Genomic DNA, 56980 nt, shown 5'->3' with positions numbered 1-56980 from the left:
GCATCCCTGCATCGACTCTGCCTTCCTCTAACGCCCGTGCGTCGGACAAGGCGGCGCAGAAATCGACCGATCCAGCCAGCCCGAAGCCTGCTGCAACCGCGCCAGCGCTTCTTCTGGCTGATCTTTTAGCAAATAAACCAGGGCGATCGCCGCCTGTTCCAGTGCCCTGGCTTTGCGGTTTGCCTTGAGGCGATGCCAGTCATTGGGGGCGATCGCCAACCGTTGCAAAAGCGCCTGCGCCAGCTCCAGATCGCTGAACTGAGCCAGGTCACGGGTTGCAGGAGATCGCATCGGCTCATTGATTAGCGGCTCGCCTGGATGCGGCGGCTCTAGAGTTTTTTTTATAGCGGTCTCAGTCTTCCCAGAATCAGACATCGCAAGTTTCCTAAACGCTCTATCTTCAGCCTAACTGCTTTGCGGCCGCAAGACAGCGCAACTGGAACTGGCCAGCTTTGCCAAAACTCAGTTCACACTTCTGCACTAAGCGTCGCATCCAGGCGAAAGCGAGCGATTTTGAACACTTCCTGGAGGGCAGTTTGCCGTTCAGATTCGCGGGAGTTTTGCAGCCGTTCTTCAAACGCGGCGAGAATGCTGGCTTTGGTGTGCGATCGCACAGCAATGATAAACGGAAAGCCAAACCGCTCGGTATAGGCCTGATTGAGCTGGTGAAAGCGGCTATATTCCTCCGGCGAGAGGCGATCTAGCCCCGCGCTTGCCTGCTCCTGCACCGAGGCATCCGCCATCGCCGCACGACTGCCCAAATCGGGGTGCGCCCGCAGCAGCGCCAGTTGCGCGTCGTCGCTGTCTGCCTGTACCACTGCTACCATCGCCCGATGCAATGCCTCTACAGAGTCAAACGGGCGCTGATGCCACGCTTTGGCGGCGATCGCCGGAGTGTTTTCAAAAATTGCCCCCAGCGCGGCTACAAACGCCTCCTGGGACATTGCGTTTAGCTCAGATAAAGACAGCATTTGGAACGATAAAGTTCGGAGCAGTGTGATGGTAGCACTGTTTGGGAGCGGTGGAGGGAGGAAGAGGGAAGAACGAAGAACGAAGAACGAAGAACGAAGAACGAAAAGAGGTTCCGGTTTTCGTTCTTCGTTCTTCATTTTTCGTTTTTTCTTTCTCCGTTTCTCGCCTCCTCACTCCGTCACCCCATCACCTTTGCGTAGCTCAACCATGCAAACTGGGGCGCAAACCCGACTGAGTGGTATAGGTCGTAGGCCGCGTTGGGGTTTTGGGTGTCTACGCCCAGCAGTGCTGTGTCCATGCCTTCGGCTTTGAGCTGGTGCAGACCAGCAAGCAAGAGCGATCGCCCCAGCCCCATCCGCCGAAAGCCGCGACGAGTTCCCAGCGAGCTAATCCAGCCTTCGCGACGGCCAAAGTGGGCGTTGGTGGGGATGCTGATGTAGCACCTGCAAAAGCCAGCCAGCGTGCCATCGGGCGACACGGCGATCAGATCCAGATCGGGTCGATAGTCCGCCTCGCTCAGCCAATGTTCATGCTGCTCCACCGTCAGCGGGTGAAAGCCCCAGTGATCGATAAAGGTCTGATTGTACAGAGCCACCCAGTCTTGGGCAGGCACGCGGCGGGTATTGTCGATGATTTGAAACCCGGCGGGCAGTTGCGCGGGGGGAATGGGGTCGAGGAGCGATCGCGCTTCGGTGAGAAAGCGGCGCTCGTACCTAAACCCGTTGCGTTCAAACAGGGCGAGGCGATCGCCCTCCGTATCGCGGCGGTGGACATAGAGCTTGGTGGGCAGGTTACGGGCCTGGCCAATTTGCAGCAGGCGGCTTTCGCCCCAGCGCAGCATCTCGGGTTCCAGTCGGCCGCGCCAGTCGGGATGCACCCGCAGCGACAAATGCCGATCTAGAAAGCCGTCAATGGGTTCCTTCGCGCCCCAAAGCGAAGCCACACCCACCCACTGACCCGTTGCGTCTTCCCATAGGCGGCGATCGCCCACTGGGTCAAAGCTGGGATGGGTCGCATCGTGGGCCAGCTCCTCGGCAGTAAAGAAATACTCGCGATAGGTGGCGGCTTCGCAAAGATTGAGGAAATCCGCCAAGCGCTGATAGTCAGCCTTGCTGCTGACCGAGCGCTCTGTCAAAGTCATCATGTCAAAAACTCCGGGTGATGGTAAACAAAACGCCATCCATCCAGCAGGCTCTTTTCATAGGACTGACGCACTTGCGATCAGTTTTTGGGATTCTGGACGATTTCTCGCGGACTGCGCCCACAAGAAATCGTCCAACTGCGCCAGTTCTAGTTCAGCCAAAAGGTGGGCATCGGGGATGCCTGAGAGCCGAATCAACGCACGCATCTGGTACGTCGAGCATCATGCTAAAATGCAGGCTCTAGAACAATCTTCGCTGCTGATAGTGAATGGCTCTGGGCCGGTTAACCAGCTCTCTGGTTTGAATGTGTTGCTGATGCTCTAGCGAATCGGGTGCTGCGTCAGGTTGAGCAGGGGCAGTGGGCGATCGCCCTAGTAGAGCCTCGTCTGGAGACGGCGAAGCAACATCGGGCATCGCCGCCGAAATGGGTAACGGTTGAGAGTCAAGATACATCGGTTGCACCTCCGGTTTCTAGAAATTCTGTGGAAATGGTGTGAAGTCGTGAGAAAACCGCGCAGTGCAACTCAAGGGTTCACCGCGCTCTCTTAGCCTGTGGAATTCATGGGTGCTTCAATACTACTTAAACTACAATATGCTACAAGACTGGGCAGGCCTATCCCCCGATCGGGTAGTCTCGATTCTCGATTTTGGATTTGCGATTTTGGATTTGTGATTTTGGATTGCGAGTCAAGCGCCTAAAGGGCCCAGCAGTTTCATTCGTCGCGCTCCTGAGGAGAATTGACCAAGCGACACCCGACAAGCTGGCATCCCTACCCGCTGTAATTCAATCCATGCTCTTGCAGACCAAAATCGGGTTCCGAGAGCGTCGCATCTACGACCCAGCCCAGAACCCGATTGAGACGGTGTATTCAAGATGGTTGATTCGGACTTAGTTGATTCAGACTGATAGATTTTGGAAATCTATCGGTTTTGCTGACCCCAAAATTGGTTCCAACGGATGGCTCGACGAATCAAGCAGAACCCCGTCGCTTTAGGGAGGCAATCATTTGCTGTTTGACGGCACCCGCCCACTCGTCAAAGTTAAACTCTTCAGCCGGAGGGGTTGCAGGCACTTTAGGAGACAGCGGTTGCTTGGTGTCTTTGAGGTTTTGGCGGGCCATAAGGATCTCCAGCGATAGCGATGTTAAATGAAATTACCAAAGGGGAAAGTTCTATGCCTATATCCGCAGGATGATCTGTAGCTATAGATACAGAACTTTTCTTCGATCATAACCCTATGCTGCCCAGCGGGTCACTGCTTCTAGCTTCTCAAATCTTCAAATACCCCAAATTCCCCCGACCGGGTGACTCCACGCCCCGCAGTGGCTGAACGTTGGCTGAACTTTCTTCGGCAGCTTGGCGGAGGGCGATCGCCCTGATTCCACGCCAACCATCACAGCCGAGGCTCTAAAGCATCCATTCACCCACAGCCGTTCAGCTTTTTAGAACCAACCTAAAACCGATTGAAAAAATGCCGTAGCCGCACCTTGCTGGAAATGTAGGGCGGAAACTGGTAATGCTCTGCCAGCAGCCAGGCGACCATCAACAGGTGGGCGGCAAACGTAATGCTGACCCAGACCACCGGAAACCAGGACCAAGGGCTACCGGGCAGCGGTGGAAAGGTGTAGGACGACAGCCAGACTATCCCCGTAGGCAGCGCCACTAGCACCACCGCCACCAGCCAAACAAAGGTAGTGAGGTTGGGGTCCGTTTGATAAGCAGATTGCCAGCTCCAGCCCGTCCAGCGCCAAGTCATAGGCTGTACGCTGTCTGCCACCTGCACCGACTGATCTGCCAGATTTGCTGTAAAAATATGCCGACAAAAGTTGCAGGCGAAGGCATCCATCAGCACTAGCCCAGTGATTTCGCCATGCCGACAGACGGGACAGGTAAAGCGATCGCCAAAATCGAGCGGTCGAGTTCGGGGGCCGGTCTTTTGGGGATTGAGGGGCGATCGCTTGGAGTGCCCGCTATCCGGCGGGTTTAGACCTGGCATCATGGGCGATCCTCCTGGCGGCAGGCGCGGGGTTGCAGGTTTGAGGGTCAGCGCTTGAATCGCTGAATGCTTTAACGATAGCTCAGCAGCGTCGTGCGATCGCCCACCGTGCGGACAATCTCTTGTCCATTGTGTTCCAAAATCACGCGGGGTTCCTGCCCATTCATTTCTACCCGCTTAATTAGCACTGTGCCACCCGCGAGGCGATCGCCCACCGACGCATAGCGGCTCCCTTCTCCCGGCACCTCGACAATGATGCTGTAGCGACCGCCCATTTCCATCGCGCCGCTGATCTGGATGCTCTGGGGAATGCTGACGGGGGGCGCAGCAGGCACAGGCAGAACGGCAGGTGGGACAGCGGCAACGGCGATCGCAGGCGGTACGGCGGGCACAGGCACCAGCGCAGGCAGTTCAGGGAGAACCTGGGGCTGGGGTAGCTCCGCCGCAATCGGGCGATCCTCCGGCGGCACAGGCGGAATGGCGGGCTGCCGAATCACCACGGGTGTTTCGCCCAGCGACGCAAACGGGTCGCTGCGGCCGGCGCTGACCTGGGGCAGGCGACTAGGCACAGTGGTCGAGGAAATCAGCCCGGTGGCCAGTTGTCCCGGCGGTAGGGGCTTGGTGGCGGTGGCACTGGGGGCAACGGGCACAGTCGGCGAGGCAAACATTTCATCAGATGAGGTTGCCGTGGGTGTTGTGTCTGCGGAACCTTCGGCGATGGGCGATTCGGCAACGAGGTCTGTTGCGGGGTCTGGGTTGGCTGCCTCAGGCGCAGGGCCTCTGCCGCAGCTTGCCATCAGCAGTCCTACACAGCCTGCGATCGCCCAGGCAACGCGCCCTGGTCGAAATCCATATTGAACTGTGCCTTGAACTGTGCCTCGAACCGTGCCGTGCAGAGAACCTCTGTCTGAAGAAACTTTGCTCACCGAATTGCTCATTGCCGAATCACTCCTCACCATTGCCCTGCCTGCTTGCCAATTCACAACTCCAAAGCATAGCGCCGATTTCTCTGGGGCGATCGCCCAAATTATAAAGAATTCCAGCGCTGAAGAATTCCAGAAAACCCTTTTGCTGCAAGCGTGCCGTTGCACCGACCTTGTCTTTTCGGAATGCGGCGCAAGTCGGAATGCGGCGCAAGATTGCTGCGAACTCGCGCCATCCCCGCTTGTGTGGTATTAAATCGCTGTGGACAAGTTTTGTGAGGCAGGGATGGCAGGTCAAATTCCAACCGATCGAAATCCAGGACATCCCGCAGACGAGGGAGCGCTGGAGGCCTGGGTGAGCTATGAACCCGTCGAGGCGGCCTACTTTCAGAAGCGACAGCTCCGCCGCAGCGTGGGCTGGGGGCTGCTGTGGTCGCTAGGCGTGGGCGCAGTGATTTCGGGCAATTTTTCGGGATGGAATTTTGGGCTGGCGGCTGGCGGCTTCGGCGGTATGGCGATCGCCACTCTGCTCATGGCAGTTCTCTACATTTGCCTGGTCTACACGATTGCGGAACTGTCTGCGGCATTGCCCCACGCGGGCGGCTTCTACTCCTTTGTGCGCCATGCCTTTGGGCCGCTGGGCGGCTTTTTGTCGGGCATCACCGATTTGATCGAGTACCTGATTACGCCAGCGCTGATTGCGTTTTTCATCGGCGCGTATTTGAACAGCCTGTTTCCCGCCGTGCCGCCGCCCATCTGGTGGCTGCTGTTCTATGCCATCTTTGTCGGCATCAATATTCTGGGCGTTGAACCCAGCCTGAAGGTGGGGCTGGTGTTCACGGTGATTGCCCTGGCCGTGCTGGTGGATTTCTACCTCGGGGCCGTGCTGAGCGGCAAGTTCCAGCCGGGGCTGCTGCTGAATATTGCTCCTACTGAGGGAAATCCCGCCTGGTTGCCCAACGGAGTCGGCGGCATTTTTGGTGCAATTCCCTACGCAATTTGGTTCTTTTTGGCGATCGAGCAGTTGCCCCTGTCGGCGGAGGAAGCGACCGACTCTCGCCGGGACATTCCTCGCGCTCTGCTGTGGGGTATTGCAACACTGCTGGGCGTTTCGCTGCTGACGCTGGTGCTAAATTCCGGCGTGCCCGCAACCCTCGTTACGGCAGATACCAACGAAACCTTTGTCGGCGCAGCGGCGATCGCCCGCACCACTGCCCCCCTGGCCGACGGACTGCGGGCCGTGTTTGGCGAAGGCACAGTGGCCACGCGCACGCTCACATTTCTAGCGCTGGCGGGGCTAATCGCCAGTTTCCACGCCGTCATCTACGCCTACAGCCGCTCTCTGTTTGCCCTGTCGCGGGCGGGCTATCTGCCGCGCTGGATTTCCGTCACCAGCCAATATCGAACCCCGGCAATCGCCCTGCTGGTGGGGGCGGCGGTGGGGCTACTCTGCATCGGGCTGATTGAACTGGCGGGTCAGGCCATCGGCCCGGCGCTGCTGAATATGGTCGTCTTTGGCGCGGTGCTGTCTTACATTCTGGTCTTTGCCAGCTACCTCAAGCTCAAGCGCGATCGCCCCGAACTCTATCGCCCCTACCTCAGCCCGCTGGGGTCGGCCGGTGCGTGGGTGGGGCTGATTCTCTCCATTGTGGCGCTGATGGCCAGCCTGGCCGATCCAAGCTATCGCCCCGGCATTCGGGGGGTGCTAGTAGTAATCGCCATCCTGCTGGCTTATTTTTTCCTCTATTCGCGCCGCAGGCTGGTGTCTCGTGCCCCAGAGGAGGAAACGGCGCTGCTGCTGCGGGTGCTGCATGAATTGCGATGAGAGCGGTTTTGGATTTTGGATTTTGGATTTCTGAAATCACCAATCTAAAATCCAAAATCGATGTTAATCGGCGCGGCGCAGGAGCAGGTAGGTTTTCATTTGCCCTTTGCCCTTCACGTAAATCGTGCCGCGCTCTTTGAATTCGTAGCGATCGCACAGCCGGACATACACCGCCTCCGTCACCTGGATCATGCCCGGAAGCCCCTGCGACTCCATGCGACTGGCAGTGTTCACCGTGTCACCCCAGAGGTCGTAGATAAATTTTTTCACGCCAATTACGCCCGCCACAACGGGACCGGTGTTAATGCCAATCCGCATGTTAAACGGCGTGTTGTTTGGCGTTTTGAACTGGGCGATCGCCCGCTGCATGTCCAGCGCCATATTGGCGATCGCCTCCAGATGGTCGGCCCGCTCTATGGGCAGCCCGCCAACCACCATATAAGAATCGCCAATGGTTTTGATTTTCTCCAGCCCGTGCTGCTCTGCCAGCAGGTCAAATTTGGAAAACACCTGATTCAGCAGCCGCACCATCTCCTCTGGCGGCACGCCCGCCGACAGTTCCGTAAACCCGACAATATCGGCAAATAGCACCGTTACTTCGGGAAAATGCTCGGCGATTGTGCGCTGGTCTTGTTTCAACTGCTGGGCGACCGACTCCGGCAAAATGTTCAGCAGCAGCCGCTCCGATTTTTCCTGCTCTGCCTCCAGCGCCCGCCGCGCCCGAAACTCCGCCCGCTGCAACTGCTCATAGAGAAACACTGACAGGTTACAAATCCCGCAAAACCAGAGCAAATAGAGCCACAGCGTCGCGTCCCACCTCGACCCCGCAGCCTCATTCAGCCCCAGCAGTGAGTTCACAATCAGGTAATAGCCCAGCAAGCCGACCTGAGCCACCAAATGTAGGGGCCAGCGCACGGGCAACAGCGTCGCCTGCACCAAAAACACCAGCGTCCAGGCAAATACGCCGGGAAACGCCACGCCTCGCAGCGTTGCCCAAATCTGCTCGATCAGCGTGATCGACCAAGAGCAACCCAAAAAAATCAGCGCTGGATAGCGCCGCCCGATCTTACCCCGATGGAGAATCAGGCATAGCACCAGCCCTAGTAAGGATGCACCCGCCATTGCAAACCAGCTTGGCGGAACCGTGCTGCGATTGACCAAAACCAAAAGCACCCGCAGCAGAATAAACGTGAGATAAGCCAGAATCCCAATTCGCAGCGACAAACTCAGCCGTCGCCGCATAAAGCCCTGCTGCCACTCCAGATAGGCGGGATCTTCATTGCCAAGGTCTGAGGGAAAGAGGGCTTCCCGAAATACGCTGGGCAGTTGGTGGAGGCGTTGAGTCAGCGACGAAAGGTTCACAGAACGCGGCTGGGGGAGAGGAGGTTCGGGGGGACGGAGACTCAACAAAAACTTAATGAGTATTAGCAGATGAGTATTGGCAGTAGGTGGGCAGCCAAATCACAGACGCTTAAATACAGACGCTTAAATCGCAGATGCTTAACTGTAAAGGCTGATCCCAATTCCGTTTGGATGAGTGATTCGCTTGAGTTATTCGTTCAGTGGCATCAGCCGCAGGGCTTGCTGAAATTCAGCCAGTTCGTCACGATGCCCAGTCACCACCAGCAGCGTCCCACGAATTTCAAGAGCGGCATCAGGGGTCAGATCGGCAATTTTTAGCGACACCTGCTCGGGTCGGGTAGATCGTTTCCAGTAGAATACCCCCGCCAGCGGAGCCAACAGCACCAATCCTAAAAATAGGTTGCCAACCGTGGGAAACAAAAACGAGAAGACAAGGGACAGGCACAGTAGCCCTACCGCCGCAAGCGCCGAGAGGAAAATGGCGAGAAACGTGCTGGCGCGAACCAGTCCTTCATAGGTCACTTGGTTTTGAGCGGCATCCACAGCGGCGATGCGATAGGCCCGCTGGGTGAAGTATTGCTGGATGGCTTCGAGTAGGTCTTCCTCTGGGCGATCGCCCACCAGCCTCGCCACCTCAATCCGATCTTTGGTCGAAGCCCGAATAAAGAAAAACAAACCTATTGCGAGTAATACGGTCAGCAGTGCAGTAGACGACAAGACCGGAAGTTCCATACACCTTAGCCAGGATCTCTCTTTAAGGACATTGCTGTGGGCGTTAGATCCACCCCTTTTAATGTACGAAAGATTGTGCCCTGATGGGTGATTTGGCCGCAGTTCGCAGTCGGGGTCGAGTGGCCAAGAGTCAAAACAAATGCAAAAGCAGAGTAGCTGTCTGTGCAGCCACTCTGCAATCATTCTCGCAACCAGGCGGAATGCATAGGAAATCTCAGGTAAAAATCGTAGGGGTAATGATGATTGCTTAGTTAAGACATAGGCTGAACGAGATCAATCAATTCACTATCAATCAATTCATCGTCAATCAACCTATCAGCCCCTACACAGCGATGGGATGCTCTGCTGAATTAGTCGGATGAATTAGTCGGATACGCCCACAGGAACGGTGGCATTGTTCTGGGTGTAGCTTTCCCACAGGCGGGACAGTTCCTCAGCGCGATCGCGCCATTCTGGGGTAATTTGATACATCCGACGAGGACGACCGCGGCCTTCCACCTTCTTCCAATAGCCGATCACAGCAGCTCCATCTTCCAGAAACTTGAGGGCGCTATAGAGTACCGTATCCGACAGCCGATAGGCAGGATATTCCGTCTCTAGCAGACTAATCAGCTCCGTGCCGTAGGAGTCCTGCTTGAGCAGCACAGACAGCACGTAGCACACCGCCAATTCCTTGTTCAGGTAGAACGGTGGCGGATTCTTGAAAAACTTGTAGATTTCGTCGAGTGTGGTTGTCATAAGGCTCAGCCCAATCACGCAAAACTAAAGGTTGTAGACAACTCTCCTGAGAGAGCCTAGAAGATATGTCGGAAGAGTGAAGTCTCAACAAGAGAGACACAGTTGGAAGTACGCTTGCCTTTGCCAATGCGCTCCAGGAACTCAAAGCACGTCGCCTGCCAAAATTACAGGCACAGACAAAGACCACAGAAGGGAAGACGGATGAGGGCGATCGCAGTTTGCCCATTGTTGTAGCCAACATTTAAGTAGACAACGTTTAATCCTCAGACAGTTCCAAAAAACCTGCTTTAGTGTCACAAGTTTATCGGCAATATCCGCAGGGCGGCTGTACTCAAAGCGACTCAGTACAATCTCATCTGCGACCCCAATCATCGACTGGAACAAAAACACAGTCCTCGCTGATAAAGCATGAAGCCATTTTGTGTAGGCAGATTGCGAGGTCTGCATACCGATGATTCTAGCCAGCCAGACAAAAATTGGCCCTCATTCTCTGGAGGTATTTGCTCTCAAGAGCAAGTATCTAAGCATCAGATTTTAATATCATAAGACGACATCCTACAATCGGGTGATTTCAGAAATCTTAAGTATCAAATTTGCTACACTAGACCAGCCCTAAGAGCCACGACCGCGGCCTGCACGCGATCATCTACCGCAAGCTTGTTCATAATGCCGCGTACATGGGTTTTCACCGTGTTAGGGCTGAGGTAGAGCGCGGTGGCGATTTCAGGATTGCTCCGCCCTTCGACCATCAGCTTTAGCACCTCTAGCTCTCGCTGAGAAAGCTGGCCGATGGCGATCGCATCTGCGGCACTGGTGGGCGATTTGAGGTGATCCATCACCAGTCGGGCCACCTGGGGGTCGAGATAGCTGGCTCCTTCCCGTGCCGCCTCAATGGCTGCTAGCAGGCGCTCAACGGTCGTTCCTTTGACGCAGTAGGCATCGGCCCCGGCTGACAGGGCCGCGATCACCTCATTTTCAGTGGTGTGGGATGTGAGCATGACAACTCGCACCTCAGGCAGGGACTCTTTAATCTTTTGCGTTGCGGCAATGCCGTCCATGCGGGGCAGCCCGATGTCCATCACCACAATGTCGGGCTTGAGCTTTAGGGTTTCTTCTACTGCGAAATAGCCGTCATCGGCCCGACCCACGACTTGGATGCCCGGTTGGTTACTCAAAGACTGCTCCAATCCAAGCTGCATCATAGGGTCGTCTTCCACGATTAAAATCCGCACCAGTGTTTGATTTGATGCTTGACTTGAGGCTTCACTCACGCCGACTTCCTCCCCCAATCGCCAGATTTCTATGCCAGATTCCCAGACTAAGGCTATGACAGGCGGATATCCCTGTATCAGTAGTCTAGCGGCCTTAGAGCGAATTAAGGAACTTTAATAGGGCAGCGCGATCGCCCTCTGGCATAGTTCTAAATGCCTCGCGAGCGGATGCTGCCTCGCCCCCATGCCATAGGATAGCTTCTGCTAGCGTGCGGGCACGACCATCGTGCAAATAGCCAGAATAGGGCAAAACGGTTTGCACCAGCCCAATGCCCCACAGCGGCGGCGTGCGCCACTCCTGCCCCGTTGCCCGAAAATCGGGACGATGGTCGGCCAGCCCTTCGCCCAGATCGTGCAGCAGCAAATCGGTGTAGGGATGGATGGTCTGGTTTGCCAGCGCCGGAATTTCGTGCGGCCCGGTGTGCAGCGTTGGCACATGGCAGCCCGCACAATTCGCCGCATTAAATAGGCGCTCTCCTTTCAGCACCTGGGGATCTTGGCGTTGCGTGGGTGCAGGCACCGCCAGCGTTTGCACGTAAACCGTATTGGCCTTCAGCGTATCGGCATCAACCTCGTAGGAGCCATCGGGTTCCGGAAACAGGGGATTGGTCACGCCCATATCGTTGATATAGGCAGAGGCCCCTTGCTGAAGCAGCGTGGGATTGTTGGCTTTCCAGCCAAAGCGTCCCAGCACCTCAGCGTGCTGTTCCACATCCCAAACAGCATTCGGGCGACCCGAAATGCCGTCCCCGTCCCCGTCGTTGGGATCGGCCAGCGCCAGAATTTCCGCTTCGGGAACAGCTTCCAGCAAACCTGTGCCAAATACGGGCGACGGGATGCGGGGCGACACGAGGATGTGCGACGGCAGGGGATCGCCGCTGGGCAGCGTGATCTCAAACTGGGGCGATCGCAACGAGTAGGGCGTTCCATCCGCGTAGGTTCCGGGTTGCTCCTGCCAGCGCAGCTTGACCCGCGCTTCGGGCAAATAGCCATACACTGCCTGATCCTGAATCTGCGTGCCAATGCCCGGAACAGGCGGCGCGTTGCCCAGGCTGACGGAAGCCTCCAGATGGGCGTTGGCTTGCAGCACGGATGCAGCCTCAGTCGGAGTGGACAGTACAGCTTCCGGCGAATCGGGCAAGCCCTGACGAGGCAGGCTGACCCGCAGCAAAAGCTGTCCAGGAACAGGCATTCCCCGCCCATCTCGAATGTGACATCCAGCGCAGGACGTGTTGTTAAACAACGGCCCCAGTCCACCGTTGACTGGGGCGGGCGGCGTGACAAAGGCGGCCTCAAAATGGCGATCGCCCACTTGATGCAGCGCCAACCATTCGCGGCTGAGGTTGGGCGCAGGTTGGGAATAGCCCTGAGAGGTGCGGTTTTGAACTGTAGCATCTCCCCCCGACAGCAGCAGCGGCGACTGGGCCCAGCCCGCACCATGCAGCAGCAGCGAGGCCAGCACGCCTGCAATGGCAGAAAGGAGGGCGATCGCCCCAAATCGCCCCTTGGCGCGACGCAACCCAGCAATACGAGCCATTACTCCAATCACTCCTGCACCAGTGGTATAATCCACTGCTCAAACACGCCCCGCAGCGTCAGCAGCGAATCCCGTGCCGCCGCAATTCGGGGCTTTGCAGCCGGGTCACAGAGAGTCGTTTCGATGGGGCCCGGAATGGCCTTGACCGCGGATTCCGCCGCCTGTAAATACTGCCGCACCTGAGCATCCAGGGCTGGATCAATGCTGGCGACATAGCGGCTGAGGCTGTGGCGACCGGGGCGGCTGGCGCTGCCTGCAAAATAGGTCAACTCCACGCTGCGGAGGTTTTGGTAAAAATCCTGAAGCGAACTGTGGCTAAAGCGGCTTTCCAGCAAGAAGGGATTCTGAGCATCCAGGGCCTCGCCAATTTTGACTGCACCCAACTCATCCAAAATATCGATGATGCCCTGCACCAGTTCGGTCGCCGCCGCCTGGGGCGTGGGATACGCAGTGCTGCGATCGCCCGCCTCCACAAACTCTTTGCGATAGGCCGGATAGCCCTCTACGCCCTCGTCCCAACTTGCCAGCAGGTTCTCGGCTGTGGCTGCAAAATCCGCCCCAATCAACTGCAAATATTCCAACTCGCGGGGCGTGAAATCTGCCAGTCGCTTGTCGTTATTCCGCCCAAACAGCAAAAACTCAATGGTATGAAAGCCTTTTTGAGACGTTTGCAGTGTTTCCAAATAGTCAGGCGTAAGGGCATCCTGACTTTGCAAAACAGCAACCACGTCTACCTCATTCACAGGCCAGTCATCCAGTCCAGCGTCGTAACCCAGCGATGCCGCCGGGCCAAAGGCAAACGCTTCGCTGCTTTCCCAGGGCAGACGAGCCGCCAGCCAAGCTTGTCGGGCGGTCTGCAAGTTTGCCTGGGTGGGGCGGGCGGCAAACTGGGCGATCGCCCGATTCAGCCGTTGGGCAGCGCTGGTCAACTCGCCATAGGTGGGCAGCAGCACAGCATCCACGAAACTGGCAAGTACCTGACGATCGCCAAAGGTCGAGCCTGGAACGGCTGCTGCGCCATACACCCGCACCGGGCTGCCAACAGGCTGCACCGCTCCCGATTCGCCGCCTTCACCGCCCCCCTCCACAGCAATTGCAGCGCAAAAGCCGACCGACTGGGGTGAAGCTCCCTCACCGCCTTCGCCCCCTTCACCGCCTTCGCCCCCTTCACCACCCGCCTGAGCCACACTCAAGGGAGCCGGGGCAACAGGATGGGGCTGCGTAGCGATCGGGCGATCGCCCGTGCTAGCTGACTCTGGGGTGGGGCCGGCGATCGCCTGGGTGCTAGCCTGTGTGATGACAAATGCACCAACGCCGACCCAAAGCTTCATCCGTCCGTTCATATCTCGATTCGTAAGGGCTTTCAACGGAGTAACTCCTATGTCATCTTCAAAAAAGGAGCAAAGATATCCTGAAATCGTTCTTTTGGGTTTATGCTCCAATGCTCAAACTGCAATCGCGCTCGCTTACCCAACCTTGACCCCACCTTGACCTGTCTGCTGCACTGCCATGATCCTTTGCCTTGATGCTGTATTGACCGCTGAAGAGCTAGAAACCATCTCTACTGCATTGCAGTCAGCTTCTTTTGCAGATGGGAAAACGACTGCTGGCTGGTATGCCAAACAGGTCAAGCACAATACTCAACTCGAAGCTGGAGAAATCGCAGAAACCGTGCGATCGCTCATTTTGGCAGCATTACGGCGCAACGCCCTGTTTCAAATGGCCGCCTATCCGAAAGTCATTCGTCCGCCGCTAATCAGCCGCTACGAGGTCGGCATGGGCTACGGCACACACGTAGACAATGCCCTGATGGGTGGGAGCGCCCTTTTATCCGGTGATTCTCAACAAACAGACCTGATGCGAACGGATCTGTCGCTCACGCTATTTCTCAATTCGCCAGACGATTATGACGGTGGAGAACTGGTCATCGAAGATACGCTGGGGCATCACCCGTTTAAGCTGGCAGCGGGAGCAATGGTGCTATATCCCGCTACCACGCTGCATCGGGTAGAACCCGTGACGCGGGGGACGCGGTTGGTTGCTGTGACCTGGGTGCAAAGCCTGGTCAGAAATGCGGGCGATCGCGAGCTGCTGTTTGAGCTAGATACCGCCCGCCAATCCCTGTTTCGGCAGCACGGCAAAACGCCAGAATTTGACCAGATTACGAAATGCCACGCCAATCTGCTGCGCCGCTGGGTTGAGCTATAGCAAGCCGCACAAAGCCAACCCGCTGCTCAACCCATCCAGTGCCAAATCTACGTCCAGCCGCCGCGATCCATAATCCGCAGTGCCTCGGCGTTGTTGCGTCCAAAGATGGCAGCGTTTAGCTCGTCTTCCTTGAACGTGCCAAAGCCAGCAACCACCGAATCTAGCGCCACGCCAGACAGCACAGGATATTCGTTATTGCCCTTGGCGAAGATCTCTTGAGCCTGACGACTGACCATGTGTTCAATAAACCGAATCGCGCCCTCGCGATTCTTAGCAGTCTTTAGAACGCCTGCACCACTGATATTGATATGGGTGCCGCGATCGCGCTGATTGGGGAAGAAAATGCCTACCTTGTTCACCACGTCCTGATCGGCGGGGTCAGTGGACTTCACCAGACGGGCAAAGTAGTAGGTATTGGCGATCGCAATGTCGCCCAGCCCCGCTGCAACTGCTTTAATCTGAGCCGTATCATTGCCTTCTGGCGGACGGGCAAAGTTTGCCACTAGCCCCCGCACCCAGGCCTCAGTTTCCTGCGGCCCGTGGACATGCAGAATTGATCCCGTAAGCGACTGGCTGTAGACATTGGTCGAAGATCGCGTCAACACCTTGCCGCGCCACTTAGAGTTGGTCAGGTCTTCGTAAGTGGAAAGATCAGCCGGATTCACACGCTCCTTGCTGTAATACAAAACCCGTGCCCGCTTGCTCAGCCCAAACCAATGGCCATCCGGCTCTCGCAGATAGCTGGGAATTGCCGCTTCCAGCGTCCTCGATCGGATGGGTTGCAAAATACCTTCCTGCTGCGCTCGCCAGAGTCGTCCTGCGTCTACAGTAATCAGCACATCCGCCGGACTATTTGCGCCTTCGCTCTTGATGCGCTCGATCAGTTGGTCGGCCTCGGCTTCTACTAGGTTGACCCGAAAGCCTGTCGCTTCGGCAAAGCTCTGGTAGAGGCTGTCATCAGTGTCATAGTGGCGAGATGAGTAAAGATTTACAACACCTCGGCTTTGTTGGGCTGTCGCACGGCGACCGAATTGCCCAACTGTGGCGGCGGCCAGGGCGCTACCCGTGGCGATAAAAACTCGCCGAGTCATTTTTCCCATAGGGACTTTCACTCCTGAAATTGAACTTAATGAACTTCGATGAGGGCCATATCGTCAAGCTGTGGACATTCTGCGATTTGAAATCAGACAGCCCAACAAGCGATTTTCATGCTTGGTCTCTTACTTAGCCTCTTAACTGACCTGTAATTGACCCGCTCTCAAAGGTCGCGTCTTAGACGATGTACCCGCTCGATCACGCTAGGCATCACCAAAGACAGAGTGTATTGTACATTTAATGAAAGCAATTCTCAATTGATCTGTAAAAATAACCAAAGTAGATGCATATAATTCCAGAGCAGGTTCCTTGGTTGAGTTGCAGAGAGAGTGCTAGAATGGCTTTTCTGTCAAGATTCAGGGCTATGCACATTCAGGAAAACTTCTAAGATTTAGCGATTAGAAGTGACAATAAGCCATAAAGATTATCATTTGCCGGCATAGACTATTTGTACGTTGGTTTGCAAGTTTTACCCGCTCTTGCAGCTCAGCTTGCGAGCGTCTTTAACGGATTTGTCGTATCTACCTGCTGTCTGTGTCTATCACTCTTCCCATGCCTAAAGCCCGCACCCAGCGCGATATGCCAGCACTGATGCAGGTTCTGTTTCGCCCGTGGCTGCTGATGTCGCTAGTGCTGCACGCGGGGCTGCTGGTGCTGCCGCTGCTGCCGGGAGACTCCGGAGCCGAGCCATCTCAGTCTCTAGAATCAGACAACTCAGCGCCTGACCCGCCAGAGCTTTCGGTTACCCTGTCGCCTACGCCAGCGATGGCTCCAGCGGCTACTCTGCCGGTGACTCCACCATCCCCCTCGCCTATCGCAACGCCTACTCCCTTGCCCAGACCCGAACGGGTTGTCGTGCCCCGCCCGACGACCGTGCCGCGACCGCCTGCCCCGGTGAGATTGCCCGCCCCAGCGCCAACCCAACCCCCCACGCCGTCGCCCCAGCCAACCCCAACCCCGGTCGCCAGCCCTGCGCCGCCAGCCGCTTCGCCAGCACCTACCGCCACACCGACCCCGACCCCCAGCCCGACTCTGGTGCCCATGCCCAGCCCCGCAACAGCTTTGCCAGAGGTTCAGGAGTCGCCCAGCCCGATTCCCTACGCAACCTTTCCCCATCCGGACGGGGCAAGGAATGACTGCGGCGGGTTTCTGAACTGCTGGCGGCTCTCGGATACAGACGGGCGACCGGTGCGGGCGATCGCCCGCGATCTGCAAGCCACACTCCAGACCCAGGGCTATCAAACCCAGCAGTTGGAACCCGCCGACGACACAGGTTCTAGCTTGTATCGAGTAACCCCGCCCGACGAGCCGCCCTACTATGTCAACGTCATTTCGACGTTTAACCAGGGCACGGTCTATCTGCTGACGGATGAACCCATGACCGCTGCTGAAATTGCCGACGTGCGAGAGGGTCGCGCCCCTGCCCCCGAATCGCCCGATGCGCCGCTGCCCTCATCCAACTGAAATCCTCCCTTCGGGTGATTCCACCCTTGTCGCGAGACAGGCAGTATAAGGACACCTTCCTCTCTTGCATGAGCCTTGCTACTCATGCTCCACATCCCCAGATACTTTTCAGTCCTTGCCTGAGGAGTGTCTGGGCTTTCCAATCTTTCCAAATCGCTTCAACCCAACCCTGCATCTATGTACCCTGCATCTATGCACATCGATCCTGAGCAGGTTCCTGCAAAAACCGGAACCGTCTATCCAGAACCGTTTAAGGCGCGGTTGGCAGGTCGCAGCAAACGACGCTTGGGAGATGCAGCAGGGCTAAAAAACTTTGGGGTGAACTGGGTAGCACTGGAGCCAGGGGCAATGTCGGCATTGCGCCACTGGCATCAGCGCCAGGATGAGTTTATCTACGTGCTGACGGGCGAAGTGGTGCTGATTACCAATGCAGGCGAACAAGTGCTGAAAGCGGGAATGGCGGCGGGTTTTCCCGCAGGTGAGGCAAACGGACATCATCTGGTGAACCGCTCGGCGGCCCTGGCAACGTATCTCGAAGTGGGCGATCGCACGCTGGATGACCAGGTTACCTATCCCGACGATGATTTGGTCGCCGCTGCGGGGGAGGCGGGCTGGATTTTTTTCCACAAGGATGGACGGCCTTACTCATCTCCTCTGTCGGGGGCTTGAGCTAGTCCGGAGGGGCGATCGCAGCCTCCGCTGGCAGGAACAGATTGAGGGACGGATTGAGGAACATCTTAAGAAACAAAGAAAAGATTCAAGAGGCTCACTGGATTCGTTCAACCTTTTTAGGTACGTAGCAAAAAAAATCTTGCGTTTGGTTGCTCGGTATACATATTTGGCAATTTCTGGGGAACGCTAATAGTTACCATTCATTTCTCGGTCAGTTCCCTGTGAAAACTGATTTACCAGACGCTTTATTGCAGACGCTGCAAGATCCCGATACGCAGTGCAATCTTCTGCAATCGGTGGTGCTTCACGCCAACGACTCGATTGTGATTACCAACGCAGAACCGATAGATGCGCCCGGCCCGCAAATTGTGTTCGTCAATGAAGCCTTTTGCCGCATGACGGGCTATCGGCCTGATGAGGTAATTGGCAAAACACCGCGCATCTTGCAAGGGCCCAAGACCGATCGGGCCGCCCTTAACCGTTTAAAGGACTCGCTGCGACGGTGGCAGCCCGCGCTGGTGGAACTGCTAAACTATCGCAAAGACGGCAGCGAATTTTGGGTTGAAATCAGCTTGGTGCCTGTAGCCAATGCCGACGGCTGGTATACCCACTGGATTGCGATTCAGCGGGAGACGAGCGATCGCAAGCGGCTGGAAACCGAGTTGCTGAAGACGCTGCAAAAAGAGCGAGAACTCAGCGAACTGCGATCGCACTTTGTCACCATGACTTCCCACGAATTTCGCACGCCGCTGACGGCGATTCTGACGGCGGCAGAAATGCTGGAATACTACGGTCGCCACTGGACAGAGGACGATCGGCTAGAGCAACTGCGGCTAATCCAAGTGACGGTGCATCGGATGACGCAAATGCTAGACGACATCCTGCTGCTGGATCGGGCGGATGCCCGCGATCTGCAACCTGCACCCGTTTGGTTTGACCCAGAAGCCTTTTGCGAGGCGCTGGTGAGCGAATGTCAGACCACCAGCGGCCGTAGCCATCGATGGGAACTGATCAACCACCTGACCCAGCGCAAGGTTTACCTCGATCAGGCACTTTTGCGACAGGTATTGCTCAATGTGCTGTCAAACGCGGTCAAATATTCTCCCGCCCATAGCCAGATTACGCTAGAGATGCGCGATCGCCCTGGAGGGATACAGTTTTCCATCCGGGATGAGGGCATCGGGCTGAATCCGCAAGACCAGTCCCGGCTGTGTGACCTGTTTTATCGCGGCAGCAATGTGGGTGCAATTCCCGGCACTGGGCTGGGCCTGGCGATCGCCAAGCGATGTCTGGACTTGTGCGGCGGCGAAATTAGCTTTGAAAATTTGCCTGAGGGAGGACTTCAGGTGGCGATCGCGCTGCCCTTTCACAAAACACTGTAATCCAGCGGATAGAGCGTTAAAAAGCCTGGAGTTTGGGCATCCTGAGAGAGTCCGAGTCCACACTTGGCTGACACTTTTAACCTTTATTTAACCTTTGGTTTTCTACCGCTGAATACTTAAACCTTCACATGAATTGAAGTCTTAAAGGACGAACCTGAATCTGCCTGTAACCCATGCATCCGCTCCCAGCAGGGCTGAATCTCCAAACTGGGGCGATCGCCGATCGAGGTAAATCGGACAATGGCCAGAGTAATTACTGAGGCAATCACCGGGGCAATCATTCGGGGCAATCACTGGGGCAATCACTGGGGCAATCACCGGGCGATCGCTCTAGTTCGAGTTTGTTGGTCTGAACATTTGCTCTAAAACATTTGCTCTAAAACACTTGCGCGGTTCAAGCATTTTGCATGGGCCGAGGCTGTGACACCGCTTTCGGCACAGGCAGCAGCCGATTGGACACAAACCCATCCGGTGTGCATCTCCAGGAATCCATTCGCAGTCACCCATTCGCAGTCACCCATTCGCAGTCCCCACAACGTACCCCATCCACTCAGGCCCTTCGGTTCAGTTATGGCAAAGATATTGGTCATCGAGGATGACTTAACCATTCGCACTGCGCTCCTAAAGATGCTGAGCGCAGAAAATTACGAGGCGATCGCCGCTCCAGAAGGGCAAACCGGGCTAACTCTCGCCCAAGGACACCGGCCAGACCTGATCCTGTGCGACATCATGATGCCCGGCTGCGACGGCTATGAAGTGCTGACCCAGCTCCAGCAAAATCCAGCAACGGCGGGCATTCCGTTTATCTTTCTTACGGCCAAGGCAGACCGTCAGGATATCCGCCAGGGCATGGCGATGGGCGCAGACGACTATCTCACCAAGCCCTTTACCCGGCAAGAACTGATGGAGGCGATCGCCACTCGGCTGAGCAAACACGCCAGCATCACCCAGCCCTACATTCAGGAAATGAAGCAGGCTGTTGATCGGCTCAACCAGATCGCCTACCGCGACCCCACGACCCAACTGGCCAACCGTATCCTGTTTCATCGTTGCCTTCAGGAGCATCTGGAATCGGCAGATGGGCTGGTGGCGCTGCTGCTGCTCAAACTCAACGCCAGTATGCCCGACGGTACACCGCTGGACGGAGCGATGACAGAGGCCCTAGCCGCAGCGACGGCAGCCCGCCTGCGTGAGGCGATTTCCCCAGAAGAGGCGATCGCTCGACTCAACAGCAACACCTTTAGCGTGTTTCAGTCCGTCGCCCACCGCCGCGATGCTGCCACGCTAGCGCAAACCCTGCTCAGCAGCCTGAACGAACCCTGCCTGATCGACAACGATACCTTACAACCCCAGCTTTGCGCTGGCATCGCCCTCGCCCCCGACAACGGAGCCACCGCCAGCGAAGTGACGGAACATGCCCGCCAAGCCCTGCAAACCGCCCATCGGCAGCCCGGCCGCTATCAGTTCTACAGCCTGGAGGTAGATGCTTGGAACAGCCAGCGAATCTGGGTACTCCAGCATATTGAACGGGCGATCGAGCAGGACGAACTGCGCCTACTGTATCAGCCCCAGGTCAACCTGATCAGTGGCCGCATCATCGGAGCAGAGGCACTGATACGCTGGCAGCATCCCGACGTGGGCATGGTGCATCCTGCCCAATTTTTGGCGGTCGCAGAAGAAACAGACTGGATCGTGAAAATTGGCGAGTGGGTGCTGAAGACGGCCTGCGGGTGCGCTGTGTGGTGGAAAGAGGCCGGGCATCCCGGCATGAAGCTGTCGATCAACCTGTCGGCGCGTCAGTTTCGCAAGCTCGACCTGCCAAAGGCGATCGCCCAGGCGACGGCACAAACCGGGTTCGACCCGCATCTCTTGGTGCTGGACATCACCGAGGCAACGCTGCACGAAAATCGGGGCGTTGATGGAAAAACCATGCAGGAACTTCAGCAGTTGGGGGTGCAACTGGCCCTGGATGACTTTGGCACGGGTTATTCTTCGCTTTATCATCTGCGACAACTGCCCCTCGACTGTGTGAAAATCGACCGCACCTTTGTAGCCGATCTGGGAGAAGACGAGGATGCGCTGTCCATTGCAAAAGCGATCGTGGCGATCGCCCAGTCTCTCCAAACACGGGCGATCGCCGAAGGGGTAGAAACCGACGCTCAGCTCAGCCTGTTGCGACAAATCGGATGCTACGCGGCCCAGGGAAACCGCTTCAGACCACCGCTCTCCGCCAGCGATCTCCAGCAGTTGCTCCAAACCAACCCGCGCTTATAGACAAACGTGCAGGCAGTCTAGCGGAAATGGGTTAGCGCCAGGTAGCGCATCAAAACTCGACGGAGCAGTGCGTCACGGCTCTGCCTAACAGTTCACGGTAGTCCTAAAAACGTCCTAAAAACGTAAGGATGGGCGGCGAACCAAGCTACCCATCCCTATTCCCAAAATTATTATCCTTCGAGCATCGCCAGCTTTGCCAACATCTAACAAGCTAGCGGGGCGTTGTGACTAAGGGCGGACTTTCCGAAAGATCCTCCCCTTCACTTAGCCCCCGATCCTGAGCGGAGTCGGCTAAGATGACTCCTCCGCCTTCAGGAGCCTTGGGAGCTTCGCTAGGATGGGCGGCCCCATGATGAAAGCGAATGCCCAGAAACAGATCGTAGACAAAGTTTAGAAAATCCTTCACCTTGAGCAGCCCAAGGGACTGATGACAGCCCTTCGCATCCAGCAGCGGACGGGTCGCATAATACGCCGCCTGGTAGTTATACCAGGGGATCGACGGCCAGAGGTGATGAATCAGGTGATAGTTCTGGCCCATGATCAGCACATTCAGCAGCGCCCCAGGATAAACCCGCGCATTTTTCCAGCGGTTGCGCTCCTGGAAAGGACGGTGGGGCAGATAGTCAAAGAATAGCCCCAGAGCCAGCCCCACGACTAGCGCCGGAGAAAACCAGAAGTTCATCAAGTAGCTCAGAAACCCATACTGCACCGCGTAATAGATCAGCAGCGCAACGGTGAGGCGGGCCAGAAACCATTCCAGAAGCTCATACTTGCGCCAGAGTTTGCGCTTGAAGAAGAAAATCTCGTGATAGAAGAACCGCGCAGCAATCAGCCACAGCGGCCCGCCCGTAGACACGAAATGGTCGGGGTCATTCTCCGGATCGTTCACGTTTGCGTGGTGCTGCATGTGCACTCGCGTAAAAACCGGGAACGAAAACCCCAGCATGAGCGCACTGCCATGACCCAGCACCGCATTCATCACGCGATTTCGATGCGCGACGTTATGGGATGCATCGTGAATCACAGTTCCCACTAGGTGCAGCGCCACGACATTAAGCACAAAGCACACCCACCCCAACCAATGCCAGCGCCAGTACCCACAAACCGAAAGCGTTGCCAGAACCACTGCGAGCAAAAAGATGAGCAGGGTTGGGTTGAATTTGCCGGGTGGGCCGAGAAGCTCTCTCGGGACGGTCGCGATTGTCAGGGGCTTAACGGCCTCCGACATGATACGTTCACTCCTCGATAAGTATCCTTCGGTAGTATAAGCCACCTAGCCGCAAGAATGAAGTTTTGTGAAATTAGCTCATCTGATTCATAGGTTAACCGCCTATCGCACTCCTTAATACATAGACCCTGACATAGACCCTGCGAGTCAGTTCCTGCTAAGTCTCGCGTTTTCCAAGTAATCAGGAGGAAGAAGCCCAAATCGCCTGAAAGGGTCGCCCGAAAAAGTGCCTGAAAGGGCTGCCGCTGGCATGACAGCCGATGTGGGGGTTACGCTGGGTGTAGCTTGGCAGTTGCCTGAAGTTTGGAGGAAGTTTGGAGGAAGTTTGGAGGCGATCGCCCCCTGTTTCCCATCTGCCGTTCCCCTGTCTCCCGAACAGGCCGGTTCCTCCAGTTACAACGTGTAACAAGGCGTAATAGGCTGTTTACGGCTGCCTCAAAGCCTTACTCCATCAAGGCTGGAGTGAGTCGAGCAGTGAATGGGGGTGCAACTGCAACGCAGGGCTGGTGTGCTACCAAACTGGCAGAACTGACAGGGATAGCTATACTGCTCTATTACAAGCGGATTCTCCATCTGGGAAAGCATAGCCGATTAGCATTCGCCGATTAAAGGTTGGTTTACGCCCTTGGATGTTTCAAGAACAACGCGAGCAAATTTTGAACGGCAGATCCGTGGGCTACAGCGCGACGTACTTCGCATGGGCGCACTGGTAGAGCATTCCTGTCTGCTAGCCCGAAAGGCGATGTTTGAGCGCGATTTGGATGCCGCTCGGCAGATCGCTATTCAAGACAAGCAAATCGACCAGTTTTATCGACAGATCGAGCAGGATTGTGTCAAGCTGATGGCGCTCCAGTCGCCAGTTACCCAAGACCTGCGGCTGCTGAGTGCGCTGATGCAGTTGGTGCGAGATTTAGAGCGCATCGGCGACTATGCCAAAGATCTGGGTGAGGTGGCGGTCAAGCTATTTCCCTACCCGACCCATCCCTGCATGGGGCAAATCCAGATCATGTCCGATCGGGCGCGGGCGATGCTAGCGATGAGTTTGGCGGCGCTGTCGAACCTGGATGCTGAGTCTGGGCTGGATGTGAAACATCGGGATGACGCGGTGGATTCTGACTATGAAGAGGTCTATGACCTGCTGGCGCATCAAACCAATGTGCAGGGCGTGATTGAACCCTATGTGCTAATGGTGTTGGCAATCCGCTACCTAGAACGAATGGCAGATCATGCGACCAATATCGGTAAGCGGGTCGCCTACGTGGTGACGGGAAAACGCTGAACGCCCAAACCTCAGGATTGCTGGATCGAGCAGCGCCCAAAAGCAGCATCTAAAACTAGCACCCGAAACCAGTAGCCGAAATTTGTTTGACACATGCGACTGGATGGGAAAGTATAAATACAATAGGTGGAATGTGGAAAACAACGGAGTTTCCACGTTTGCATCTGTTCTCTGCCTGAGCGAGCGTGTGTTTGAAGCGCCGACGCTTTTCTTGCTCTGCGGTGGGTGATGTTGGCACTGAACATCTTTCGGGTAAATGCCTGAGAGGGTTCGGTTTGGGCTATTCTGGCGGCTATCGAGTGAACGTTTCAGACCAGGGGCGATCGCGCTCTTTGTCTAACTGCCCGTGTTGCACCCAGTCTGCAAGATGTCTCGAATCTCCGGAGCAGCGTGGGCAGCTTTAGTGGACTGGCAACCGGACTGGACTAGCAAGCCGTGGCACGGATTGCAGCCGCACTAGCAGCGATCGCCCGTCAGCAGTTGCGTATCCATCGTATGGGTCGAATCTAGAGTTGCTTCAGGGCTTGTATAGGCTGTAGCCCCTGCCAGCGCTCTACTGCGGATGCCGTCTTCAGGTTATGAGCGGGTTCCGAAACTGCAAGCCCGTTTCGCGATGCGGTTGATGCAAGACGAAGAACGAAATGACCGCTAATCAGGCTTGAGGACTATCATTAACAGCGTTCGGTCGTGTTTGCCGCCGCAGCCGAGCGTTTTGCTTGGAACATCGAAGCGGGCTTTGACCGGGCAATGTTGCCAACCTACCCCTCCCAGGACTAGACGCAAGGATTAAGACGCTACATGGACTTTTCGATCGCCTCACTACTTTCCAACTTCCCAGACGACAAGCTGGTCGCTCCCAAGGCTCTAGAAAAAAAGCTGAACTGTGAAGACGATGCCAGCCTCCGCCGTTTGCAAATTGCGCTGGATGCCCTGGAAAAAATCGGCATTTTGGTGAAGGAGCGGGGCAAATATCGCCGCGTCTTTGAGGAGGACGTGGTGGAAGGGAAGCTGCGCTGCTCTAGCAAGGGCTTTTGCTTTGCAATTCAGGATGTTGAAGGGTCGGAGGATATCTACATCCGCGAGAGCCAGTTGAATACTGCCTGGAATGGCGATCGCGTCTTGGTGCGCGTGACCAAAGAGGGCAGCCGCCGCCGCAGTCCAGAGGGCGAAGTCCGGCTGATTTTAGAACGCTCCAATTCCTCCGTGCTAGCGCGGGTGAAAAAAACCGAGGACGGGCAGTATCGTGCCCTGCCGCTGGACGATCGCCTCTTGTTTGAGCTAGAGCTAACGCCCGATGGCGAACCGCTAGAGGAATCCGTCGATCAACTGGTGCATGTAGAAATTGCCCGCTATCCCCTGGGTCAGCATCCGCCCATTGGTCGAGTGGCTCAGATTTTGGGCAGCGATGCCCAGGCGGCCTCAGACATCGACATTGTGTGCTGCAAGCATGACCTGCCGCGCGGATTTTCGGAAGCTGTGCTGGAGGCGGCCAAAGCGCTCCCGACCAAGCTCCGCAAGACGGATTTTAAGAAGCGGCTGGATTTGCGGGAACAGTTGACCGTCACAATCGACGGGCCCGATCATCCCCATAGCCCAGCCATCGACGATGCCCTGAGTGTGGAAAAAGTGGGCGACGATGAGTGGCGCTTGGGGATTCACATTGCCGACGTGTCGTACTATATCGCAGCGCGATCGCCCGTCGATCTGGAAGCCCAGAAGCGCGGCACTTCGGTCTTTTTGGGAGAACTCGTCGTGCCCATGCTGCCGGAACATCTGCACCGCTGCTGTTCGCTGCTGCCCGGTGAAGACCGTCTGGCGATTTCGGTGCTAGTGACCCTAAACGCCGCAGGCGAAGTGCAGGATTTCGAGATTCAGCCCAGCGTGGTGCGGGTGGATCAGCATCTGGACTATCAGCAGGCCCAGGCGGTGCTGCTGCGAGACGACCCAGAAGCCGCCGCCGAAGCCCGCTACCCGTTGCCCTCTGCCAAGGAGCTAAAACACCTGGAACCCGTGTTTGAACTGGTGGACAACCTGTTTGCCATCAGCCAGGCCGTGGCGGCGCAGCGGCTGGCGCGGGGCGCGTTTGACCTGAACCTGCCGGAGAGCATCTTCCCCGACGAACACAATCCCGAACTGGGCAAATTCCTCTCGACCAATTTCCAATACGACGACGAGGGCGAACTGGGCGCAATGGTGGTGTCGTCGCTGCTGCCCGCCCGCACGATCGTAACGGAACTGATGCTGCTGGCGAATCAACTGGTGGCGCTGCATTTGCAATGCCTCCAGGTGCCCGCCATCTACCGGGTTCACCGCACGCCTGACCCGTCGGACGTGCAGGAATTGGTAAAGCTGGTAAACAACATGGACATCGAATACCAGCTTGAAGACGAAGAGGTGGTGCATCCCCGCGACTATCAGCGGCTGACGCAGCAATTTGCGGAGTCTCACGCCGAGCGGGTGCTGACCTATCTGCTGCTGGAGACGCTGAAGCCTGCGGTCTATAGCACCACGCCGGGGACTCACTTTGGGCTGGCGCTGGATAACGGCTACACCCATTTCACCTCGCCGCTGCGCCGCTATCCTGACCTGCTGGTGCATCGGGTGCTGCACGCGGTGTTTGAGCATGGGCGCGATCGCAAATCTACCCGCTCCAAAGACAAGGTGAACCTGTTTAGCAGCGAATGCCACGGCGCAATCGACTGGAAGGTGCTGCCGCCGGAGGTTCACGACGAGCTAGAGGAATATTTCAACAGCATCGTCAACCACCTCACCGAGCGCGAAAAGCTGGCGCAGGAGGCAGAATCTGACCTAGAGGGACTGAAAAAAGCCGAGTATATGCAGGAGCGCACCGGCGAAACCTTCCACGGGCTGATTACGGGGGTGCAGTCCTACGGTTTCTTTGTGGAAATCGAGGAACTGCTGGTGGAAGGGCTGGTTCACGTCAGTTCCCTGAAAGACGACTGGTACGAATATCGCTCGCGTCAGCAAAAGCTGGTGGGCCGCAAGAATCGCAAGCAATATCGACTGGGCGATCGCGTCGAGGTGCAGGTCAAGAGCGTAGATTACTACCGTCAGCAAATTGACCTGGTGGCGGTGGGCGGCGGCAGCGAGGCCACCGATGACGACGAGGAGGACTTGCTAGAAACCGAAGCTGACCTGCTGGAGACCGAAGATCTATCCGAGGAAGAAGAGTAGGTCGATGCACCGCTTTCAGCGGATTGTGATTGTTGGCACGAGCGGCACCGGCAAAACCACGCTGGCGCAGCAAGTAGGACGACAACTCGGCATCGCCCATATCGAGCTAGATGCGCTGCACTGGGAGCCGAACTGGACCGCTGCACCGTCGGAGGTGTTTCGGGCGCGGGTCGCTGAAGCGCTGACGGGCGATCGCTGGGTGGTCGATGGCAACTACAGCAGCGTCCGCGATCTGGTTTGGGGGCGGGCCGATACTATCGTGTGGCTGGACTATCCGTTTGGGCTGGTGCTGTGGCGATCGCTCCGGCGGGCAATTTGGCGCAGCACTTCGGGCGTAGAACTCTGGAGCGGTAACCGCGAAACCTGGCGGCAAACCTTTTTCAGCCGCGACTCCATTTTGCTGTGGGTGCTACGAACCTATCATCGGCGGCGACGCGAGTATCCGCTGCTGTTTTCTCAGCCAGAATATGCCCACCTCAGGGTGGTGAGAGTGCGATCGCCCCAAGAGACCAGAAGTTGGTTAATCGGGTTAGCAGGTGACGGAGTGATCGGTGGCGGGTTGCAATGACTCCAGCATAACCACCTGACCACCCGCTCCCTATCGCTCCTCCAGCGCCAGCTTCACCAGCCGATCAACCAGTTCTGGGAAGGGCACCCCGCTGGCAGCCCACAGCATGGGATACATGCTGGTGGCGGTGAAACCGGGCATGGTGTTGATTTCATTGATGAAGACCTCGCCTGTAGACTCGCAATAGAAAAAGTCCACGCGGGCCAGACCGGCTGCGTCTACGGCTTCAAAGGCGCAAATCGACATATCCTGAATCTGGCGGGCGATCGCCGCTGGCAAGTTTGCCGGGATATGCAGGTCTGCCAGACCTTCGGTGTATTTCGTCTCGTAGTCGTAAAAGTCGCTGCTGTAGGTGATCTCGCCCACGACCGATGCCTGGGGATGGTCATTGCCCAGCACGGCGCACTCCAGTTCGCGGGGTGAGGGCGCGGCCGCTTCCACAATCAGGCGGCGATCGTAGCTGGCGGCGCTGTCCAGGGCGGCCTCAAGCTGGGCGCGGGTGCGGACTTTGGCAATGCCGACGGAGGACCCCAGGTTAGCAGGCTTGACAAAGCAGGGATAGCCCAGTTCGGCTTCGATTTCATCACATAGCTTGGGAAAAACGCAGGGGTTGGAATAGACCTGCGATCGCCGCACGACCTTATACTTCACCTGGGGCAGCCCCGACTGAGCAAACGCCATTTTCATGGCGATCTTGTCCATCCCCAGCGCCGACCCCAGCACCCCCGACCCCACAAACGGAGCCTGCATCAGCGTCAGCATTCCCTGCACCGTGCCGTCTTCGCCGTTGGGCCCGTGCAGCACGGGAAACCACACGTCCACGCCGCTGACCTGCGCGGTCGATTGCCAGCGTTCTACTGCCGCCACCGTTGGCACTTGCAGGGCGCTGGTTCCGCCCGACGGGTCTGCCGGAGCGTCCGAACTGCCCAATTCCAGCGGCACTCCCGCCGATAGAACGTGAATAGCAGACTCTCCCGCCAGCCAGCGGCCGTCTTTCTGGATATACACGGGCGCAAGCTCGTAGCGGTCTGCGTTGGCGGGGTCGCTTAGTCCACGGGCGATCGCCTGTGCCGAGCGAATCGACACTTCATGCTCACCCGAACACCCACCAAACAGCAGCCCCACCCGCAACTTCGCCATTGCCTCGCCCTCGTTTAAAACTTGCAGAATCCGTTAATCGGAGATAGCGTATCATCTTCGCGGCGGTTTTAGGGCGATGACGTGCTGGGAGGACGGGCAGATGGGTTACAGTGACTCCAGCACTGCATCCCCTCTAACCCTCCAGATATGACCCAAACGCCCCTCGCCAACCCCGACCCCACCCTTGCCGCGTTGCAGCGACTGATCAACGTGGTGGCAACGCTGCGATCGCCCGACGGCGGCTGTCCGTGGGATCTGGCCCAAACGCCGGAGACGCTGATTCCCTATGTGATTGAGGAAGCCTATGAAGTGGTGGACGCGATTCGCCAGGGAAAACCGGAGGCGATCGCCGATGAACTGGGTGATTTGCTGCTGCAAGTAGTGTTGCAAGCGCAGATTGCGTCGGAGGCGCAGCAGTTTTCGCTCAAGGAAATTGCCGAGGGCATTACCGAAAAGCTGATCCGCCGCCATCCCCATGTGTTTGGCGAGGTGACGGTGGCAGATGCGAGCGAGGTCGTGCAGAACTGGGAGCAAATCAAAGCCGAAGAAGAAAAGGCATCGGGGATTGAACGGCTGACCCCCCGGCTGGAACGCTACGGGCGATCGCTCCCGCCCCTCACCGCAGCCCTTAAGATTTCCCAAAAAGCGGCCAAAGCCGGCTTCGAGTGGGACAGCATCGACGGCGTATGGGACAAGTTTCACGAAGAGCTAGAAGAATTTCGGCAGGCGATCGCCCACGAACCCAAAGCCAACCAGCAAGCCGAACTGGGCGACCTGCTCTTTACGTTGGTGAACCTCGCCCGCTGGCACGACCTCGACCCCGCCGAAGCCCTCCACAGCACCAACCAGCGGTTTATCCAGCGCTTTGCCTTAGTAGAAGAGGCAATTTTGCAAGAGAGCGATCGCCCTTCAGGCGGTACGGAGTACCCTCGCCCTTTGGCCGACTATTCCCTAGAAGAACTCGAAGCCCTCTGGCAATCAGCCAAAGCTCGCCTGAAGCAGCGCGAGAAATAAGTTATGGACTCGATAATTTCAAAATTTGTCTCTAGAGCGTGCAAAATTTAGGGCAACTGATTAAACTCAACGTCAGAATAGAGCAAGAAACCTTCTACTTTCCCAATTCACCTAAAAAGCGAAATATCACTTAAATGGCTGCACTTTTATCTTAGCCGCCCTCAATCCAATCCATATATCTTGGTACAGAGGTGACAAGCTGTACGTAAATTACGCAAATTGCTGTCATCAGAGACAACTGCTTTAGACATTTGAAGAAAAACGACAATTAGGTGAATCGATACTCAAAAGAAATGGAAACGATTCGACAGGTTGTGACCATAACCAGCGATCGCAAGATCGAAGTGACGCTGCCAGAGTCCGTACAGCCAGGACGGGTAGAAATCGTCATTGTGCTACAGCCGATTGCGGATGAATCTGTCTCTGTCCAGCCACCCAATTTCAAAGAGCTACTTGGCTTTTTGCCCAAACGGGTCGATCCGCTAGAATTTGAACGACAAATTCGAAATGAGTGGAACCGCTAATTCCTATTTGCTAGACACGAATATTTTCATCTATTACTTCAACGGTGAAGCTTTGCTAGAACCCCTGTTTGAAGATATTTTTTCAGGCAGGGCGATCGCCGCTTATTCTCCAATAACTTGGGTTGAGTTGCTTTGCTATCCCGCACTGACGGAAGCCGAAGCAGATCAAATTCGGTCATCCTTAAAAAGCCTAAAGCGTGTAGACTTGACAGAATCAGTTCTGGATACCGCTGCCCAAATTCGTCGAAGTGCGCGGATTACCTTACCAGACGCAATCATTGCCGCTTCTGCTCTCGAAACAGCGAGTCAACTCGTGACCAGAAATGTCGCAGACTTTGCGCGAGTTGAGAGCTTAACGGTACTGAATCCTTTTGCAGAAATTTAATTGCGGAAATCTAAGCTAGAGCGATCGCCCTTCAGGCGGTACGGAGTACCCTCGCCCTTTGGCCGACTATTCCCTAGAAGAACTCGAAGCCCTCTGGCAAACAGCCAAAGCTCGCCTGAAGCAGGGTTAAACTGACGCAAATGAAACAGTCGGGCGATCGCCCCGCCGCTATGCTGACGGTCAACCGTTTCGCTCAGAACCTCTGATGGTCACTTCTGTTCTCTCCCCCATCCACACAATTCCAGTGATTGACATTGGCGGGCTGCGATCGCCCGATTGGGCAGACCGCAAAGCTGTGGCTACCCACCTCCGCAAAGCCAGTCACGAGGTCGGCTTTTTTTACATTGCCAACCACGGCATCGAGGCTGCGCTCGTTGACCAGATCTTTGCCGAATCTCATCGCTTCTTTGCGCTGCCCGATGCAGACAAGCTAGAGATTTCGATCCAGCACTCCCCCATTTCTCGCGGCTACGAGCCTTTGAAGCACCAGACGCTCGATCTCAACGCCGCGCCGGATCTTAAGGAAAGCATTTATATCGGGCTGCATCGCGGCCCCGACGACCCGCTAGTACAGGCAAACACACCCAACCACGGCCCCAACCTGTATCCCCGCAATCTCCCCGGCTGGCGCGAAGCGGTAGAGCAATATTTCGATGCCATGCTGGACTTGTCTTACCAACTGATGCGGGGGCTGGCGCTCTCGCTCGACCTGGAGGAGCATCACTTCGACTCCCTGGCCAACGACCCCATGCCCATTTTGCGACTGCTGCACTACCCGCCCCATCCCGTACAAGCAGACGATCGCACTTGGGGCTGCGGCGCTCATACCGACTGGGGCTGCCTCACGATCCTGCTGCAAGACGCGGCAGGCGGGCTAGAGGTGCAAACCGCCAGCGGCGACTGGATTGCTGCCGAGCCGATTCCCGATACCTTTGTAATTAACATCGGCGACATGATGGCCCGCTGGAGCAACGACTACTATCAGTCCACGCCCCATCGCGTGGTGAACCGTTCGGGGGGCGATCGCTACTCCGTTCCCTTCTTTTTCGACATCAACTACCACGCGCTGGTCGAATGCCTGCCCACCTGCCAGAGCGAAACGAACCCGCCGAAATATCCGCCCATCATCGCAGGGGATCACATTGTTGAAATGTATCACAAGACTTACCAGCGAGTAATGGGTTAGCGATGAGGAATAGCGCCCTCTAGTCCCTGGGGCCTGCGGCGCACCCCCAGCACCGACTTCACCGGCCGCTGAATCGGGCTGCCCTGAGCATCGACGCGACCCAAGACGGTGTTCCCCCTGACGTACAGCGAAGCGGAACTGCCGCCATCCAGGTTCATCGCGTCTACCACACCGAGCGATCGCAGAAAGTTCGACAACTCTGCCAGCGACAGCCCAGAACTAGTCGGCGCGTTGGGGCGCTGAGCGGCCATCGCTAGCACAATATCTCCATTGGGCAAAATCCCGACGGCAGAGCGGGCATTGGGCTGGGTGCTGCCAATGGCATCGCGGCCTGTGGCGGGGTCGGCAAAGCCTTCGGCTTCAAGCGTTAGGTCTGGCAGCAGGCGCGGGCCACCGCCGATCGCGTCTTGCAGCGTACAGCCGAAAGGGACGGCTTCGGCATGAAGGGCGATCGCATAGTGGTCGCGTTCCTGCCCCGGTTGCCCACAGCGATAGCGGCGAAACTCCGAACGGTTCAGGATTTTGGGCAGGTAGGGCGTGAGGCTGGGGTTTTGCATGAGGCGATCGTTTTGACGCGGGTCGGCGACGAGTTGCCCGTTTTGCACCACATAGGAGGTGGTGAGTCCGTTCACCGGGTCAAAAAAGCCCGCGTTGATAGTGGCCACGGTTCCCGACTGTGCGGCAAACTGGGGCAGCGGCTGCAACGCTTGGGCGATCGCGGGCACAACCTCAAACGTGCGAATCGGCACTATCACCCAATGCACGTCCGCCGTGGGCAGCGCTTCTACGCGATATTGCACATCATGCTGGTCATGCTGCACATCTGGGGAAGCTTCTGGGGACGAGTCTGGGGCGAGTAGCGCTGATAAAGCGGATAAACCCGTCGGGCTGCCTGCGCCTGCAACAGGGCGATCGCACCCCGCCAGTCCGCCTGCTAGTCCAGCAGCTAGTCCGGCAGCCAGTCCGCCTGCCACCAGCCAGCCCAGCCATCGCCCTTGCCAAACTCTCATGCCTGCTAAATCTCTAAGGTTTAACCCCAATTTGCCTTGGCGTTGTGAAGCGATAGGGCTGACCTCAAGTTCCTGAGTCCCAGCCTATTACAGCAGATTTTTGAACAGCAGCACCACCCGTCCCGCGAGCTGGTCAAACAGGGGGCGATTTTGCCACTCGGCATAGGTGAGACACTGGCTATCGGCGATCGCCCCGATAAAGAACTGCTCCAGGTTTTGAGCCAGCGCCGGATAGCGCCCCGAAATGTTGAGTTCGTCATTGTGAAACGCACTGCGCGGGTCGAGGTTGGCGCTGCCCGTGCTGACCCAGGCCTCATCCACCAGAATTAACTTAGCGTGCATCATGCTGGGCTGATACTCGCAAATCTCCACGTCTGCTCGCAGCAGGTTGCCATATAGCTCTCGACTTGCCAGATGCACGAATTTTTTATCGGTCGCGTTGCTCATGGTCAACACGCGCACCTCAGCGCCGTTTTCGCGGGCGCGGATGAGTGCCTGGGCGATATTGCCATCGGGCACAAAGTAGGGGCTGGCAATCCATAGGCGATCGCGGGCTGCCAGCGCACTCAGTTGCACCAGCAGGCGAATCGACGACTCACTTAAACTAGACGTGCCGCTGGTGATGTATAGCGGGACTTCGCCTTCCGTCTGCACCGGGCTAATTTCCTGAGCCAAGTCTAAATCGCCGCCGCTATAGGCCCAGTGTTTCAGAAATTTGCCTTGCAGCAGCGTCACCACCTCGCCTTCGTAGGCCACTTCAAACTCTGCCCAGGGTGCAGTGTCGTGGTCAAATTCAGTGCCGTCCCAGTAGTCCGACACACCCGCCCCGCCGATCAGCACCTGCCGCCCGTCGATCATCAGCAGCTTCCGGTGCAGTCGCGAGTTGTACTTCAGGGGCGATCGCCAGTCGGGCGGCCGCAAAAAGCGCACCTCGATGCCCGCTGCCGTCAGCCGCTGCCAATAGTCGTCTGGCATCTGGGCTGTGCCGTAGTGGTCGAGCAAAAGCTGCACCGTCGTTCCCGCACCTGCCCGCTCGATCAGCGCTTCAGCAAACTCATCCGCCCGCCGACCCGGAGTCATAAAGTAGGTTTCAAACTGAATTAGCGACGTGGCCTGACGAATCGCGGCATTTCGGGCGGCGTAAATTTCATCCACAGATTGCCAAAACCCAACCATGCGCCCAGTGGTGGATTCTGCACTGGTTAACCCCTCCACGCTCAGGGTAAAGCGGGGATCGCTCAAGTCTGGTGCATTGGCGATCGCATATTCTGGCTGTGCCTCAAACACGCCCCGCAGGTATGCATAGCCGCCCGCCGTCAGCGCCAACAGCCCCAACCCCGCAGCCAGCCAGCCCCGCAGCCCAGCGAGAAGGGAAGATTGCTTTGGCCTCGGTGCCCTCTTGAAAATAGGCATAGTCAGGATATCAGGCAGCAGCGAGTCGATCTGTTTCTAAAATATCGGCTGGCGCAGGCCCGCCCTCTCTACCCCAGGGATAGCAAACAACTAGACAAGGGGCAGAGTCCGAGTTTCTGGAGTGCTGAAAGCGATCGCAGGGAGCGTTCGTCAGGCTACTCTTTCTCTTTCCGAGTTCTTTACCAGCGATTGCCTATGGTGTAGATGAACAAAGTCTGAGAGGAGTTTGAGATGCGTTTCTTAAATCGAACCGGTTTGATAGTCGTTGGTGCAGTCGGGCTGGTGGGCCTAGCCACGTTGGCGGGCTGCTCTACCCAGACTCAGGAAGCAGCGTCGGGACCACCTGCCACACCGTTAGAATCCCCTTCTCTCGCTGCTGCCGCAGACTATTCGGCGCTGACATCTGTTGTAGACAAGACAAGGGCTGCGATTGAAGCTGGGGATTTTGCAAAAGCTAAAGCCGAATTTGAAACCTTTGAGTCGGTTTGGGCCCCTGTAGAAGATGGCATCAAAGCAAAGTCATCGAGTGCCTACGACTCAATCGAGGAAAGCATGGACAAGGTTTCAGGCGCATTGAAGGCATCGCAACCCAACAAGGATGAAGTCCTGGCCGCCTTGAAGACAATGGACGAGGCGATCGCCAGCGTCTCGAAGTAATCGCCTTTTTCTTGCCTATCCAGAGTAAAGCGCGGAGGTAGTCACCATCGGGCCATGCTGCCTTCGCGCCATTTTTTTGCTCATTTCGTTTGCGACCGCTGCTACAGCATTTTTGAAGCTAGTGAGGCACACGGATGGCCAATAAGCCCTTGCCTCGTGAGGGCAGCATGTGCCTCACCCCGCAAGAAAATGCTGTATCTCTGCGATCGCTCCAACTTCTACCATTTCTGCAACCTCTCGAAGCCACAGGTAATTTCTATGAAACGAGCCTTCCGCAAATATCATCGACTGCTGGCGATCGCCCTCTGTTTGCCCCTAGGGTTAACGGTACTCAGCGGCATCGCCGTGACGCTAGTAGCGGAATGGGGCCTCGGTGGCGGGCTGATTTCTCGCAGCTTTTTACTCAGCCTCCACACTGGCGAAATCTTTCATCTAGAAGCAATTTATCCGCTCCTAGACGGAGTGGGGCTAGTGGGGCTGCTAGCCACTGGGCTAAGCATGACGGGGCTATTTCACAAAAAACACCCGACTCGCCTGGCTGGCTCCGCTCGGCACGACGATTAAACGGCCTACCCTTAAGGCGCAGGAGTTGATTCCTTGGGCACAGGAATTGATTCCTTGGTCACAGCCAGTGCAAAGAATCAACCAAAGAACTCAACTAACGAACTCAACTAACGAACTCAACCTTTGAAACTGTTGCAGGTCGGCAGGCGAACACAAAAGGTACTGCCGTTCCCCAACTGACTTTGGACGCTGATTTGCCCGTGGTGGGCGTGGGCAATGCTCTGGGCGATCGCTAGCCCCAGTCCTGTGCCCCCTTCTCGCTGCGATCGCGCCGGATCAGCCCGCCAAAATCGGTCAAATACATGGGGGATGTGTTCAGGTGCGATGCCCATGCCCGTATCACTCACATCGACCACCGCCCATCCGCCCTCTGAGCGAGATTTTACGGTGATTTTTCCCTGACTTGGCGTATATTGCACGGCATTGCTCAGCAGATTAGAAAACAGGCGACGAAGCTGGGTCGCATCGCCACGTATGATGCTGCAAGACTGAAGCGAAAACTGGAGGGCGATCGCCTTCGCGTCTGCCTGGGGCACAAAGCTATCGACCAGATCTTCTAGCAAGTCGTCTAGCGGAATGTCAGCCGCCTGGTTTGCGAGGGTTGTCAGATTGCCATCGTGCCGCGCCAGCAGCAGTAGATCATCCACTAGTTGCGTCATCTGGTCGGTGGCCGAGGCGATCGCCGCCAGCTTTTTCACATCAGCCGGATGCACCCGTTCTGGATGGCTCTGCATCACATCAATTGAGGTCTTGATACCCGCCAGCGGATTGCGTAACTCATGGGAAGCGTCGGCAGTAAACTGCTTAAGCTGCTGAAAGCTTTGCTCAATCGGTCGGAGTGCCTGCCGTGTAAGCCAACCGCTTCCGAGTCCGCTGCCCACCAGCGCCACCAGCCCCCCCAACACCAGCCCCGCCCGCAGTCGCGACAGTTCCGCCTCGGTGCTTTCGATGGACTCGCTGACTCGCACATAGCCTTGAAGGATTGTGTCGGCTGGTTTTAAGTGGCTGCGATCGCCTGTTGAGGGGGTGTAAACGGGCACAGTCAGCATCCAGCACTCGTCTGTCCGTAGCCAATCTGCAACTGGATCGAGCGGTAGGGCAAAGAAACTCCGTCCGGCTTGCCCCAGGCGATCGCCCTCCGCGTTAAACCATTCAATTCCCTGCGACGGCTTCCGCAAATCTTGCCACGGTAAATCCAGATCACCGTCATTGTCCAAAACGCGATCAGGCTGCATGGAAACAGCATCGCGCTGTTTGAGCAAATCAGGCAGGCTGTGGGCAGCAGCATCCGCCAGCAACATCAACTGGCGATCGCGCTCCTGCTTCAGACTATGCGACACAAACTGATACACGGCTGCTTCGGTTGCTGCCAGCGACAGTCCCAAAACCGCCAGCGACGACAGCAACAGTCGCCATTGCAACGCACGAAAAGCAGGACTGGTCATGCAGCGATTTATCCAGATTGCTTGAGTCGATATCCTAAACCATACACAGTTTCAATAAAATCTGACTCTGCCCCTGCTGCCATCAGCTTATGCCGCAGACTCCGCAGGTGAACCTTCACGGTCTCTTCGCCAGGGGGTTCTTCGGATGCCCAGAGGTGGTTCAAAATAACGCTGCGACTGAGAGTGCGTCCGCCGCTGCGAAGAAATAGCTCTAGCAGCCCATATTCCTTGGGGGTCAGTGCAAGGGGCTGCCCGTCGTAGCTTACCTCACAGGTTGCAGGGTTCAGACTCAGGCATCGCCACTCCAGCACAGGCGGTAGGGTGGCTCCGCTTCGCCGCAGCAGCGCTCGAATCCGCGCCAGCAATTCCTGCAAATCAAACGGCTTGACGACATAATCATCCGCGCCAGCATCCAGCCCGATTACCTTGTCGCTGCTGGTGTCTCGCGCTGTCAGCAGCAGCACTGGGGTCGAATCGCCGCTCTGGCGCATTCGCTGACAGAGTTCTATACCGCTTAGCCCTGGCAACATCACATCTAGCAGCACCAGACTATAGTCATATGCTTCGAGCAAGTCCCAGCCCATCGGCCCATCGGCAGCCAGATCGACAGCGTAGCCTTGGTCAGTTAGGGCTTCGGCGAGGGCTTGCGAAATTCGTTCATCATCTTCTACTAGCAGCAGTTTCATGTTAGGTACTAACAACCACCTCCAGAAAGTGACTCCTATCATAGAAAGACTGGCTAAGAACTGACCGGATATGAAGACCAACGCCGCCCGCACCCTGGATAAACTAGGCATTGTCTACGAGCTGCTGGAATACGAAGTAGACCCTGATGATCTAGCGGCGGAGTCCGTGGCGGCAAAGATCGGGCTGGAGCCAGAGCGCGTGTTCAAAACGCTGGTGGCCAGGGGCGATCGCACAGGCGTAATCCTCGCCGTCATTCCCGGCAACATGCACCTGAACCTGAAAGCGCTGGCCGCCCTCTCCGGCAACCGCAAGGTCGAAACCGTTCCCCTCAAAGAGGTGCAGCCGCTCACGGGCTACATTCGCGGCGGCGTGACGGCCCTCGCCTGCAAAAAGGATTATCCAGTTTATGTAGACGAACTGATCGAGCTATTCGACACGATCACCATCTCTGCCGGAATGCGCGGTCTGCAAATCTTGATTGCGCCCGCCGACTACATTCAGGCTGTGAGCGGAACCATCGGGGCGATCGCCCAGGATAAGGAGAGCTAAGGGAGGGAGAAGGAGAGAAGAACGAAGAACGAAGAACGAAGAACGAAGAACGAAGAACGAAGAACGAAGAACGAAGAGGTTCCGGTTTTCGTTTTTCATTTTTCGTTCTTCATTTTTCATTTTTCCCGTCTCTCCTACTGCGGGATCGTGATATCAATTGGCTGCGGGCTGCTCCCTAGTGTCGAAAGCGGCGGCTGGATTGCAGCGGCATTTCCCACCACCAGCGTCACTAGCTTATCGGGCTGGAGATAGGTCTGGGCGGCACGGAGAATGTCTTCGGCGGTGGTGGCTTCGACCTGCTTCTGATACTGGAAGATAAAGTCTTTGGGGTAGCCGTAGTATTCGTAGCGCATCAGGCGAGAGAGCGTCTGCCCCGGCGTTTCAAAGTTAAACACAAAGGCGTTGAGCGCAGAGTCTTTGGCCTGCTGTAGCTCGTCGTCGGCCACGGGCGTTGTGCGGACTCGCTCGATTTCTGCCTTGAGCGCCTGGATAAAGGGAACGGTGGCATCGGAGCGGGTCTGGCCGCCGCCCACAAACACGCCCGGATAGTCAAACTGGGGCGACCAGTAGGCATAAACCACGTAGGCGAGTCCTTGGCGCGATCGCACTTCGTTGACCAAGCGCCCGCCAAAGCCGTTTAGCACGTCGTTCAGCACGGTCATGGGGGCATAGTCGGGGTCAGTCAGCTTGCCGCCGAGGTGCCCAATCAGCACGCTGCTCTGGGTAAGCTGGGGCTGATCGACCAGAAAAATGCCGCCCGGTTGCGCTTGGGCCACCGCAGGTAGGGGGTTGAAGTCGGGATTGTCTAGCGCGGGGTTGCGGGTCCAGTCGCCAAATTGTGCTTCGATGAGCGATCGCATTTCGGCGCTGTCAAAGTCGCCCACAATCCCCAGCAGCATGTTGTTGGGATGGAAGTAGGTGCGATGATAGGCGATCGCATCTTCGCGTTGAATGCGGTCGAGGGTGGCGTATTCCGTCGTGCGGGCGTAGGGACTTTGCGGGCCGTAGATGAGCTTAAAAAATTCGCGGCGGGCAATGTCGTCAGGATCATCGTTGCGGCGGGCGATGAAGCCACGCCGCTGACTTTTCACTAGCGCAAACTTGTCGGGTGCAAAGGCCGGCTGGCGAATCACCTCGGCAAATAGCCCAAACACCTCCGGCAAATCTTCGCTGAGGGCATAGAAGCTGGCATTGCCCGACGCATTGCTGATGCCGGTTTCCACATAGGCAGCGCGGCTTTCTAGCAAGGTGTTCAGGGCATCGGGCGTGTGTTTGAGTGTGCCCCCACTTCGCATCACCTCGCCCGTAATGCCGCTCAGTCCTACCTTGTCGGCGGGTTCCCAGCGACTACCCACGCGAAAGAGGGCCGTGCCGCTAACGAGGGGCAATTCGTGGTCTTCGACCAGGTACACCATCAGCCCGTTGTCTAGCTGAAACTGGGTGTATTCCGGCAGTTGCACAGGCGGCAGCGGCGGAAAGGTGAGCTGGTCGTAGGGCAAGGCAGTCGCCGCCCGCACCGGATCAGGCGTGAGCCAGAGTCCTAGTAGCAGCAGTGGGGCGATCGCCCCCCAAGCCAGTCGTCGCAGCCATTTCGAGCGCAAGCCGAGCCGCCAGTTCGATCGCAAAGCCGTCATCCACACCTTCCTCATGCCCTTAATCCTAACTAAGCTTTCCTGCTCTGACGTTGCAGCACCGACCCCCAACCCTTACTCCTCCGGCAGGAGTTTACCAATTGTCAGCTTTTGCGGCACAAATAGCGACTGGGCGACCCGCTGCACGTCTTCTGCCGTCACCGATTCAAATGCCTTCAGGTCTTCAAATAAATTGCGCCAGTCTCCAGTATTGGCTTCATATTCCGGCAGCAGGCTAGCCATCCCCCGGCCAGATGCCAGCAGTTGCAGCATTCCTGCCCGCGCTTGGGTCTTCACCCGCTCTAACTCTTCGGGCGCAACTGGCTCCGTTTTTAGCCGATCTAGCTCAGCGTTGAGGATGGTGCCGATTTCATCAATGGTATGCCCCGGTGCGGTTTGGGCGAAAAACAGCATCATGTTGGAATAGCGATCGCCCGGAAAGCCATTTGCCACATCCGTACTCAGCGAGATGCCTGTTTCCACCAGCGATTTGTAGAGCCGAGAGGTGCGGCCACCCGTCAGCACAGAGGCCAAAATCTGATAAGTAGCGTTGTCGGCATCGTCGCTGGCAGGGCGCTGATAGCCGACCAGATACCAGGGTTCCGTCTTTTGTCGCAGCACCACTTCTCGCGGTCCAGTCTGGTTTGGCGCAGGGGCCGTAATGTTTGGGGCGCGGCTGCGAGTGCGGAAGCGACCAAAGTAAATCTCTGCCAGCCGCTTCACCTCGGCGGGATCAACGTCGCCCACCACCGCCATTGTGATGCGGTCTGGCGTGTAATAAGTGTCGAAAAAGTCCTGAATATCTCGGCGGGTCAGGTTGCGAATATCTTCTTCGTAGCCGATGATTGGGCGACCGTAGGGATGATCTGGAAAGCCCGCTTCTAGAAATGCTTCCACCATCTTGCCGATGGGCGAGTTGTCCGTCCGCATTCGCCGCTCTTCCAGGATTACGTCCTTTTCTTCGTAAAACTCACGAAAGACGGGATCAAGGAATCGGTCGGACTCCAGCGACATCCACAGTTCCAGCTTGTTGGACGGAAAGCTGTAAAAATAGCGCGTCGCATCCGCGGAGGTGGTCGCATTTAGCCCTACACCGCCTGCCCGTTCCACCACCTGCCCATATTCGTTTTGGCGGACGTATTGCGCGGCCTGCGATCGCACTCGGTCAAACTCTTCCTGTAGCTCTGCGGCGCGACCCGTCTGCCCTGCGGCCTTGGCCGCCTGGATGCGGTCAAATAGCCGATCCAGTCGAGCCAGCAGCGGCCGTTCAGCAGCGTAGTCGCTGGTGCCCAGGCGGGTTGTGCCCTTGAATGCCAGATGCTCCAGGAAATGGGCGGCTCCGGTTTTGCCTTCTGCTTCGTAGGCTGCTCCCACATTCACATAGGTCATGAACGAAATCACCGGAGCCTGATGCCGCTCTAGCACGATGAATTTCATGCCATTGTCGAGGGTGAATTCGGTGACGCGATCGACCACCCGATCGATGTAGGGCTGGATCGACAGCGGTTCAGAACGGGGAGCCGTGCGGGCGATCGCCACGGTCGGAAACAGGCTCCACACGCCCAGCAGCAGGGCCAATGCAACCGCAGGAATCAGGGCCAATCGTGCCCGATGAGTCTTCAAAGTCATGCAAGCTGGGCGCAATCTATTCAGCGCAGTAAATTCCACAAGTTTCACGAAAAAATCCACAAGCCTCTTGCATAGTATCCACCGCAGAGGCGAGGCTGCCGCAGTAAATCATCGAAAATCTTCGATAAAAAAGGGTTTTCTATAAACTATTCTCGATTGTTGAGGCTTCTCAATCACCAGAATACTCGGGATGATCGGGATGATCGGGATGCTTCCTACAGCGCCTCGCTCCAGTCTGGGCAAATCTCACCCTCCCAGCCAAAGGGATGAAACCCGCAGATCAGCAGTTGACGGCGATCGCCATAGCCATAGGCAACCCCGTGATAATGTTCACAGCCCAGGCAAGACTTGGGGCGAGACGGAGACGTTTCGGTAAACCCAAGCTGCGATCGCAGAATATGCAGGCGACTTTGGTGGCGATGCCAGCTTGCATGGTCGGCTTTTCGGAAGCTGTCGTTGGCGCGCCTGAAGGCATTGCGGGGAGCATTCATAGGTCTGCGCGGAGAGTAAAAAAACAAGCTGCTCAAGCAGAACATGCAGACGGCTGACATCCAGCCTGCTTCATCTTTATTTTATAGTTCCCCGCAGTTTCCCAATGTCCAACAGCAATGAACTGTAAACCACCGAACCGCAAACCAGGGCTGGAACCCGTCGTGACGGGCCTTTGCCAAGTCAATTTATGCAATATCCGGCGGTACTTGCGCTTTGCCCTGAGACTGCTGCAAAAACGCTTGAATCAGCGCTTGCAGGTTGGCACGAGTGACTTCAGTACCCGTGTTCAGATTCCCCGGCGTTTCAAAAAAGATGATGCTGTCCACGCTAGTCATCGCTACCAGTTGAAACAGGATATGGGTGACAGGCATCGGGAACGCCATAATCTGGGGATCTTTTGCCAGCGGATTCGCCGTTGCGTCTTTCAGGCTGGCAAAGGCGTAGACGACGTTTTTTTGAGCATTGGTCTGGCTGCGATGGTTTAAGGTCGTCATCACCCACTGCTGCTCAAGGGTTTGTAGTATGTAATACTGGAGGTGGTGAAGCTGTTGAGCAATCTCCTTTAGAGCGGGGGCGATCGTTGCCACTGCCGCGGGCGTTGCACCGTCTTGGGGAGCATTTTGAACGAGGTCTTGAAGCTGCTGATCCAGAGTCATAACCGTTTGTTAATAGCGTTGTGTGACGTTGTATGTTGCGTGACGTTGCGTATTGACGACGCTCCGTGCGCTTTGGGCTATCATCCTCATCAGTCTAGTTCAGAAGCTCGTTTACGAGTCCAGTTTGCCCGCCTGATGTTTCCGTACGGATGCTTTTTGTACAGATTTTGTACGGATGGTGGGCGATCGCCGCTGAATCACTCCTAAAGGTGACAACTTTAGGTGGCGGCTTTAGGCGGCGGCTTCAGTAAAGCAAAGCGGTAAAGCAAAGCTTGCTGAAGCGACGGCTTTTCCCCTCAAAGCGCTACAATAGCGCCCTCCAGCAACCCGTAGGTTTGCTGACTTGACTTGAATCAGGCTGTTGATCGAAAACGCCAGTCTGCCACAGACTGGGGCTGCACTACCCCACCCTTGCCACTCCGTAGGGGTGTGTTAACGTTGTAACGATCTACATCCATCAGGGAGAGAGCACCCAAGGCGTGGAGGCTATTTTTAACCTGGTTTTTAACGAGCTGAAGCAAAGCACCCGTGCGTCTGATCAAAACTGCCGCGACGTGGCATCCCGCATTACCGGAGAGGTCGCCCGCATTTGTTCAGAAAGCAAGCGCATTCAGTCGTCTGGAGAGGTCGATTCCTGGTCGGTTGCCCTGGCCCGCCACCGACTCAAGCAGTGTTTGAAATACTACCAGCTTGGGTCGCGCCGGGGTCGGGTTGACCTGCACAGCACCCTCAGCGCCGTGGTCTATCGCTACATCACGCCGCCCCAGGTGCAATCCAGCTATCAGGCGCGACTAGGGCTGATCGAAGATTTTCTGCAAATCTTTTACATCGAAGCCATCAACGCCTTCCGACGTGAGAATCAGCTTGCCCCTAGCTACAGCCCGCGCACCGCGCTGGATCTGGCGGAATATATGGCCTTTACCGAGCGCTATGGCAAACGGCGGATTCCGCTGCCGGGTCGCCGCAGTCAGCAGTTGATCATTCTGCGGGCGCAGACCTTTTCGCAGCAGCAGCCGCCTGAAACGATGGTGGACATGGAGCAGGCTGCCGAGGGCGCAACGGGCGAAACCGACCAATCTCGCAGCGGCGCACCGATGCAGCAAGTAAGAGAGCAGATGGTGGCCCAGGAGCCAGAGGTGGAAGAAGACTCTCTGCGGCATATTGTGGTGGCAGAACTGCTCAGCTATTTGGAAGAGCGCCAGCAAAAGGACTGTGCCGACTATTTCACGCTGCGGCTCCAGGATTTGCCGACGCAGGAAATCGAAAAAATTCTGGGACTTACGCCCCGCCAGCGCGACTATTTGCAGCAGCGGTTCAAATATCACCTGATTCGCTTTGCCCTGTCGCATCACTGGGAACTGGTGCATCAATGGCTAGAGGCAGACCTAGAGCGAAATCTGGGGCTAACGCCGCAGCAGTGGGACGAATTGCTCAGCCGCCTCAGCACGACCCAACAGGAAATGCTAAAACTCAAACAGCAGGGCAGACCCGACGGGGCGATCGCCCAATCTCTCGGCTGCACGGCAACCCAAGTGCAAAAACAATGGTCTAAATTGCTAGAACTGGCCTGGGAAATTCGTAACAATGTTGTGTCCGGAGCAGGGGTAGCAGGGGATGAATAGTGACTCAGAAGCTGAGGATATTGTTTCCTGGCTCCTACAACAGCTAGATCAATCGACTGCTGCACCATCAGGGGAAACCAGCTCAGACGCTGGACGTGATGCGTTGGATGCAGCACATCCGCAATCGAATCACGATAATCTGCTCGACTCGGAAGAGATCAACACGCTGTTGAACCACTTGACCGGGTCGGACGTTTTTTCTTTTCAAGACACATCATTATCCCATTCAGGAGAGATACCTGCTGTGCAAGACCGTTTTTATGCTTTGTTGAGACATCGGTTGCGGGAGGAAATCGAGCGCCGACCGCCCCTCTATCCCTGGGAAACCGAAGTGCGAGAGTATGAAGATGCCCTCGCGCCAGAGCTAGCAACTGCCACCGTCTGGGCATCCCAAATGCAGGCACTCAACCTGCCCGTACCGATGCCCGAAGGCGTGCTAAATCGCTTGCTAGAACAGTGCCAATCCCTTCTGCAATCCTCATTGCAGGAAGGCAGAAAGCTCGTGCAAGCCGTAGAAGCCCTGTTTCCCGGTGAATCAGACGCGCTGAATCATCTGGCTAGCTATGTCATGGCGGCTCCAGCCCGCTCCGGAACCTCGGCTCCGGTGCTGGAAGGCGTACTCGACCACTATGATGCAGCGACCCAGCCTCAGCAAATGTTGCTGTCGCTGGTGGCGGCGCGGGAAATTTTGAATACGCTGGTGCTGACGGTTTCCCCCTCTCAGCCAACGCTGGAGCGCGAGTGGCATACTACGGCTGGACTGCTGACTTTGCGGGCAATGCTGCTAGAATCGGGCAGCCTGCGCCTAGTCGCAAACCTGCCTTGCGCTGGACGGCTAAAGCTGCAAAGCAGCGAGGTCGAAAAGACGGCCCATCGTGCCAATGCTGGCTCCGTCAGCCTGGAACTGCTGGATGTAGAAGTGTTGCAATCTTACTCGGTGCAGGTGGAGCTAGAGCAAGCGGGTACGAGTTCGCTCTCATTTGCGATCGCCCTCGGCGAGTAAGCCCAAATCTGGCCTTGCAAAAGGCTGGTATCGCACAGAAATAGACAGCTAGCTAACTAATCGACCCGATCCCGTGTGAATGAAGCACGGGATTTTTTTGTGCGCGATTGTATTTTGTAATACGGGGTGTTTCATCCTACGGGGGGGTGTTTCATCCTACGGGAACGCTAGAAACAATTCAGCGTGTCGCGGGTGTTGCGCCCGGTGACCGGATTCGTGCCCTGAGCCACGGCACAGAGCTTGTCCTGCATATCTTCGCGCAGCAGGACATCGGTAAAATCTGCCCCGTCGATGATTGCACCCTCGAATCGGGCGTTAAAGGCAAATGCGCCTTCCAGAATGGCGTTTTTGAGGTTAGCTTCGACCAAGCGGGCCGAATCGAGGGTGGCGTTGGTCAAGTTAGCTGCTTCCAGGTTGGCATCTTCCAGATTTGCCGCAAAGAAGCTAACGCCTTGGAGCTGGGTGTGGCTGAGGTTGGCATTGCGGAGGTTAGCCTTGGTAAAGCTGGAGTCGGTGAGGTCGCGCCCCGAAAAGTCGGCATCGACCAGGTTTTCGCGGTTATAGTCGAGCGCTAGGGCGGGAGTTGGAGAGAGTAGGGCGATCGCCCCCATCAACACCAAGCTCCACCCCAGCATCCGCCAGCCAGACGAAATCAGGGGTTGCAACACCTGCCAAACCTCAGCGCCACCTACACGCAGCACCAAACCCGAATAAAACCCACGCATCATTTCCTACCTGGCACAGTAAGCTATGTTGATTGCAGAAACGCCTTATATCGATTCTCGATTTTGGATTTGCGATTTTAGATTGCCCGTCAAGCGTCTGCGGGGCTTCCAGCAACTTCATCCGTAGCTCTGCTTGAGGGAGTCGATATCAGACAGATTCCTACTTAAAAGATCCTACCCGAATCCCTGCACAAGTCTGCGGCCGCTTGTTTCAGAATCCGTCGCCATATCCATGCCCAAGCCTGCTCCTCAGCCAGTCCCCAATCCTCGAAGCGCCGCAGCAGGCGAATTTGGGCTATTGGCCGAAGCGCTGGTGGCGCAATGGCTCATCCAGCAAGGCGCAACCATTTTGCAACGACGGTGGCGCTGTCGCTGGGGCGAACTGGATCTGATCGCCCAGCTACCGCCAACCGCAAAGGCTGCTGCTACGCTGGCGTTTGTCGAAGTGAAGGCGCGACAAAATGCGGGATGGGATGCGGGCGGGCTGCTGGCCGTGACCCCACAAAAACAGGCAAAGTTGTGGCAAGCGGCGGAGTTGTTTTTGGGAGAATATCCAGAATTATCCATAGGAAACTGCCGATTTGACGTGGCGCTGGTGTGGGGGCGATCGCGCCCCATTTCGCCCACCCGCTCAGCGCCTACGCCCCACCTCCACATTCCAGACAGCCCCATCGAGCCAGGTCAACCCGTGGCGATCGCCCACTACACCCTCACCCTGCAACACTACCTCCCCAATGCCTTCAGCGCTATCTAGCTGCTCCAACACCCCAACACTCCAACACCCCATCACTCCAACACCCCATCACTCCCAATGCGCCTCCACGTCATCAACCCCAACACCAGCCGCGACATGACCTACTCCATCGAGCAGATTTCGACGGCGAACGTTTCTGGAGAAACAGAAGTCCTCACCACCTGCCCGGCCCACGGCCCCGCCTCGATCGAGAGTTACTACGACGAATACCTGGCGATTCCCCATGTGCTGGCGGAGGTGCAGCGCACAGAGGCAACGACCGACGGCTATGTGCTGGCGTGCTGGGGCGATCCGGGACTGGATGCGGTGCGCGAAGTGACGACCAAGCCCGTGGTTGGCATTGCCGAAGCGTCGATGTATGCAGCCAATGCGATCGCCCCCCGCTGGTCAGTCGTCACTACGCTGCGCCGCAGCCACCACATGGTCGAGGCGATTGTGAAAAAGACAGGACTCATGGAGCGCTGCGCCTCAATCCGCTGTGTGGATATGCCCGTGCTGGCGTGCGAAGCAAACCCCGACGCGGTGATGGAAGGATTGGTTCACATGGGCGAACTGGCGCTCAGCGAAGATGGCGCAGAGGCAATCATCCTGGGCTGCGCGGGCATGGGTGGTATGGCGGAGTATCTGAGCGCGGAACTGGGCGTGCCCTGCGTCGATCCGGTGGCGGCGGGCGTGCGCTTTGCCGAACTGCTGGTGAACCTGAACCTGCAAACCAGCAAGTGGCTCACCTATCAGTTTCCAGAGAAAAAAGCGTTCAAATAATGTTTAAGTAGCCACAATTCTGGTAAACAGCCACGATTCTGAAGAGATCGGCTCAGGCCGGTTCAATGTTGGCAATGCGGAACCCCATCTGGCATTCATACTGCTCCGGCAGGTTTTCCGATGGCTTTTCCAAGGCGCGGCCGCAGCGCAACCGTCCCTGCTGCCAGCGGGGTTGACCGCTGCGATCGGCCATCAAGCAGGTTTGACACACCTGCTGTGGCTGAAGCAGTTGATCTTCCATGAGGATGACGAGCATAAGCACCTCCCGCGATGAGGGTAGGGTTGGTCTTGCGACAATACCCTCGCCAATATCTTCCCAGTACCTTCATTGTATGGCAGGTTTTTTGAACCGCCAGTTAAGTTTATCGGAGGTTTATGGCGGGCTTATGGGGCGTTTAGGGACTCGCCTGCAAGAAACGGCGGGCAATCTCGCGCGATCGCCCCAGCGTCGTCGAGTGGCTGACGGGGAGCAGCATCAGCCACACCGGGACGCGGGCTTGATATCAAAAAAAGATATCTTTAGCCTAGAAAAATAATATCACTTTTGGATATCTAGTCAAGATGAACCACAAAATCACCGAAAAGCCATTTTGGAAAGCGATTAGAATAAAGACGAATGAGGACTGGAAAAATTGGCTCAACGGCTTTCCGGTCAAGGATTTGAGCGTTGGTTCAGTAAATCAGGATACAAAATGAGGCGTTTGATGCGTCTTATTTATTTCTCTTGATGGATTCAGATGGGTTTGTGAAACGCTGTATACCGTATACAGGAAAGCGACAGACGGAGATCTATGCAAAACCTGAAGGCGATCGTGATCGGGGCTGGAATTGGTGGCTTGACGGCTGGCATCGCCCTGCAACAAGCCGGATATGAGGTGGAAATCTATGACCGCGTGAAGGAAATGCGTCCGGTGGGGGCGGGAATTTCCGTCTGGTCGAACGGCGTGAAAGTGCTGAACCGTTTGGGATTGGGCGATCGCATGGCAGAAATCGGCGGCATCATGAACCGGATGCAGTATCACACCCAAGCCGGAGAACTGCTGAATCATATCGAGCTTGCGCCGCTGATTCATAAAGTCGGACAGCGCCCCTATCCGGTTGCCCGCCGCGATTTGCAAACAATGCTAATGGCGGCGTTTCCGGGCGAGGTGCATCTTGACTGCCGCTGCGTCGGCGTGGAGGAAGACGACCACGGCGTGACGGTGCAGTTTGCCAACGGGCGCAAGGCGCGGGGCGATTTTTTGGTGGCGGCGGACGGCATTCGCTCGGTGCTGCGGAGCTACGTGGTCGGGCGCGAGGTAGAGCCGCAATATGTGGGCTATGTGAACTGGAATGGGCTAGTGCCTGCCGATGCTGATCTGGCTCCGCCGGAGAGTTGGGTCATCTACGTCGGCGAACACAAGCGAGCCTCTTTGATGCCTGTGGCGGGCGATCGCCTCTATTTCTTCCTGGACGTGCCGCTGCCCAAGGGCACACCCGCCGATCCAGCAAATTATCGCGACGAGCTAAAGGCTCACTTCGCAGGCTGGGCCGACCCCGTGCAGCGCCTGATCGACCGCTTTGACCCCTTCGCCGTGGCGCGGCCTGAAATTCACGATGTCGGCCCGATCGACCGCTACGTGCGTGGGCGGGTGGCGCTGCTGGGCGACGCGGCCCATGCCACCTGTCCTGACCTGGGCCAGGGCGGCTGTCAGGCGATGGAAGATGCGCTGGTGTTGGCAAACTATTTGCTGACCACGAATATCAGCATCGAGTATGCCCTGAAGCGTTACGAGTCGGAGCGCATGGCCCGCGCCAACGCGGTGGTAGAAAAGGCCCGCAAACGGGCCGAACAGATTCACGGCAAAGACCCTGCCGTGACGCAGCAGTGGTATCACCAACTGGCGACGGAAAAGCCGACCGACGTGACCGATGCCATTAGCAAGGTGATTTTGGCGGGGCCGCTGCGGTAGCGAATCGGGGATTAGGCTTGAGAGACACAAAAACTGGAGAGATGGCAATGGCAGGTAAGCTTACGACCCACGTTCTGGACACGGCGCATGGTCGTCCGGCGGCGCAGATGGCGATCGCCCTCTACGCGATTCACGGCGGCATTCACCCCAATGGCGACAGCCGTACCCTGCTGAAAACCTTCACCACCAACGCCGACGGCCGCACCGACGCGCCCCTGCTCAGCAACGGCGAGCTAAAAACGGGCGTGTATGAACTGGTGTTTTCCGTCGCCGACTATTTTGCTCAGTTTCCCGACCCGCTGCCCGCGCAGCCTTTTCTTAGCCAGATTCCCATCCGCTTTGGCATTGCCGATGCCGACGCGCACTACCACGTCCCGCTGCTGGTGTCGCCGTGGGCCTACAACACCTATCGGGGAAGCTAGCGCCCGCGTTCCAAGCGGGGGTGTGCTACACCTGGAACGCTGACTTTTTAACCTGGACTATTTCAGGACTTATGCACCTGCGATCAGGTTTCTAGATTTTGGAGGATTTCTCGCAGGCTGCGCTCACGAGAAATCCTCCAACTGCGTAAGTCCTATATTTCCGAGCTTACCTCCGCCTGCGCCACCTCCAGCCAGGTCTTCACCACCGTATCGGGGTTCAGGCTGATAGAATCAATCCCTTGGCTGACCAGGAAGCGGGCAAAGTCGGGATAGTCGCTGGGGCCCTGGCCGCAGATGCCGATCTTGCGACCGTTGGCTTTGGCTCGTTCAATCACGACGCGAATCATCGTTTTCACGGCTTCGTTGCGCTCGTCAAACACGTTTGCCACCAGCGCCGAGTCACGATCTAGTCCCAGCGTGAGCTGCGTCAGGTCGTTGGAGCCGATCGAGAAGCCGTCGAAAATCTGGCTAAACTCGTCCGCCAGAATGACGTTGCTGGGCACTTCGCACATGACATAGACCTGCAAGCCGTTTTCGCCACGTTTTAGGCCGTTGCGCTCCAGCTCTGCCATTACCTTACGCCCTTCCTCTGGCGTGCGGCAGAAGGGAATCATGGGAATCACATTCGTCAACCCCATGTCGTTGCGGACGCGCCGGATTGCCGCGCACTCCAACGCAAAGCCGTCGCGATATTTGGGGTCGTAATACCGCGCCGCACCACGCCAGCCCAGCATTGGGTTTTCCTCATGCGGCTCGAAGGATTTGCCGCCCAGCAGGTTGGCGTATTCGTTGCTCTTAAAGTCCGACATCCGCACGACGACAGGCTTGGGATAGAACGCGGCAGCAATGGTGGCCACGCCCTGGGCCAGCTTGTCTACAAAGTAGTCTGGCTTGTGGTCATAGAGGTGAGTCAGTTGGGCGATCGCCGCTTTTTCGTCATCCTCTGGCAATTGGTCATAGTTCAGCAGCGCCAGCGGATGCACACGGATATGGTTGGCGATGATGAACTCAAATCGCGCCAGCCCCACGCCATCGTTGGGCAGGGCCGACAGGCGAAAGGCCTCTTCGGGATTGCCCACGTTCATGAGAATCTGGGTGCGCGGGCGAGGCAGATTGTCCAGCGGCGTTTCCTCAATCTGGAACGGCAGGAACCCGGCATAGACACGCCCTTCTTCGCCCTGGGCGCAGGAAACCGTCACTTCTTGCCCCGTTTGCAAGACCTGAGTCGCGTTGCCGCAGCCGACGATCGCCGGAATGCCCAACTCCCGCGCGATGATCGCGGCGTGGCAGGTGCGGCCGCCCTGATCGGTGACGATCGCCCCCGCTTTTTTCATAATCGGCTCCCAGTCTGGGTCGGTGCGGCTGGTCACCAGCACCTCGCCCGCCTGAAACGTGTGAATATCCGCCGGACTGAGAATCACGCGCACCTTGCCCCGGCCGATCATTTCACCGACAGCGCGACCCGTTACCAGCGGCTCGTGATGCGTGTAGGTAGTGTCTTCGGTCTTTGCTCCGACCTCGCGCTCTAGGCGATAGCGTCGCAGGACGGTCTGCGCCTTTTGCGACTGCACCGTTTCCGGCCGCGCCTGCACGATGTAGAGTTCCCCCGTGATGCCGTCTCGCGCCCACTCGATATCCATCGGTGTGTAGGTGCCGTGGGTTTGGGAGTAATGGTCTTCGATGATGCAAGCCCATTCCGCCAGTTTGAGAATGTCCTCATCACTCAGGGCAAAGCGATCGCGCTCCGATTGTTCTACGGGTACGGTTTTGGTCAAATTCGCTCCGTCGGTGTCGTAGACCATTTTGATTTCTTTGCTGCCCAGGCGCTTGGCCAGGATGGGGCGGAAGCCTTCTCGCAGCGTGGGCTTAAATACCAAATACTCGTCCGGGTTGACGGAACCCTGCACCACCGTTTCGCCCAGCCCGTAGGCCGCCGTCACCAGCGCCGCATCGCGAAAGCCGCTCTCGGTGTCGATGGAAAACATCACGCCCGATTCCGCTAGGTCAGAGCGCACCATCTTTTGCACGCCGACGGAGAGGGCGACGGTGAAATGGTCAAACCCTTTGGTGGTGCGGTAAGAAATGGCGCGGTCGGTAAAGATGGAAGCAAAACAATGGCGGCAGGCATCCAGCACCGCATCCAGTCCGTGGACGTTGAGGTAGGTTTCTTGCTGTCCGGCAAAGCTGGCATCGGGCAAATCTTCAGCGGTGGCGCTGGAGCGCACGGCGACATCCGTATCAGGCCCGTAGCGGCGGCAGAGTTCGGCATAGGCCTGGGCGATCGCCTCTTCCAAATCTTGGGGAAAGGGGGCGTTGAGAATGAGCGATCGCGCTTCCCGCCCGTGGGTTTGCAAATTTTCTACATCGTCCACATCCAGCGTGGCAAACAGGCGGTGCAGCGCGTCTTCTAGCCCTGCGCTCTGGATGAAGTGACGATAGGCGTGGGCCGTCGTCGCAAACCCACCCGGCACCCGCACCCCCTTGGAGGTGAGCTGACAAATCATTTCTCCCAGCGAGGCATTTTTTCCACCCACTAGTGGAATATCGTGAATGCCGACATCCTCAAACCACAGCACCAAACTTTGATCGTGCGGCATTGTGACGCTGCGTTCGGATAGCTGAACCATGAGTACCTCCTTGAGGCAACCGTGTGGAAGCGATGAGGGACTGGTTGCACTGGCCCCCTCCTTCTTTATGCTAGTCAATAGAATCGGAGGTGTCCTGAGGGCTGCCATTGAGCAGAACCGGCAAAAATTGCCCAAGCCTGGATGCTGCCTGAGTTCGAGAAAGCATTAAACTGTATATTTAATTACAATTCTTGACAAACTGACTAGGGATCGCTAAGAAAGCCCTGAGAATTCACGCTTTTGGAGGATGCAATTCTTGGGCTTAAGGATTTTAGGGGCGAACGATCGCCCCTTGAAAAGAATTAGCCATGCCTAAAACTGCGGGGGCTTCCTGATAGAAAACAACCCCCTTTCGGGCGAATTCATTGATTCATTTCTTGACCCAAAGCCCCAGATGACGACCCGTATCTTTACCTCTCGATCCTCACGCCAATCGCCCAAAAGATTCCGTTAGCCCAAATACTTTTTTAGCAGCAGTTCCAGCTTGGCTTTTGTCTCTGTCGGCGCTTTGTCTAGCGGGGTAAGGATAGCGTATTTCAGGGCATGGTGGGCTTCGGAAGGCGGCGGATTTTGGGCCAGGCGACGCACCGTTTCCTGAATCACGCGCTGGGCATTTACCGCATTTTTCGTCAGGTTGCTGATCACCATGTCCACCGTCACGCTGTCGTGGTCAGGATGCCAACAGTCGTAATCGGTGACCAGCGCCAAGGTCGCGTAGGCGATTTCGGCTTCGCGGGCCAGCTTGGCTTCGGGCAGGTTGGTCATGCCGATTACCGTTGCGCCCCAGCTTCGATACAGGTTCGACTCGGCGCGGGTAGAAAAGGCGGGCCCCTCCATGCAGACATAGGTGCCGCCTTGGTGCAGCGTTACGTCGGGCAGATCGAGAGAGGCGATCGCCTCTCCCAGCACCGCCGCCAGGTTCTTGCACACCGGATCGCCAAAAGCGATATGCGCCACGATGCCTTCGCCAAAGAAGGTCGAGACTCGCCCCTTCGTGCGATCGATAAACTGATCCGGCAGCACCATATCCAGCGGCTTGGCCTCCGCTTGCAGCGACCCCACCGCCGAAGCTGAAATCAGGTACTCCACACCCAGCGACTTCATCGCGTAAATATTCGCCCGAAACGGCAGTTCCGATGGCAGCAGCGTGTGGTTGCGCCCGTGCCGCGCCAAAAATGCGACGGGCGTGCCCTCCAGCGTCCCCACGATCAGCGCATCCGACGGCTTGCCAAAGGGCGTGTCTACCTCGACTTCGCGCACGTCCTTCAGCGCCTCCATTTTGTAGAGGCCGCTGCCGCCGATGATGCCAATTCGCACGTCTGTCATGGTTGCCGTCCTGAGTCGTCCTAAGTCGTTCTAAAGAGCGGGGCCAGGGGTAATCAATCGGAACATTACCAAGCGACGCTCTGCCTCCTAAGATACAGGGGGTTTGCAGGAAGAAACAGGAGAGATCGTAAAAGTCTGGTTGAGAGGTCTGGTTGAGAAGTCTGGCTGGGAAGTCTGGCTAGAGAATCTAACTGAGAAGTCTGGCTGCACAGTCTGGCTGGAGAATCTGGCTGAGCAGTCTGGCTGGAGAATCTGGCTAGAGGAGGGAACCGGAGTCAGGATTCTTCGGACTACAGCACCAGCGCGGGCGTGGCCTGCTGAAACTGCGCCCGGATCGCCTGGATACATTCTGGTGTGGGCGTTGGGGTATGGCTGAGTTGATAGTCATAGCCCAACTGTTGCCACTTGTATTCGCCCATCTTGTGGAAGGGAATAACTTCAACCCGCTCCACGTTCTTCAAGCGGGCGACGAACTGGGCCAGCCCAGAGACGTTGTTTGAATCATCTGTTAAACCTGGCACCACCACAAAGCGAATCCAGGCAGGCTTGCGGCAGTCGCTGAGATATTGTGCGAAATCTAGCGTGGGCTGGAGGCTGACGCTGGTGACCTGGGTGTAGATTGACGGGTTGAATGATTTGATATCCAGCAGCACCAAATCGACAAACTCTAGCACTGGGCGGGCGATCGCCAGCGGACAATAGCCCGACGTATCCAGCGCGGTGTGAATGCCCAGCGCCTTGCACTGCCGCAAAATCTCCTGCACAAACTCCGGCTGCATCAGCGGTTCACCGCCGCTCAGGGTCACGCCACCGGGCGGACGAATGTAGGAGCGATATTTCTGAATCTCGGCGACCATTTCGTCGGCGGTGACCTCAGTGCCACCCGATATCTCGCGGCAGTCGGGGTTGTGGCAATAGAGGCAGCGCAGGGGACAGCCCTGAGTAAACACCACAACCCGCAGGCCGGGCCCATCGACGGTGCCACAGGTTTCGATGGAGTGAATGCGTCCGGTGATTGACATAACGGTAGTCCTTAAAAATCACAGCGCCAAGGGAAGCGGGTTAAGCAAAGAGTGTCAAGAGAAAAGGGCAAAAGGCGAACGGTCAGCGAGTTTCAGGCGAGTTGCAAGCGAGTTGCAAGCGAGTTTCAATCGTTCCTGTCGTTGCCGTCCGGAGTCCTTTTGCCCTGCGTTGCGTCGGCTGAACGCCTTACGAAAGCGAGTCTCTTGCGAATGCCATCTATGCCTAGACGCGATCGTGGAAGGTGCGGCTGATCACATCTAGCTGCTGCGCCTGGGTGAGCTTGATGAAGTTGACCGCGTAGCCCGACACTCGAATCGTGAGTTGTGGATATTGTTCAGGATGCGCCATCGCGTCGAGCAAGGTTTCTCGGTTGAGTACGTTGACGTTGACGTGATGCCCCTGATCGTGGAAGTAGCCGTCTAGTAAGCTCACCAGGTTTTGGATGCGATCGCCCGTCTGTTTCCCCAGCGCGTCGGGCACGATGGAAAAGGTGTAGGAAATGCCGTCTTTGGCATGGGCGTAGGGCAGCTTGGCGACAGAGGCGAGGGAGGCGATCGCTCCCTTGGTGTCGCGGCCGTGCATGGGGTTTGCACCGGGGGCAAAGGGCACGCCGGCCTTTCGCCCGTCAGGGGTGCTGCCCGTCTTCTTGCCGTAGACTACATTGGAGGTAATCGTCAGCACTGACTGGGTGGGCACGGCATCGCGGTAGGTTTTATGCTGCCGCAGCTTGTTCATAAAGGTCGTCACCAGGTTCGCAGCGATCGCATCCACCCGGTCGTCATTGTTCCCAAACTTGGGATAGTCACCTTCCACGGCGTAATCTACGGCCAGTCCGGCTTCATTCCGCAACACCTTCACCCTGGCATAGCGAATCGCAGACAGCGAATCCGCCACCACCGAAAGTCCTGCAATGCCGCAGGCCATCGTGCGATAAACCTCCCGATCATGCAGCGCCATTTCTAGCCGCTCGTAGCAGTACTTGTCGTGCATGTAGTGAATGACGTTCAGCGTGTTGATGTATAGCTCTGCTAGCCAAGTGAGCAGTCTGTCGAATTTTGCCATCACCTCGTCGGGGTCTAGATAATCCGACAGGATGGGGCGGAACGGGGGCGCTACTTGTTCGCCTGTGTTTTCATCGCGGCCGCCGTTGATGGCATAGAGCAGGGCCTTGGCCAGATTGACCCGTGCGCCAAAAAACTGCATTTGCTTGCCCACGCGCATCGCAGACACACAGCAGGCGATCGCATAATCATCGCCAAACTCAGGCCGCATCAGGTCGTCGTTTTCATACTGAATTGAACTGGTTTCGATAGAAATCCTGGCGCAATACTGCTTGAACGCATCCGGCAGCCGTTCAGACCAAAGCACCGTCAGGTTGGGTTCGGGAGCCGGGCCCAAATTGTTCAGCGTGTGCAGCATTCGGAAGCTGGTTTTTGTCACTAGGGGCCGCCCGTCTTCTCCCATGCCGCCAATGGATTCCGTCACCCAGGTCGGGTCGCCCGAAAATAGCTCGTTATACTCCGGCGTTCGCAGGAACCGCACCATCCGCAGCTTCATGACAAACTGGTCGATGAGTTCCTGAATGTCGATTTCCGTAGCCGTGCCGTTTCGCAGATCCCGCTCGCAGTAGATATCTAGGAACGTAGACACCCGCCCCAGCGACATTGCCGCGCCGTTTTGCTCTTTCACGGCGGCCAGATAGCCAAAATAAAGCCACTGCACGGCTTCTTGGGCATTTGCGGCCGGGGCGCTGAGATCACAGCCGTAGCTGGCGGCCATTTGCTTTAGTTCCTCCAGCGCCCGGATCTGCTCCGACAGTTCCTCCCGCAGCCGAATGGTGGGTTCGTCGCTGAGGGCTGCGAGCGACTGCTTCTGGTCTTTTTTGTCTTCAATCAGGCGATCGCACCCATACAGCGCCA

The 56980-nt window shown here is 56.9% G+C and carries 53 protein-coding genes (1 of these 53 running past the window's edge); 24 read left to right on the top strand and 29 right to left on the bottom strand.

Features of this window, described 5'->3' with window-relative positions:
- Positions 1 to 27: 27 nt before the first annotated feature.
- The 3 genes from IGS16_RS04540 to IGS16_RS04530 form a co-directional block, all read right to left on the bottom strand.
- The gene (locus IGS16_RS04540) at positions 28 to 291 is read right to left on the bottom strand and encodes a DUF6439 family protein (RefSeq protein ID WP_297083705.1); all 264 of its coding nucleotides are present in this window, start codon (positions 289 to 291) and stop codon (positions 28 to 30) included.
- Positions 292 to 467: 176 nt separating this feature from the next.
- On the bottom strand, positions 468 to 971 hold the full coding sequence (gene uraD / locus IGS16_RS04535; RefSeq protein ID WP_297083682.1) for a 2-oxo-4-hydroxy-4-carboxy-5-ureidoimidazoline decarboxylase: 504 nt from the start codon (positions 969 to 971) through the stop codon (positions 468 to 470).
- Between the two features lie 179 nt (positions 972 to 1150).
- Positions 1151 to 2116, bottom strand: coding sequence for a GNAT family N-acetyltransferase (locus IGS16_RS04530; RefSeq protein WP_297083680.1), 966 nt, complete (start codon positions 2114 to 2116; stop codon positions 1151 to 1153).
- Here IGS16_RS04530 and IGS16_RS04525 point away from each other — a divergent pair.
- Together IGS16_RS04525 and IGS16_RS04520 are read left to right on the top strand one after the other, a co-directional pair.
- On the top strand, positions 2115 to 2438 hold the full coding sequence (locus tag IGS16_RS04525; protein ID WP_297083679.1) for a hypothetical protein: 324 nt from the start codon (positions 2115 to 2117) through the stop codon (positions 2436 to 2438). The two genes, IGS16_RS04530 and IGS16_RS04525, sit on opposite strands and share 2 nt — an antisense overlap.
- An 8-nt stretch (positions 2439 to 2446) precedes the next feature.
- Positions 2447 to 2611, top strand: coding sequence for a hypothetical protein (locus IGS16_RS04520; protein WP_297083677.1), 165 nt, complete (start codon positions 2447 to 2449; stop codon positions 2609 to 2611).
- A gap of 474 nt (positions 2612 to 3085) precedes the next feature.
- Here the strand turns inward: IGS16_RS04520 and IGS16_RS04515 are convergent, their stop codons facing one another.
- From IGS16_RS04515 to IGS16_RS04505, 3 genes are all read right to left on the bottom strand, one after another.
- On the bottom strand, positions 3086 to 3235 hold the full coding sequence (locus tag IGS16_RS04515) for a hypothetical protein (protein WP_172357706.1): 150 nt from the start codon (positions 3233 to 3235) through the stop codon (positions 3086 to 3088).
- A gap of 332 nt (positions 3236 to 3567) precedes the next feature.
- The gene (locus tag IGS16_RS04510) at positions 3568 to 4110 is read right to left on the bottom strand and encodes a hypothetical protein (RefSeq protein ID WP_297083675.1); all 543 of its coding nucleotides are present in this window, start codon (positions 4108 to 4110) and stop codon (positions 3568 to 3570) included.
- Positions 4111 to 4181: 71 nt separating this feature from the next.
- Complete coding sequence (locus IGS16_RS04505) at positions 4182 to 5048, bottom strand: hypothetical protein (RefSeq protein WP_297083673.1); 867 nt, start codon at positions 5046 to 5048, stop codon at positions 4182 to 4184.
- Positions 5049 to 5319: 271 nt separating this feature from the next.
- Here IGS16_RS04505 and eat point away from each other — a divergent pair, with 271 nt between their 5' ends.
- Entirely contained in the window at positions 5320 to 6858 is a 1539-nt protein-coding gene (gene eat, locus IGS16_RS04500; RefSeq protein WP_297083671.1) for an ethanolamine permease, read from the top strand.
- A gap of 63 nt (positions 6859 to 6921) precedes the next feature.
- Here eat and IGS16_RS04495 read toward each other — a convergent pair whose 3' ends face one another.
- The 6 genes from IGS16_RS04495 to IGS16_RS04470 form a co-directional block, all read right to left on the bottom strand.
- Positions 6922 to 8220 carry an adenylate cyclase gene (locus IGS16_RS04495; protein ID WP_297083669.1) on the bottom strand — a complete coding sequence of 433 codons (1299 nt, stop codon included), beginning with the start codon at positions 8218 to 8220 and terminating at the stop codon, positions 6922 to 6924.
- A 189-nt stretch (positions 8221 to 8409) separates the two neighbouring features.
- Entirely contained in the window at positions 8410 to 8952 is a 543-nt protein-coding gene (locus tag IGS16_RS04490; protein WP_297083667.1) for a cofactor assembly of complex C subunit B, read from the bottom strand.
- 363 nt (positions 8953 to 9315) lie between these two features.
- Positions 9316 to 9690 carry a PadR family transcriptional regulator gene (locus tag IGS16_RS04485; protein WP_068514009.1) on the bottom strand — a complete coding sequence of 125 codons (375 nt, stop codon included), beginning with the start codon at positions 9688 to 9690 and terminating at the stop codon, positions 9316 to 9318.
- Positions 9691 to 10286: 596 nt separating this feature from the next.
- Entirely contained in the window at positions 10287 to 10922 is a 636-nt protein-coding gene (locus tag IGS16_RS04480; protein WP_367185725.1) for a response regulator, read from the bottom strand.
- Positions 10923 to 11055: 133 nt separating this feature from the next.
- On the bottom strand, positions 11056 to 12498 hold the full coding sequence (locus IGS16_RS04475) for a di-heme oxidoredictase family protein (RefSeq protein ID WP_297083663.1): 1443 nt from the start codon (positions 12496 to 12498) through the stop codon (positions 11056 to 11058).
- Positions 12499 to 12506: 8 nt separating this feature from the next.
- On the bottom strand, positions 12507 to 13865 hold the full coding sequence (locus IGS16_RS04470) for an imelysin family protein (RefSeq protein ID WP_297083661.1): 1359 nt from the start codon (positions 13863 to 13865) through the stop codon (positions 12507 to 12509).
- 142 nt (positions 13866 to 14007) lie between these two features.
- Here IGS16_RS04470 and IGS16_RS04465 point away from each other — a divergent pair, with 142 nt between their 5' ends.
- Positions 14008 to 14706: a Fe2+-dependent dioxygenase gene (locus IGS16_RS04465; protein ID WP_297083659.1), complete on the top strand. Its 699-nt coding sequence runs from the start codon at positions 14008 to 14010 to the stop codon at positions 14704 to 14706.
- 47 nt (positions 14707 to 14753) lie between these two features.
- Here IGS16_RS04465 and IGS16_RS04460 read toward each other — a convergent pair whose 3' ends face one another.
- The gene (locus IGS16_RS04460; RefSeq protein WP_297083657.1) at positions 14754 to 15806 is read right to left on the bottom strand and encodes a Fe(3+) ABC transporter substrate-binding protein; all 1053 of its coding nucleotides are present in this window, start codon (positions 15804 to 15806) and stop codon (positions 14754 to 14756) included.
- Positions 15807 to 16353: 547 nt separating this feature from the next.
- Here IGS16_RS04460 and IGS16_RS04455 point away from each other — a divergent pair.
- The 4 genes from IGS16_RS04455 (at position 16354) to IGS16_RS04440 (ending at position 21593) form a co-directional block, all read left to right on the top strand.
- Entirely contained in the window at positions 16354 to 17265 is a 912-nt protein-coding gene (locus tag IGS16_RS04455) for a hypothetical protein (RefSeq protein ID WP_297083655.1), read from the top strand.
- A 192-nt stretch (positions 17266 to 17457) separates the two neighbouring features.
- Complete coding sequence (locus tag IGS16_RS04450; protein WP_367185724.1) at positions 17458 to 17934, top strand: cupin domain-containing protein; 477 nt, start codon at positions 17458 to 17460, stop codon at positions 17932 to 17934.
- A gap of 224 nt (positions 17935 to 18158) precedes the next feature.
- Entirely contained in the window at positions 18159 to 19319 is a 1161-nt protein-coding gene (locus IGS16_RS04445) for an ATP-binding protein (RefSeq protein WP_297083650.1), read from the top strand.
- 570 nt (positions 19320 to 19889) lie between these two features.
- Positions 19890 to 21593 (top strand): EAL domain-containing protein, encoded by a 1704-nt coding sequence (locus IGS16_RS04440; protein ID WP_297083648.1) that lies wholly within the window; start codon positions 19890 to 19892, stop codon positions 21591 to 21593.
- A gap of 211 nt (positions 21594 to 21804) precedes the next feature.
- On the opposite strand, the gene crtR is transcribed toward IGS16_RS04440, so the two are convergent.
- Positions 21805 to 22821 carry a beta-carotene hydroxylase gene (gene crtR / locus IGS16_RS04435; RefSeq protein WP_297083647.1) on the bottom strand — a complete coding sequence of 339 codons (1017 nt, stop codon included), beginning with the start codon at positions 22819 to 22821 and terminating at the stop codon, positions 21805 to 21807.
- A gap of 625 nt (positions 22822 to 23446) precedes the next feature.
- On the opposite strand from crtR, the gene phoU reads away from it, so the two are divergent.
- The 3 genes from phoU (at position 23447) to IGS16_RS04420 (ending at position 27863) form a co-directional block, all read left to right on the top strand.
- Positions 23447 to 24100 carry a phosphate signaling complex protein PhoU gene (gene phoU, locus IGS16_RS04430; protein WP_172357681.1) on the top strand — a complete coding sequence of 218 codons (654 nt, stop codon included), beginning with the start codon at positions 23447 to 23449 and terminating at the stop codon, positions 24098 to 24100.
- Positions 24101 to 24898: 798 nt separating this feature from the next.
- The gene (locus IGS16_RS04425; RefSeq protein ID WP_297083645.1) at positions 24899 to 27295 is read left to right on the top strand and encodes a ribonuclease R family protein; all 2397 of its coding nucleotides are present in this window, start codon (positions 24899 to 24901) and stop codon (positions 27293 to 27295) included.
- A 4-nt stretch (positions 27296 to 27299) separates the two neighbouring features.
- Positions 27300 to 27863 carry an AAA family ATPase gene (locus IGS16_RS04420; RefSeq protein ID WP_297083643.1) on the top strand — a complete coding sequence of 188 codons (564 nt, stop codon included), beginning with the start codon at positions 27300 to 27302 and terminating at the stop codon, positions 27861 to 27863.
- 30 nt (positions 27864 to 27893) lie between these two features.
- Here the strand turns inward: IGS16_RS04420 and IGS16_RS04415 are convergent, their stop codons facing one another.
- On the bottom strand, positions 27894 to 29003 hold the full coding sequence (locus IGS16_RS04415) for a D-alanine--D-alanine ligase family protein (protein ID WP_297083642.1): 1110 nt from the start codon (positions 29001 to 29003) through the stop codon (positions 27894 to 27896).
- Between the two features lie 147 nt (positions 29004 to 29150).
- Between IGS16_RS04415 and mazG the strand changes: the two genes are divergently transcribed.
- The 4 genes from mazG (at position 29151) to IGS16_RS04395 (ending at position 32112) form a co-directional block, all read left to right on the top strand.
- Positions 29151 to 30017: a nucleoside triphosphate pyrophosphohydrolase gene (gene mazG / locus IGS16_RS04410; RefSeq protein ID WP_297083640.1), complete on the top strand. Its 867-nt coding sequence runs from the start codon at positions 29151 to 29153 to the stop codon at positions 30015 to 30017.
- Positions 30018 to 30310: 293 nt separating this feature from the next.
- Positions 30311 to 30541 (top strand): hypothetical protein, encoded by a 231-nt coding sequence (locus IGS16_RS04405; protein ID WP_156435488.1) that lies wholly within the window; start codon positions 30311 to 30313, stop codon positions 30539 to 30541.
- Positions 30507 to 30926, top strand: coding sequence for a type II toxin-antitoxin system VapC family toxin (locus tag IGS16_RS04400; RefSeq protein WP_297083636.1), 420 nt, complete (start codon positions 30507 to 30509; stop codon positions 30924 to 30926). The genes IGS16_RS04405 and IGS16_RS04400 overlap by 35 nt, the downstream gene beginning before the upstream one ends.
- A 205-nt stretch (positions 30927 to 31131) precedes the next feature.
- Positions 31132 to 32112 carry a 2-oxoglutarate and iron-dependent oxygenase domain-containing protein gene (locus IGS16_RS04395; protein WP_297083634.1) on the top strand — a complete coding sequence of 327 codons (981 nt, stop codon included), beginning with the start codon at positions 31132 to 31134 and terminating at the stop codon, positions 32110 to 32112.
- On the opposite strand, the gene IGS16_RS04390 is transcribed toward IGS16_RS04395, so the two are convergent.
- Positions 32109 to 33122, bottom strand: coding sequence for a phosphodiester glycosidase family protein (locus tag IGS16_RS04390; protein WP_297083633.1), 1014 nt, complete (start codon positions 33120 to 33122; stop codon positions 32109 to 32111). The two genes, IGS16_RS04395 and IGS16_RS04390, sit on opposite strands and share 4 nt — an antisense overlap.
- An 87-nt stretch (positions 33123 to 33209) precedes the next feature.
- Positions 33210 to 34535 carry a phosphatidylserine/phosphatidylglycerophosphate/cardiolipin synthase family protein gene (locus tag IGS16_RS04385; RefSeq protein WP_297083631.1) on the bottom strand — a complete coding sequence of 442 codons (1326 nt, stop codon included), beginning with the start codon at positions 34533 to 34535 and terminating at the stop codon, positions 33210 to 33212.
- Between the two features lie 231 nt (positions 34536 to 34766).
- Here IGS16_RS04385 and IGS16_RS04380 point away from each other — a divergent pair, with 231 nt between their 5' ends.
- Both IGS16_RS04380 and IGS16_RS04375 read left to right on the top strand, forming a co-directional pair.
- Positions 34767 to 35192, top strand: coding sequence for a hypothetical protein (locus tag IGS16_RS04380; protein ID WP_297083629.1), 426 nt, complete (start codon positions 34767 to 34769; stop codon positions 35190 to 35192).
- Between the two features lie 258 nt (positions 35193 to 35450).
- Entirely contained in the window at positions 35451 to 35756 is a 306-nt protein-coding gene (locus IGS16_RS04375) for a peptidase (RefSeq protein WP_068514085.1), read from the top strand.
- A gap of 116 nt (positions 35757 to 35872) precedes the next feature.
- Here the strand turns inward: IGS16_RS04375 and IGS16_RS04370 are convergent, their stop codons facing one another.
- Positions 35873 to 37201 (bottom strand): ATP-binding protein, encoded by a 1329-nt coding sequence (locus tag IGS16_RS04370; protein ID WP_297083627.1) that lies wholly within the window; start codon positions 37199 to 37201, stop codon positions 35873 to 35875.
- 8 nt (positions 37202 to 37209) lie between these two features.
- Positions 37210 to 37887, bottom strand: a complete 678-nt coding sequence (locus tag IGS16_RS04365; protein ID WP_297083624.1) for a response regulator transcription factor — start codon at positions 37885 to 37887, stop codon at positions 37210 to 37212.
- A gap of 70 nt (positions 37888 to 37957) precedes the next feature.
- Here IGS16_RS04365 and ybaK point away from each other — a divergent pair, with 70 nt between their 5' ends.
- Complete coding sequence (gene ybaK, locus IGS16_RS04360) at positions 37958 to 38437, top strand: Cys-tRNA(Pro) deacylase (protein ID WP_297083623.1); 480 nt, start codon at positions 37958 to 37960, stop codon at positions 38435 to 38437.
- Positions 38438 to 38571: 134 nt separating this feature from the next.
- Here the strand turns inward: ybaK and IGS16_RS04355 are convergent, their stop codons facing one another.
- From IGS16_RS04355 to IGS16_RS04340, 4 genes are all read right to left on the bottom strand, one after another.
- The gene (locus IGS16_RS04355) at positions 38572 to 40086 is read right to left on the bottom strand and encodes a pitrilysin family protein (RefSeq protein ID WP_297083621.1); all 1515 of its coding nucleotides are present in this window, start codon (positions 40084 to 40086) and stop codon (positions 38572 to 38574) included.
- Between the two features lie 57 nt (positions 40087 to 40143).
- Positions 40144 to 41697 carry a pitrilysin family protein gene (locus IGS16_RS04350; protein WP_297083620.1) on the bottom strand — a complete coding sequence of 518 codons (1554 nt, stop codon included), beginning with the start codon at positions 41695 to 41697 and terminating at the stop codon, positions 40144 to 40146.
- A gap of 215 nt (positions 41698 to 41912) precedes the next feature.
- The gene (locus IGS16_RS04345) at positions 41913 to 42188 is read right to left on the bottom strand and encodes a hypothetical protein (protein WP_297083618.1); all 276 of its coding nucleotides are present in this window, start codon (positions 42186 to 42188) and stop codon (positions 41913 to 41915) included.
- Between the two features lie 186 nt (positions 42189 to 42374).
- Positions 42375 to 42845, bottom strand: a complete 471-nt coding sequence (locus IGS16_RS04340; RefSeq protein ID WP_297078747.1) for a hypothetical protein — start codon at positions 42843 to 42845, stop codon at positions 42375 to 42377.
- 479 nt (positions 42846 to 43324) lie between these two features.
- On the opposite strand from IGS16_RS04340, the gene hetZ reads away from it, so the two are divergent.
- The gene (gene hetZ, locus IGS16_RS04335; RefSeq protein WP_297083617.1) at positions 43325 to 44467 is read left to right on the top strand and encodes a heterocyst differentiation protein HetZ; all 1143 of its coding nucleotides are present in this window, start codon (positions 43325 to 43327) and stop codon (positions 44465 to 44467) included.
- 244 nt (positions 44468 to 44711) lie between these two features.
- Positions 44712 to 45470, top strand: a complete 759-nt coding sequence (locus tag IGS16_RS04330; protein ID WP_297083615.1) for a hypothetical protein — start codon at positions 44712 to 44714, stop codon at positions 45468 to 45470.
- Between the two features lie 167 nt (positions 45471 to 45637).
- On the opposite strand, the gene IGS16_RS04325 is transcribed toward IGS16_RS04330, so the two are convergent.
- Positions 45638 to 46105, bottom strand: a complete 468-nt coding sequence (locus tag IGS16_RS04325; protein WP_367185723.1) for a pentapeptide repeat-containing protein — start codon at positions 46103 to 46105, stop codon at positions 45638 to 45640.
- 322 nt (positions 46106 to 46427) lie between these two features.
- On the opposite strand from IGS16_RS04325, the gene IGS16_RS04320 reads away from it, so the two are divergent.
- Both IGS16_RS04320 and IGS16_RS04315 read left to right on the top strand, forming a co-directional pair.
- Positions 46428 to 46949: a YraN family protein gene (locus IGS16_RS04320; protein WP_297083611.1), complete on the top strand. Its 522-nt coding sequence runs from the start codon at positions 46428 to 46430 to the stop codon at positions 46947 to 46949.
- Between the two features lie 57 nt (positions 46950 to 47006).
- Positions 47007 to 47711, top strand: coding sequence for an aspartate/glutamate racemase family protein (locus tag IGS16_RS04315; protein ID WP_297083609.1), 705 nt, complete (start codon positions 47007 to 47009; stop codon positions 47709 to 47711).
- A 52-nt stretch (positions 47712 to 47763) separates the two neighbouring features.
- On the opposite strand, the gene IGS16_RS04310 is transcribed toward IGS16_RS04315, so the two are convergent.
- The gene (locus tag IGS16_RS04310) at positions 47764 to 47967 is read right to left on the bottom strand and encodes a hypothetical protein (protein ID WP_297083607.1); all 204 of its coding nucleotides are present in this window, start codon (positions 47965 to 47967) and stop codon (positions 47764 to 47766) included.
- A 535-nt stretch (positions 47968 to 48502) separates the two neighbouring features.
- On the opposite strand from IGS16_RS04310, the gene hpxO reads away from it, so the two are divergent.
- Positions 48503 to 49663 (top strand): FAD-dependent urate hydroxylase HpxO, encoded by a 1161-nt coding sequence (hpxO, locus tag IGS16_RS04305; RefSeq protein WP_297083606.1) that lies wholly within the window; start codon positions 48503 to 48505, stop codon positions 49661 to 49663.
- 47 nt (positions 49664 to 49710) lie between these two features.
- The gene (gene uraH, locus IGS16_RS04300) at positions 49711 to 50085 is read left to right on the top strand and encodes a hydroxyisourate hydrolase (protein ID WP_297083604.1); all 375 of its coding nucleotides are present in this window, start codon (positions 49711 to 49713) and stop codon (positions 50083 to 50085) included.
- A gap of 152 nt (positions 50086 to 50237) precedes the next feature.
- On the opposite strand, the gene ppsA is transcribed toward uraH, so the two are convergent.
- The 4 genes from ppsA to pflB form a co-directional block, all read right to left on the bottom strand.
- Positions 50238 to 52712 (bottom strand): phosphoenolpyruvate synthase, encoded by a 2475-nt coding sequence (gene ppsA, locus IGS16_RS04295; RefSeq protein WP_297083602.1) that lies wholly within the window; start codon positions 52710 to 52712, stop codon positions 50238 to 50240.
- Between the two features lie 450 nt (positions 52713 to 53162).
- Positions 53163 to 54038, bottom strand: coding sequence for an S-methyl-5'-thioadenosine phosphorylase (locus IGS16_RS04290; protein WP_297083600.1), 876 nt, complete (start codon positions 54036 to 54038; stop codon positions 53163 to 53165).
- A gap of 290 nt (positions 54039 to 54328) precedes the next feature.
- Entirely contained in the window at positions 54329 to 55060 is a 732-nt protein-coding gene (pflA, locus tag IGS16_RS04285; RefSeq protein WP_297083598.1) for a pyruvate formate-lyase-activating protein, read from the bottom strand.
- Positions 55061 to 55283: 223 nt separating this feature from the next.
- Positions 55284 to 56980 carry the 3' portion of a formate C-acetyltransferase gene (gene pflB / locus IGS16_RS04280; protein ID WP_297083596.1) on the bottom strand. The gene runs 565 nt beyond the window's last position, so 1697 of the gene's 2262 nt are visible here — the last part of the coding sequence; the start codon falls outside the window, past its right edge — the gene reads right to left on this strand; it ends in the stop codon at positions 55284 to 55286.

Source organism: Thermoleptolyngbya sp. C42_A2020_037 (genome assembly GCF_015272455.1).
GTDB lineage: Bacteria > Cyanobacteriota > Cyanobacteriia > Elainellales > Elainellaceae > Thermoleptolyngbya.
This window is presented reverse-complemented; position numbering and strand designations above follow the sequence as displayed.

Coding starts and splice junctions, on each gene's coding strand:
- IGS16_RS04540 (WP_297083705.1), bottom strand. CDS start 291: ATGCGATCTCCTGCAACCCGTGACCTGGCTCAGTTCAGCGATCTGGAG.
- uraD (WP_297083682.1), bottom strand. CDS start 971: ATGCTGTCTTTATCTGAGCTAAACGCAATGTCCCAGGAGGCGTTTGTA.
- IGS16_RS04525 (WP_297083679.1), top strand. CDS start 2,115: ATGTCAAAAACTCCGGGTGATGGTAAACAAAACGCCATCCATCCAGCA.
- IGS16_RS04530 (WP_297083680.1), bottom strand. CDS start 2,116: ATGATGACTTTGACAGAGCGCTCGGTCAGCAGCAAGGCTGACTATCAG.
- IGS16_RS04515 (WP_172357706.1), bottom strand. CDS start 3,235: ATGGCCCGCCAAAACCTCAAAGACACCAAGCAACCGCTGTCTCCTAAA.
- IGS16_RS04510 (WP_297083675.1), bottom strand. CDS start 4,110: ATGCCAGGTCTAAACCCGCCGGATAGCGGGCACTCCAAGCGATCGCCC.
- IGS16_RS04505 (WP_297083673.1), bottom strand. CDS start 5,048: ATGAGCAATTCGGTGAGCAAAGTTTCTTCAGACAGAGGTTCTCTGCAC.
- eat (WP_297083671.1), top strand. CDS start 5,320: ATGGCAGGTCAAATTCCAACCGATCGAAATCCAGGACATCCCGCAGAC.
- IGS16_RS04490 (WP_297083667.1), bottom strand. CDS start 8,952: ATGGAACTTCCGGTCTTGTCGTCTACTGCACTGCTGACCGTATTACTC.
- IGS16_RS04485 (WP_068514009.1), bottom strand. CDS start 9,690: ATGACAACCACACTCGACGAAATCTACAAGTTTTTCAAGAATCCGCCA.
- IGS16_RS04475 (WP_297083663.1), bottom strand. CDS start 12,498: ATGGCTCGTATTGCTGGGTTGCGTCGCGCCAAGGGGCGATTTGGGGCG.
- IGS16_RS04465 (WP_297083659.1), top strand. CDS start 14,008: ATGATCCTTTGCCTTGATGCTGTATTGACCGCTGAAGAGCTAGAAACC.
- IGS16_RS04460 (WP_297083657.1), bottom strand. CDS start 15,806: ATGGGAAAAATGACTCGGCGAGTTTTTATCGCCACGGGTAGCGCCCTG.
- IGS16_RS04455 (WP_297083655.1), top strand. CDS start 16,354: ATGCCTAAAGCCCGCACCCAGCGCGATATGCCAGCACTGATGCAGGTT.
- IGS16_RS04450 (WP_367185724.1), top strand. CDS start 17,458: ATGCACATCGATCCTGAGCAGGTTCCTGCAAAAACCGGAACCGTCTAT.
- IGS16_RS04440 (WP_297083648.1), top strand. CDS start 19,890: ATGGCAAAGATATTGGTCATCGAGGATGACTTAACCATTCGCACTGCG.
- crtR (WP_297083647.1), bottom strand. CDS start 22,821: ATGTCGGAGGCCGTTAAGCCCCTGACAATCGCGACCGTCCCGAGAGAG.
- IGS16_RS04425 (WP_297083645.1), top strand. CDS start 24,899: ATGGACTTTTCGATCGCCTCACTACTTTCCAACTTCCCAGACGACAAG.
- IGS16_RS04420 (WP_297083643.1), top strand. CDS start 27,300: ATGCACCGCTTTCAGCGGATTGTGATTGTTGGCACGAGCGGCACCGGC.
- IGS16_RS04415 (WP_297083642.1), bottom strand. CDS start 29,003: ATGGCGAAGTTGCGGGTGGGGCTGCTGTTTGGTGGGTGTTCGGGTGAG.
- mazG (WP_297083640.1), top strand. CDS start 29,151: ATGACCCAAACGCCCCTCGCCAACCCCGACCCCACCCTTGCCGCGTTG.
- IGS16_RS04405 (WP_156435488.1), top strand. CDS start 30,311: ATGGAAACGATTCGACAGGTTGTGACCATAACCAGCGATCGCAAGATC.
- IGS16_RS04395 (WP_297083634.1), top strand. CDS start 31,132: ATGGTCACTTCTGTTCTCTCCCCCATCCACACAATTCCAGTGATTGAC.
- IGS16_RS04390 (WP_297083633.1), bottom strand. CDS start 33,122: ATGAGAGTTTGGCAAGGGCGATGGCTGGGCTGGCTGGTGGCAGGCGGA.
- IGS16_RS04385 (WP_297083631.1), bottom strand. CDS start 34,535: ATGCCTATTTTCAAGAGGGCACCGAGGCCAAAGCAATCTTCCCTTCTC.
- IGS16_RS04380 (WP_297083629.1), top strand. CDS start 34,767: ATGCGTTTCTTAAATCGAACCGGTTTGATAGTCGTTGGTGCAGTCGGG.
- IGS16_RS04375 (WP_068514085.1), top strand. CDS start 35,451: ATGAAACGAGCCTTCCGCAAATATCATCGACTGCTGGCGATCGCCCTC.
- IGS16_RS04370 (WP_297083627.1), bottom strand. CDS start 37,201: ATGACCAGTCCTGCTTTTCGTGCGTTGCAATGGCGACTGTTGCTGTCG.
- IGS16_RS04365 (WP_297083624.1), bottom strand. CDS start 37,887: ATGAAACTGCTGCTAGTAGAAGATGATGAACGAATTTCGCAAGCCCTC.
- ybaK (WP_297083623.1), top strand. CDS start 37,958: ATGAAGACCAACGCCGCCCGCACCCTGGATAAACTAGGCATTGTCTAC.
- IGS16_RS04355 (WP_297083621.1), bottom strand. CDS start 40,086: ATGAGGAAGGTGTGGATGACGGCTTTGCGATCGAACTGGCGGCTCGGC.
- IGS16_RS04350 (WP_297083620.1), bottom strand. CDS start 41,697: ATGACTTTGAAGACTCATCGGGCACGATTGGCCCTGATTCCTGCGGTT.
- IGS16_RS04345 (WP_297083618.1), bottom strand. CDS start 42,188: ATGAATGCTCCCCGCAATGCCTTCAGGCGCGCCAACGACAGCTTCCGA.
- IGS16_RS04340 (WP_297078747.1), bottom strand. CDS start 42,845: ATGACTCTGGATCAGCAGCTTCAAGACCTCGTTCAAAATGCTCCCCAA.
- IGS16_RS04325 (WP_367185723.1), bottom strand. CDS start 46,105: ATGCTGGGGTGGAGCTTGGTGTTGATGGGGGCGATCGCCCTACTCTCT.
- IGS16_RS04320 (WP_297083611.1), top strand. CDS start 46,428: ATGCCCAAGCCTGCTCCTCAGCCAGTCCCCAATCCTCGAAGCGCCGCA.
- IGS16_RS04315 (WP_297083609.1), top strand. CDS start 47,007: ATGCGCCTCCACGTCATCAACCCCAACACCAGCCGCGACATGACCTAC.
- IGS16_RS04310 (WP_297083607.1), bottom strand. CDS start 47,967: ATGCTCGTCATCCTCATGGAAGATCAACTGCTTCAGCCACAGCAGGTG.
- hpxO (WP_297083606.1), top strand. CDS start 48,503: ATGCAAAACCTGAAGGCGATCGTGATCGGGGCTGGAATTGGTGGCTTG.
- uraH (WP_297083604.1), top strand. CDS start 49,711: ATGGCAGGTAAGCTTACGACCCACGTTCTGGACACGGCGCATGGTCGT.
- ppsA (WP_297083602.1), bottom strand. CDS start 52,712: ATGGTTCAGCTATCCGAACGCAGCGTCACAATGCCGCACGATCAAAGT.
- IGS16_RS04290 (WP_297083600.1), bottom strand. CDS start 54,038: ATGACAGACGTGCGAATTGGCATCATCGGCGGCAGCGGCCTCTACAAA.
- pflA (WP_297083598.1), bottom strand. CDS start 55,060: ATGTCAATCACCGGACGCATTCACTCCATCGAAACCTGTGGCACCGTC.